At 66.0% G+C, this 46,867-nt stretch carries 33 protein-coding genes (1 of these 33 running past the window's edge); 13 read left to right on the forward strand and 20 right to left on the reverse strand.

What is annotated here, in order from left to right; genetic code table 11:
• The 3 genes from pks13 to QP140_RS04685 form a co-directional block, all read left to right on the forward strand.
• A protein-coding gene (gene pks13, locus QP140_RS04675) for a polyketide synthase Pks13 (RefSeq protein WP_284758465.1) crosses the window boundary here: on the forward strand, window positions 1-1,463 show its 3' end. Its footprint begins 3,556 nt before the window's first position; the window shows 1,463 of its 5,019 coding nt (coding positions 3,557-5,019); the start codon falls outside the window, past its left edge; its stop codon occupies window positions 1,461-1,463.
• Window positions 1,464-1,470: 7 nt separating this feature from the next.
• Window positions 1,471-3,072, forward strand: a complete 1,602-nt coding sequence (locus QP140_RS04680; protein ID WP_284758466.1) for an acyl-CoA carboxylase subunit beta — start codon at window positions 1,471-1,473, stop codon at window positions 3,070-3,072.
• Between the two features lie 124 nt (window positions 3,073-3,196).
• Entirely contained in the window at window positions 3,197-4,924 is a 1,728-nt protein-coding gene (locus QP140_RS04685) for an acyl-CoA synthetase (protein ID WP_284758467.1), read from the forward strand.
• A gap of 113 nt (window positions 4,925-5,037) precedes the next feature.
• Here the strand turns inward: QP140_RS04685 and QP140_RS04690 are convergent, their stop codons facing one another.
• The 8 genes from QP140_RS04690 to trmB form a co-directional block, all read right to left on the reverse strand.
• Window positions 5,038-6,315 (reverse strand): MFS transporter, encoded by a 1,278-nt coding sequence (locus QP140_RS04690; protein ID WP_284758468.1) that lies wholly within the window; start codon window positions 6,313-6,315, stop codon window positions 5,038-5,040.
• A 16-nt stretch (window positions 6,316-6,331) separates the two neighbouring features.
• Window positions 6,332-7,768 carry a DUF6114 domain-containing protein gene (locus tag QP140_RS04695; RefSeq protein ID WP_284758470.1) on the reverse strand — a complete coding sequence of 479 codons (1,437 nt, stop codon included), beginning with the start codon at window positions 7,766-7,768 and terminating at the stop codon, window positions 6,332-6,334.
• Window positions 7,752-8,321, reverse strand: coding sequence for a DUF6230 family protein (locus tag QP140_RS04700; protein WP_284758472.1), 570 nt, complete (start codon window positions 8,319-8,321; stop codon window positions 7,752-7,754). The genes QP140_RS04695 and QP140_RS04700 overlap by 17 nt, the downstream gene beginning before the upstream one ends.
• Window positions 8,322-8,406: 85 nt before the next feature.
• Window positions 8,407-8,823, reverse strand: coding sequence for a DUF3054 domain-containing protein (locus tag QP140_RS04705; protein WP_070758517.1), 417 nt, complete (start codon window positions 8,821-8,823; stop codon window positions 8,407-8,409).
• Window positions 8,824-8,832: 9 nt separating this feature from the next.
• Window positions 8,833-9,954 carry a TIGR00374 family protein gene (locus QP140_RS04710; RefSeq protein WP_070761761.1) on the reverse strand — a complete coding sequence of 374 codons (1,122 nt, stop codon included), beginning with the start codon at window positions 9,952-9,954 and terminating at the stop codon, window positions 8,833-8,835.
• Window positions 9,954-12,428, reverse strand: coding sequence for an MMPL family transporter (locus tag QP140_RS04715; RefSeq protein WP_284758476.1), 2,475 nt, complete (start codon window positions 12,426-12,428; stop codon window positions 9,954-9,956). Before QP140_RS04715 ends, QP140_RS04710 begins: the two co-directional genes overlap by 1 nt.
• The gene (locus QP140_RS04720; RefSeq protein ID WP_442875001.1) at window positions 12,421-13,167 is read right to left on the reverse strand and encodes an NYN domain-containing protein; all 747 of its coding nucleotides are present in this window, start codon (window positions 13,165-13,167) and stop codon (window positions 12,421-12,423) included. The genes QP140_RS04715 and QP140_RS04720 overlap by 8 nt, the downstream gene beginning before the upstream one ends.
• 138 nt (window positions 13,168-13,305) lie before the next feature.
• On the reverse strand, window positions 13,306-14,154 hold the full coding sequence (gene trmB / locus QP140_RS04725; protein ID WP_012359436.1) for a tRNA (guanosine(46)-N7)-methyltransferase TrmB: 849 nt from the start codon (window positions 14,152-14,154) through the stop codon (window positions 13,306-13,308).
• A gap of 115 nt (window positions 14,155-14,269) precedes the next feature.
• Here trmB and QP140_RS04730 point away from each other — a divergent pair, with 115 nt between their 5' ends.
• From QP140_RS04730 to QP140_RS04740, 3 genes are all read left to right on the forward strand, one after another.
• Window positions 14,270-15,124 carry a hypothetical protein gene (locus QP140_RS04730; RefSeq protein ID WP_284758479.1) on the forward strand — a complete coding sequence of 285 codons (855 nt, stop codon included), beginning with the start codon at window positions 14,270-14,272 and terminating at the stop codon, window positions 15,122-15,124.
• Between the two features lie 3 nt (window positions 15,125-15,127).
• Window positions 15,128-15,508 carry a DUF6802 family protein gene (locus tag QP140_RS04735; protein WP_148811535.1) on the forward strand — a complete coding sequence of 127 codons (381 nt, stop codon included), beginning with the start codon at window positions 15,128-15,130 and terminating at the stop codon, window positions 15,506-15,508.
• 227 nt (window positions 15,509-15,735) lie between these two features.
• Window positions 15,736-17,556, forward strand: coding sequence for a phosphoenolpyruvate carboxykinase (GTP) (locus tag QP140_RS04740; protein ID WP_070758524.1), 1,821 nt, complete (start codon window positions 15,736-15,738; stop codon window positions 17,554-17,556).
• 270 nt (window positions 17,557-17,826) lie between these two features.
• Here QP140_RS04740 and ahpF read toward each other — a convergent pair whose 3' ends face one another.
• Together ahpF and ahpC are read right to left on the reverse strand one after the other, a co-directional pair.
• A complete protein-coding gene (gene ahpF, locus QP140_RS04745; protein ID WP_070758525.1) occupies window positions 17,827-19,395 on the reverse strand; it encodes an alkyl hydroperoxide reductase subunit F in 1,569 nt (522 codons plus the stop codon).
• A gap of 197 nt (window positions 19,396-19,592) precedes the next feature.
• Window positions 19,593-20,156 (reverse strand): alkyl hydroperoxide reductase subunit C, encoded by a 564-nt coding sequence (gene ahpC, locus QP140_RS04750; RefSeq protein ID WP_012359441.1) that lies wholly within the window; start codon window positions 20,154-20,156, stop codon window positions 19,593-19,595.
• 703 nt (window positions 20,157-20,859) lie between these two features.
• Between ahpC and QP140_RS04755 the strand changes: the two genes are divergently transcribed.
• Together QP140_RS04755 and QP140_RS04760 are read left to right on the forward strand one after the other, a co-directional pair.
• Window positions 20,860-22,341, forward strand: coding sequence for a YeeE/YedE thiosulfate transporter family protein (locus QP140_RS04755; RefSeq protein ID WP_284758482.1), 1,482 nt, complete (start codon window positions 20,860-20,862; stop codon window positions 22,339-22,341).
• Between the two features lie 97 nt (window positions 22,342-22,438).
• Window positions 22,439-24,502 (forward strand): vWA domain-containing protein, encoded by a 2,064-nt coding sequence (locus QP140_RS04760; protein ID WP_284758483.1) that lies wholly within the window; start codon window positions 22,439-22,441, stop codon window positions 24,500-24,502.
• Between the two features lie 270 nt (window positions 24,503-24,772).
• Here the strand turns inward: QP140_RS04760 and QP140_RS04765 are convergent, their stop codons facing one another.
• The 3 genes from QP140_RS04765 to QP140_RS04775 form a co-directional block, all read right to left on the reverse strand.
• Complete coding sequence (locus QP140_RS04765; protein ID WP_284758484.1) at window positions 24,773-27,043, reverse strand: 3-hydroxyacyl-CoA dehydrogenase NAD-binding domain-containing protein; 2,271 nt, start codon at window positions 27,041-27,043, stop codon at window positions 24,773-24,775.
• Between the two features lie 105 nt (window positions 27,044-27,148).
• On the reverse strand, window positions 27,149-28,378 hold the full coding sequence (locus tag QP140_RS04770; protein ID WP_284758485.1) for an acetyl-CoA C-acetyltransferase: 1,230 nt from the start codon (window positions 28,376-28,378) through the stop codon (window positions 27,149-27,151).
• A gap of 129 nt (window positions 28,379-28,507) precedes the next feature.
• Window positions 28,508-29,413, reverse strand: coding sequence for a class I SAM-dependent methyltransferase (locus QP140_RS04775; RefSeq protein ID WP_284758488.1), 906 nt, complete (start codon window positions 29,411-29,413; stop codon window positions 28,508-28,510).
• Between QP140_RS04775 and QP140_RS04780 the strand changes: the two genes are divergently transcribed.
• Window positions 29,413-30,600, forward strand: coding sequence for a glycosyltransferase family 4 protein (locus tag QP140_RS04780; RefSeq protein ID WP_284758490.1), 1,188 nt, complete (start codon window positions 29,413-29,415; stop codon window positions 30,598-30,600). The two genes, QP140_RS04775 and QP140_RS04780, sit on opposite strands and share 1 nt — an antisense overlap.
• Here QP140_RS04780 and QP140_RS04785 read toward each other — a convergent pair.
• Together QP140_RS04785 and QP140_RS04790 are read right to left on the reverse strand one after the other, a co-directional pair.
• Window positions 30,597-32,390, reverse strand: a complete 1,794-nt coding sequence (locus QP140_RS04785; protein WP_284758491.1) for a hypothetical protein — start codon at window positions 32,388-32,390, stop codon at window positions 30,597-30,599. The genes QP140_RS04780 and QP140_RS04785 overlap by 4 nt on opposite strands.
• Before the next feature lie 81 nt (window positions 32,391-32,471).
• Window positions 32,472-33,677 carry a DUF3068 domain-containing protein gene (locus tag QP140_RS04790; protein ID WP_284758492.1) on the reverse strand — a complete coding sequence of 402 codons (1,206 nt, stop codon included), beginning with the start codon at window positions 33,675-33,677 and terminating at the stop codon, window positions 32,472-32,474.
• Between the two features lie 253 nt (window positions 33,678-33,930).
• Here QP140_RS04790 and QP140_RS04795 point away from each other — a divergent pair, with 253 nt between their 5' ends.
• On the forward strand, window positions 33,931-35,223 hold the full coding sequence (locus QP140_RS04795; RefSeq protein WP_284758493.1) for an acyltransferase family protein: 1,293 nt from the start codon (window positions 33,931-33,933) through the stop codon (window positions 35,221-35,223).
• Here QP140_RS04795 and QP140_RS04800 read toward each other — a convergent pair.
• The 3 genes from QP140_RS04800 to QP140_RS04810 all read right to left on the reverse strand — a co-directional run bounded on the left by QP140_RS04800 (window position 35,133) and on the right by QP140_RS04810 (window position 39,906).
• The gene (locus tag QP140_RS04800) at window positions 35,133-38,984 is read right to left on the reverse strand and encodes a DUF3367 domain-containing protein (protein ID WP_284758495.1); all 3,852 of its coding nucleotides are present in this window, start codon (window positions 38,982-38,984) and stop codon (window positions 35,133-35,135) included. The genes QP140_RS04795 and QP140_RS04800 overlap by 91 nt on opposite strands.
• Window positions 38,985-39,033: 49 nt before the next feature.
• Window positions 39,034-39,243: a DUF2613 domain-containing protein gene (locus QP140_RS04805; protein ID WP_012359452.1), complete on the reverse strand. Its 210-nt coding sequence runs from the start codon at window positions 39,241-39,243 to the stop codon at window positions 39,034-39,036.
• Between the two features lie 96 nt (window positions 39,244-39,339).
• On the reverse strand, window positions 39,340-39,906 hold the full coding sequence (locus tag QP140_RS04810) for a universal stress protein (protein WP_284758497.1): 567 nt from the start codon (window positions 39,904-39,906) through the stop codon (window positions 39,340-39,342).
• Window positions 39,907-39,982: 76 nt separating this feature from the next.
• On the opposite strand from QP140_RS04810, the gene QP140_RS04815 reads away from it, so the two are divergent.
• Entirely contained in the window at window positions 39,983-41,200 is a 1,218-nt protein-coding gene (locus QP140_RS04815; RefSeq protein ID WP_284758499.1) for a glycoside hydrolase family 3 N-terminal domain-containing protein, read from the forward strand.
• Between the two features lie 163 nt (window positions 41,201-41,363).
• A complete protein-coding gene (locus QP140_RS04820) occupies window positions 41,364-43,094 on the forward strand; it encodes a VanW family protein (protein ID WP_070761186.1) in 1,731 nt (576 codons plus the stop codon).
• An 82-nt stretch (window positions 43,095-43,176) separates the two neighbouring features.
• Here the strand turns inward: QP140_RS04820 and QP140_RS04825 are convergent, their stop codons facing one another.
• Together QP140_RS04825 and aceA are read right to left on the reverse strand one after the other, a co-directional pair.
• Entirely contained in the window at window positions 43,177-43,665 is a 489-nt protein-coding gene (locus QP140_RS04825; RefSeq protein WP_284758500.1) for a carboxymuconolactone decarboxylase family protein, read from the reverse strand.
• Between the two features lie 176 nt (window positions 43,666-43,841).
• On the reverse strand, window positions 43,842-45,134 hold the full coding sequence (gene aceA, locus QP140_RS04830) for an isocitrate lyase (RefSeq protein WP_148791782.1): 1,293 nt from the start codon (window positions 45,132-45,134) through the stop codon (window positions 43,842-43,844).
• 465 nt (window positions 45,135-45,599) lie between these two features.
• Between aceA and QP140_RS04835 the strand changes: the two genes are divergently transcribed.
• Window positions 45,600-46,867, forward strand: a 1,268-nt coding sequence (locus tag QP140_RS04835; RefSeq protein ID WP_284758502.1) for a malate synthase G, incomplete at its 3' end; no start/stop codon positions are given.

Raw genomic sequence — 46,867 nt, forward strand, 5'->3', positions numbered from 1 at the left:
TGAGCGTGGCCCAGCGGCTGCGGGAGATCGTCTCGGAATCCATGGGCTACGACGTCGAGGACCTGCCGGGCGAGCTGCCTCTCATCGACCTGGGCCTGGACTCCCTGATGGGCATGCGCATCAAGAACCGCGTGGAGTACGAGTTCGACCTGCCGCCGCTGCAGGTTCAGCAGCTCCGCGACGGCTCCGTGGACACCGTCATCGCCATGGTCGAGGCGGAGATCGCCTCCCGCACCAGTGAATCGGGAGCTGCGGAGCAGGCGCCGGAGCAGACCGACGCTCAGCCAGCAGGTGACGCAGCGGACGACGCCGAGGGCGCTACCGACTACACCGTCAACACCGGGGGAGTCGCCCCGCGCGACGCCTCCGAACGCCTCGTCTTCGCCACCTGGGCGAAGATCAACGGCAAGGCGGCAGCCGGTGTCACCAGCCCGCTGCCGAAGATCAGCGCCGAGACCGCCCAGCAGGTCGCCGAGCGACTGAGCGAACGCTCCGGTGCTGAGGTCACCGCCGAGCAGGTCGCCGAAGCCACGGACCTCGCCGCCCTGGCGGATACCGTCCGCGCCAGCCTGGAGACCGCCGTCGAAGGCAACATCCGCGTGCTGCGCGCCCGCCCGGCTGGCTCCGAAAAGCCGAGCCTGTTCCTCTTCCACCCAGCCGGTGGCTCCTCGGTGGTCTACCAGCCGCTGACCCGCCGCCTGCCGGAAGACGTCCCCGTCTACGGCGTCGAACGCCTCGAGGGCAGCCTGAAGGACCGCGCCGCGGCCTACCTGGACGAGATCATCGCCCTGGCCGATGGCCGCCCGGTCGTGCTCGGTGGTTGGAGCTTCGGCGGGGCCCTGGCCTATGAGGTCGCGTTCCAGCTCGCCCAGCGCGCCGCGGCGGGCGAGCCTAGCGCCGAGGTACAGCGCATCGTCCTGCTGGACACCGTGCAGCCGGCCAACCCGGCGCCGGATACGAAGGAGGAGATGCACGCCCGCTGGGACCGCTACGCCGCCTTCGTCAACAAGACCTACGGCTTCGAGATGGAGGTTCCGCACGAGCTGCTGGATCTGCAGGGCGAGGACGTCATGCTCGCGATGTTCCAGGAGATGTTGCAGTCCCCGGAGGCCGCCAGCCTCGGGCTGCCCGCGGGCGTGCTGGAGCACCAGCGGGCCAGCTTCGTGGACAACCGCATCCTCGAGTCCCTGGACTTCCACGCCTGGGCGGCCGTCGATGTACCGGTCACCCTCTTCCGCGCCGAGCGGATGCACGATGGTGCAATCGAGCTGGAACCGGCTTATCGTGATATTGCGCCGGACGGCGGCTGGGGCGAGATCGTCACCGAGCTGGATGTCATCCAGCTGCAGGGCGACCACCTCGCCATCGTCGACGAGCCCGAGATCTCGAAGGTGGGCCGCGCGCTCACCGAGGTGATCAAGGACACCCCGGCCACGGACGAAGAACCACAGGATGAGGAGTAGCCCCGACGTGTCTGAAGACTCTGCTGACCAGGCCAACCCGCAGGGTGAGGATACTGCTCCAGCGGACAGCAGCGTGTCCGCAAAGCTGAAGGATCTGCAGCGCCGGCTCGAGCTGGCGCAGGACCCGGGCTCCGAGTCGGCGAAGGCCAAGCGCGACGCCGCTGGGCTCACCACCCCGCGCCAGCGCATCGACGCCCTCCTCGACGAGGGATCCTTCACCGAGATCGGTGCCCTCGGCCAGGCCCCGGGCGACCCGAGTGCCCCCTACGGCGACGGTGTGGTCACCGGCTACGGCCGCATCGGCGGCCGCCCCGTCGCGATCTATGCCCACGACAAGTCCGTTTTCGGCGGCTCCGTGGGCGAGACCTTCGGCAAGAAGGTCACCGAGGTCATGGACATGGCCACCCGCGTCGGCATCCCGGTCATCGGCATCAACGACTCCGGCGGCGCCCGCATTCAGGACGCCGTGACCTCCCTGGCCATGTACTCCGAGATCGCACGCCGCCAGGTTCCGCTCTCCGGCCAGAGCCCGCAGATCTCCATCCTCCTGGGCCCCTCCGCAGGTGGAGCGGTCTACGCCCCCGTGACGACGGACTTCCTCATCGCCGTGGACGGCCGCACCCAGATGTTCGTCACCGGCCCGGCCGTCATCGAGTCCGTGACCGGCGAGAAGGTCTCCATGGAGGAGCTGGGCGGGGCCCGCCAGCAGGCCCGCAACGGCAACATCAGCTACGTCGCCGCCACCGAGGAGGAGGCCTTCAACTACACGAAGGATCTGTTGGACTTCCTGCCCTCCTCGGCCTTCGACGAACTGCCACAGTACTGGGCGCCGAACGACTCCCTGACGGAGCGGGATAAGGAACTGAACTCCATCATTCCGGACGACCCGAACGCCGGTTACGACATGATGGACGTGCTGACCCGCATCTTCGACGACGAGAACGTCCTCGAGGTGCAGGGCGACTACGGCGCCAACGTCATCACCGCCTACGCGCGCATCGACGGGCAGACGGTCGGCGTGATCGCGAACCAGCCGATGGTGCTGGCCGGCTGCCTGGATGCTGAGGCCGCGGACAAGGCCTCCCGCTTCATCCGCATCAACAATGCCTACAACATCCCGCTCGTCTTCGTCGTGGACACCCCCGGCTACCTGCCGGGCGCGGAGCAGGAGAAGGTCGGCCTGATCCACCGTGGTGCGCACCTGGGCTTCGCCCTGGCCGACGCGACGGTGCCGAAGGTCACCGTGGTGGTGCGCAAGGCGTTCGGCGGCGGTTACGCCGTCATGGGCTCGAAGAACCTCACGGCGGATGTGAACCTCGCGTGGCCGACCGCGCAGATCGCGGTGATGGGCGCGGAGGCTGCCGTCGTCATGATGAAGGGCAAGGAACTGGCCGCGATGCCGCCGGAGAAGCGGGTGGTGGCGAAGAAGATGTTCATGGACTTCTACAACGCCAACATGACCAGCCCCTATGTATCCGCGGAGCGGGGCTACGTGGACGCGATCATCTCCCCGGAGGACACCCGCGTGCAGCTGCGTCAGGCGCTGCGCCAGCTGGCGCACAAGCGCACTCCGAGGGAAAAGAAGAAGCACACGATTCTGCCGATGTAGCCGCATCGGTGAGCGCACACAGCGTGGCGGATTCTCTCGAGTTCCGCCGCGCTCGTGTTGTTTTCGGCGTAATATCCATAGTAATTTTTGGGTCCAAACAACCGGCCAACAAGATGGGAAGTATATGACGACGCAGTCGCCGCTGAGCCAGATCAAGAAGCTCGCCAATAGCCTTAAGTACTCGGCAGAGGGCCTCGCCACCGAGGTCTCCGCCGTGGGGCGCGGGCTGATCCCGGTGCTGCGCTCCGACATCGTCGCCAAGGGAGGCGGCGTGCGTGGCCAGCTCGCCTTCCTGGAGGGCATCGCCCGCTACGGCTTCAGCACCGCCCGCCAGATGCGCTACGCGGCCTTCCACGCCCCAGATCAGCTGGCCTTCATCGACGACATGGGGCAGCGCACCTACCGTGAGATGCTGGATGACGTCCAGGCCCTGGCCCGCTCCCTGCAGCGCCGCGGCGTGAGCTCCGGTGCCCGGGTCGGCGTGATGTGCCGCAATAGCCGCGCGATCATCTACGCCATCGGCGCCAAGGGCTTCATCGGCACCAAGATCTTCCTGCTGAATATCGGCAGCTCCCCGGAACAGCTAGCTAAGTCCCTGGTGGAACACGACCTGGACCTGCTGTACATCGACGAGGAATTCGCCGAGCGCCTGCCGGAGGACCTCGGCGGCTGCGAGATCATCATCGGGCACGCCGAGGACCTCGGCAACCCGAAGGTGCGCGACGCCTCCTGGCCGACCTTCCAGCAGCTCATCGACACCGCCCCGAGCGCGGAAGCAGAGAAGCTGCCGCTGTTCCCGAAGCGCGACCACATCATCATCATGTCCTCCGGCACCTCCGGCACGCCGAAGGGCGTGGCCATCCGGGAGCCGCTGATCCCGACCCCGCTGCGCGCGCTGGTCACCCGCGTGCCGTGGCGCAAGAACATGATGCTGCAGATGTCCGCCTCCATGTTCCACTCCTGGGGCTGGGCGAACATCAACCTCATCATCGCCCACCGCGCGACCGTGGTGCTGCGCCGTATCTTCGACCCGAAGCAGGCGATGGAGGACCTGGTGAACTACCAGGTCGAGGGCATCATCACCTCGCCGATCTTCCTGAAGGAACAGCTGCGGGTCGCCGAGGAGGGGGACTACGACGTCTCCCGCGTGAAGATGATCATCTCCTCCGGCCACGCGATGACCCCGGACTTCATCCGCGCGGTCCAGGCGAAGTTCGGGCCGGTGCTGGCGAACTTCTACGGCTCCACCGAGGCCTCCTCCTGCGTGATGACCACCCCGGAGGAGCTGGCAGAGGATCCGAAGCTCGCGGGCCGCGCCGTCACCGGCGTGCGCATCAAGATTTTGGACGAGGACGGCAACGAGCTGCCCCCGGGCCAGGTCGGCCGCATCTTCTGCCGCGGCGCGATGACGATGAAGCAGTACACCAACGCCCGCGACAAGATGGTGATCGAAAAGGGCCTGCTGGAGATCGGCGACAAGGGTTATCTCACCGAGGACGGCCGCCTCTACGTCCTGGGCCGCAACGACGACATGATCATCGTCGGCGGCGAGAACGTCTACCCGAAGTCCGTCACCGAGGTGCTGGAGCCCATGCCGGGAATCCGCGACCTCTTCGTCAAGGGTGTGGAGGACGAGGACACCTTCGCACGCCTGGCTGTGTGGATTGTTCGGGAGGACGACGAGACCGGCCGGCGCCTCACGAAGAAGGCCGTTCAGGACTGGGTCCTGGGGAAGCTCGCCGAGCACTCCGTGCCCCGGGATGTCGTCTTCGTCGACGAGCTGCCGTACAACCCGACCGGCAAGGTCATGCCGCGCCAACTTCCGGATTCCCGCATTCACGGCGAGCCCTAGCTCGCGCTAGGGGCCCAGGCGCGCTGGGGGTGCACTTCCTGGGGGAGCGCGCCGGTGTGGGCCTGTGCGGGGCGGGCGTGAGGTGTGTGCGCGAGGGGCGTGCTACCCGGGGGCTAAGCCTGCTGCTTGGCCTTGCGGTGCACGAAGAGCGTGATGAGCAGGGCCAGCACATAGAGCCCGGTGAGCCAGGCGAGCAGCGCCTCCCAGCTGATGTCGAAGAACTGGCCCGAGAGCGCGCCCAGCAGGGAGGAACCCAGGTAGTAGCTCAGCACATAGGTGCTGGAGGCCTCGGCGCGGTCCTTCTTGGCCGCCGCGCTCACCCAGCCGCTGGCCACGGAGTGGCAGGCGAAGAATGCGGCGGTGAATAGCAGGGCGCCGGTGACGGTGAGCCAGACCGTCGGGATGAACATCAGCAACAAACCGGCCAGTGCCAGCACCATCGCGACGGTGAGCACCCGGCCCTGGCCGTAGGCCTGCACGGCCCGACCCGCCCGGGCGGAGGACCAGGTGCCGGAAAGATAGATGACGAAGACCGCGGCGGCCAGTGATTCTGGTAGCCCGTACTCGCCGATCAGGTGGAAGCCCAGGTAGTTGTACAGGGAGACGAAGGCGCCCATCAGCAGGAAGGGCAGCACGAACAGCCCGAGCAGCACCGGCGAGCGGAAGTGGCCCGCGAAGGCGGCGAGCTCGTGGGAGACCGTGATCTTCTTCGGTGTGAAATTCCGCGACGGCGGCAGCAGCACCAGCATCGCCAGGCCGATGAGGACGGAGACCCCACCCGAGGTCAGCACCGCGACGCGCCAGTCCGCGAATTCCAGCACCGCGCCGGGGATGAGGCGGCCGAAGAGGCCGCCGATGCTCGTGCCGGAAATATAGAAGCCCATCACCCGCGGCAGGTGTTGGGCGTCGATCTCCTCGGCGAGGTAGGTCATGATCACCGCGGGCACGCCGGCCACCGCCACGCCCTGCAGGGCGCGCATGAGCAGCAGCGAGCCGACCCCTGGCGCGATGGCCACCAGCAGGCTCAGGAAGGTGGCGGCCATGACGCTGATCTGCAGGATGCGGTAGCGCCCCAGCCGCTCGGAGAGGATGCCGACGGGGATGACGGACAGCGCGAGCGCGCCCGTCGTCGCCGAGACGGAGAGCGCGGCGACGGTGGGGCTGATGCCAAAGTCCGCGGTGATGCTCGGCAGCACCGCCTGGGTGACGTACATGGCGTTGAAGGACGCCAGACCGGCGAAAAGCGCGCCGATCAGTGCCCTCTTGTAGCCCGGATCGGTTGGTGTGAGCCCCCTAGATACGCCAGCGGCGCCGGCCGTCCCCTCCCGGGCGGCCGACGCCGTCGTTTCTGGCTCCACGTCCTCCGTTGCGTGATTCTCTGTGTGGCTCATGCCACTAATTATGCACTTAGGGGGCTAGCGACGTGCCCTTGGGTAGGTCGATGCGGTCCGAGGAGACCACGTAGGCCTCCATGGTGCCGTCCAGCATCCGCAGCTTCTCGGAGAGCGCGTCGGGCTGGCCGAGCCCCATCTTCGCGGCTTCCTTCTTGATCTCCTCCGGCGCCCAGGAGGCGTCGATGGTGATCGGGATTGTCTTTACCCCGGCGATCTCCGGGGTGATGGTCAGCTTGCTCACGATGATGTGGAAGTTGCCGCTCAGCACGCTGGTCTTGCCGGGGCCGGTGCGCTGCCAGATCGGGCCAGCGGTCTGGCCGGGCATCTCCATGGCCAGGTTCTGCAGGACGGCCTTGTCCGCGTCGATGCGCAGTGCCGGCTTCGGCCCCTGCTGGGTCTCCAGCGTGATCAGGGAGAGCTTCATGTTGCCCAGCAGCGAGGTGGAGTCGGTCGTGATTTGGAAGGTGTTCCCCGGGATTCCCCGCAGTCCCTCGATGGGGGCTGGGGGAGTGAGATCCATCTCGTATTCCTCCGGGATCTCCGGGAGCTTGGGCGCCTCTCCCAGCTTCGGGAGGTCAGGCAGCTTCGGGGGATCAGGGAGTTTTGGGGTTTCCGGCAGCTTGGGCGCGGCAGGCCGTTGCTGTGCCGGGGGCTTCGCCGCCCCCGGGGCCTTGGGCGTGCCCGGCAGATCCGGGAACTTCGGCAGCTCCAGCTGCGCCTGCGCCGGTGGCGCTCCCGCCGTGGCAGTCAGACCCGCGGCCAGTCCGGTCGCGGTGACGGCTGCGAGAACCGCAACAGCGGTGGAATTGCTGGCCCCGGAGGTCTTGCTCGACTCGGTGGTGGCCCGATCCGTCTTCTGCTGCTTCTTGGCCTCCCGCTGCGCGGCGAGTTCCTCCTTGGAGGATTCCGTCCAGGACAGTGCCAGGGCGCCGCCCACCAGGGCCAGCAGGGTGCCGAGCACGAAGCCGCCGAAGTTGGACGTCGGCAGCGCGACGATGCCCAGGATGATGCCAGCCACGCCGGTGAGGATGCGGCTGCCGCCCCCGAACCACGTCATCAGCCCGCAGGCGACCAGCAGGGCACCGATGATGAAGGTGGACACCCCGGAGATTGTCGAGACCTGGATGATGATGTTCGAGACCTCCAGTGAGAGGTACGCCGGGGTGAGGATCACGACCCCGCCCAGCAGCATCAGCAGCCCGGCGAAGAAGGGGCGGCTGCGCCGCCACTGAGTGAAAGAGGGGCGGCTGCCCCGCCCCTGGGCGAAACCGGAACGGCGCTGGGCATCCGTGGTTTCGTTTCTATCATCGCCAGCAGCGGTGTCTGTATCCGCGTCTGGAGTGGTCGACAGCTCTTGGGTATCCGCGTTCTCGGCTGCGGGGGTGCCACCGGTGCTCGTCGCGTCGGTGGCTGCCGCCTCCGCCGCCGCACCGTTAGCACTCTGCGTCATCTGGATTCACCAGTGTGATCTCGCTACCCGCCGCGGTCAGCTGATCTGCGGACAGCGAGGATGCGTGCATGGTCTGCCCATCGGAGATGAGCTTCTCGGCCGCGATACCCCACGCACCGGGAGCGGCATTCTTGTCGACCTGGCTCGCATCGATGCCGATCTGCGGCTTGACCAGGGTCATGCCACCGCTCAGATCAGGGGCGCCGATGATCATGTTCTCGGCTTCCATGTTCTGGCCCGGCACGAGCATCTGGAACTTTTTCTCCCCAATACCCGGCACCTTGATCGGTGCGGACATGCACACGTCGGACACGCGGGCCTTGGTCATCTTGATGCGGGAGACCGTCTCCTCGCCATTGGCCAGCTTGTCGGAATCGACGAAGAGGGAGAAGCCGTCCGCGTCCAGACCGCCGACGTCCATGTTGAAGATCGTGTTGGACAGCGCCAAGTTGGCGGAGATCCCGCCTTCGGCCATGGCGACGCCCATTCCCCCGGATGCCAGCAGGCCGACACCCAGAATTCCTGCGAATCGAAGTTTCCTTGTGTGTCCCATGTCACAGAATACTAGGCGCGCAAAACTAAGTTTCGTGCAAACTTCGTAAAAATTCTTCAAAAAAGTGTCAGGCGGCTGGGGAGGTTTAGCTCTTTCGCGTCCGGAGCTGGGCGATTCCGCGCCAACCGAAGAGCAGCAGCGCGGACATCACTGTGGCCACCAGGATGAAGGACCAGTGCGGGATCGCCGAGTTGCGGATACCCCAAATACCCAACCCGACGATGAGGCTGCCCAGCCACACGAATACCCCGGTGCGCAGTGCCCGGCCGGCGGCGCGGGCACCCGTGGCAAGTAGGATGCCCCAGACGATCGCCGCCCCCAGCATGAAGGGCCAGGCGGTGTCCAGCCAGCGCAGGACGCTGAAGCCCGAGCCGTCGTCGTGGGCCAGGCGCGCGAGCAGCGCGAAGATCAGCAGCGCCAGAAGATCCAGTACGGGCGCGAGAGCGCCGGAGGTTGGCGCGGTGGTGGTGGGGGCAGCAGCGTTGTGCGGGGCAGTAGACATGCCCTCAGCTTAGCCGGAGGTGGGGCCGGGGTTCTTGGGCGCTTCGGGGGAGGTCTTCGAGCCTGTACTCGGGGCGGCCTCAGCGGCTGCCTTCGAGGCGTCGGCCTCAGAACCCGGTGCCAGCTCGCGGGGGTTGGGCAGCTTCGCCACGAGGAAGGTGAACCAGCCCAAACCCACGAGGCCGACGAAGCTGAACATGCGGAAGACAATCACGGCGGCGAAGGCCTGCCCGGAGGTCAGCCCCGCAACCCCCACGAGGGTCGTGGTCAGCATGATGTCCACCGGACCCAGCCCGCCCGGGGTGATCTGCGCCTGCCCGACCAACTTGGCGGAGATGAAGCTCAGCACCACCCCGGCGATCGGCGCCTTCGCCCCCACCGCGTAGGTGCAGGCCAACAGGCAAATGATCTCCAGGATCCAGTTCAGCAGGGACCAGTTAATCGCCAGCGCGAGCTTCGGCAGCGGCAGCTCCACCGTCGCAAGCTGCTCGGAGAAGCCCGCGAGCTGCTCCACGTGCCGATCTTCCGGCTTCTTGCGCCAGCGGTTGAAAGCCCGCAGTCGGGCGATCAGCCAGTCCTCCACCTTCTTGGGGTTGCGAGCGGCCCAATTCGTTAAGGACGCCAACACCACCAACACCACAAGCGAGACAGCCAACGTGAGTGGGTTGACCTTCAGCCCGAGGAAGAAGACCGAGCCGATCCCCAGCAAAGCCATGCCCGCGCCCGCGAGCAGGCCGGAGAAGACCATGTACCAGCTGGCGATCACCGGGGTCGCACCCCACTTCAGCTGCTCCCGGAAGATCATCGCCACAGAGATGGCGGGGCCGCCGGGAAGGGATGCGGACCAGGCATTCGCGACCAGCCCCAGCACGTTGGCTGAGAGGCGCCGGACCTTGATACCCGCCGAGCGCAGCAGCACGACCATGACCTCGGCCTGTGCGAACATCGACAGCAGGACGGTCACGGCGGCGAGCAGCAGCCAGCGGTTATCGGCAGCCTTCAGCTCCTCCCACCCGTTTTCCAGGAAGCCGAAGTGGCGGTGCGCCATGAACGCGATGGCGGCGAGCACCGCCAGTGAGATGGCGATCCGGGTGAGGGGGGAACGAAAGAAAGCGGAGGTCTTGGCGAGCACTAGTCCTGGCGCCCCTCCTCGCGGCACCCCTCTTCATGGTGCCCCTCCTCACGACGTCTCAGCTCCGCCATGAGTTTCTCGAAGGGTACGGTGCGCCCACGCTGCCCGGCATCCTCAGCCTCCGGCGCAACAGTCGGCTCAGCAGCAGCCTCGTTGTCTGTGTCGACGTCGCCCTCGTCGTCTGTCTTAACGTCTGCGAGTGGCTCCGGCAGGGGCTCCCGCTGGCCGGCGTGCTCCGGGGCGGTCTCGGTGGCGGCCCCACCGGCCGGGGCAGCAGCACCCGCCGCCGCAGGCGCGCCAGCACCCACCAGGGCCGGCTCGGCGGCACCCACGGCGACCGGGGAATCGGCGAGCTGCTCGTTGTGGCCAACCTTCTCGGACAGCCGCTGTACCCAGCGGGGTGCCCACCAGTTGTCCTCGCGCAGCATGTGCATCACGGCCGGAACCAGCAACAGGCGGATCACGGTGGCGTCCAAAATCAGGGCCGTGATCATGCCGTAGGCGATGTACTTCATCATCACGATGTCCGAGAAGCCGAAGGCGCCGGCGACCACGATCATGATCAGGGCGGCGGCGGTGATGATCCCGCCGGTATTCGCCACGCCGAAGCGGATCGAACGGTCGGTGCTCTCCCCGTGGGAGCGGGCCTCCACCATGCGGGAGACCAGGAAGACCTCGTAGTCCGTGGACAGGCCGAAGAGGATCGCCACGATGAGCACCAGGATCGGGCTCATCAGCGGGCCTGGGGTGAAGTTGAACAGGTCCGCGCCCACGCCGTCGACGAACAGCAGGGTCAGCACACCCAGGGTCGCGCCGATGCCCAGCACGTTCATGATCACGGCCTTCGCCGGGATGATCAGCGAGCCGAAGACCAGCGCCATGAGCACGAAGCTGACCACCACGATGTAGAGCATCATCCACGGCAGCTTGTCGAACAGGGCCTGGATTGATTCCTGCTCCATGGCCGGGGTGCCGGCGACCAGCACCTCGGCGCCCTCGGCATTCAGGTCCTCCAGCTCCTCGACGATGCGCTTGTAGTCATCGCGGTCGGCGATGCCGGTGGACAGCACCGTCGTGTTGTCCTTCGTCGGCTGCGTGACACGGAACGGACCGGTCAGCCCCGTGATGTCGTTGGCCTCCCGGTAGACCTGGGCCACCGCCTGCTGATCGCCCTGGATGACGAGCTTGATCGGGTCGGTGCGGAAGGCCGGGAACTTCTCGTCGAAATTATTCTGCGCCACGCGGGTGGTCTCGTTCGGCGGCAGGTAGGTCTCGTTGATGCCGCCGAACTTGATGCCGGCCATCGGGGCGGTCAGGGCAAGCAGAAGCGCGACCAGCAGGAAGGTCACGGCCTTGGAGTGGCGCATCGCGAAGGCCGGGATGCGACCCCAGATGGTGTTGATCTGCTCGTCGCGGGTGCGGGTCTTGTGCTTGCGCACCGCCCATTTATCGATGTTGTGGCCCAGCATGCCGAAGATGCTCGGCAGCACCATCACGGAGAGCAGCGCAGCCAGGCCGACCGCGCTCATCGCGCCGAAGGCCACGGACTTCAGGAAGGCCTGCGGGAAGATCAGCAGGCCGGAGAGCGCGACGGCCACCATCGCCGCGGAGAAGACCACCGTCTTACCGGCCGTCGCGGTGGTATTCCGCACCGCGGTTGGGACGTCGCTGCCCTCGGCGAGCTCCTCGCGGAAGCGGGAGACCATGAACAGGCCGTAGTCGATCGCCAGGCCCAGGCCCAGCAGGGTGACGACGGAGATCGCGAAGACGTTGATCTGCGTGGTCGCCGCAAGCAGCGAGAGCACGCCCAGGGAGCCGAGGATGGACAGCACGCCCACCAGCAGCGGCATCAGCGCGGCGATCACGCCACCGAAGACGATGAGCAGCAGCACGCCGACCGCCGGCAGGGCGTAGATCTCGGCGCGGGAGATGTCCCGGGACATGCCCGAATCCAGTGCCCCGGCCACCGCGGTCTGGCCCGCGATCTCCGTCTTCAGTCCCGGCACCTCGATCTTGGCCAGGTCATCCTCGATGGCGCGCAGGTTGTTCAGGACGTCCTCGTCCTCACCCTTCATCGCCAGGGAAGCGAAGGCGGCGTCGCCCTCCGGGGTGGCCATTTGGCGTGGCCCGTTGGCCCAGTAGGAGTTGATCGTGCGGATGTTATCCGGGTACTTCTCCTCCAGGGCGGTCAGCTGCTTCGTTAGCGATTCCTTGACCTCCGGGGTGGTCACCGACTGCGGCTTGTCGCCCGTGACCAGCAGAATCACGTCGCCCGAGTCATCGCGACCGAAGATCTCCTCCTCGATCTCCTTCGCCCGGGTGGACTGCGAGCCGGGGTCGTCCCAACCCTCCTGGCTCAGCCGGTCGTCCAGCTGCGTGCCCACGGTCGCGAAGAGCGCGAGCACCGCCGCGATGATGACCAGCGGGATGACCCGGCGGAAACGGTAGGCGAAATTTCCCCAAGCGCTAAACATGGAAGTTGTTCTCCGAAGGGTTGTGGTGGTTGTTGTCCCTGCGCTCGGCAAGCGCAGTCAGCGGGCGGAAAGGCTGCAGCCAAGCGCCCTCGTCCGGCAGGTTGTCCAGGCTCACGCGCGGCAGCGGTTCGCGGAAGACCCCGGGGATATCCTCCAGGTCCACGAAACGCAGCTTCTCGTTGCCCAGCACCCAGGCGACATGCTCCCGGAAGCCGATCACGGTGACGGGGATGTCCTCGGAGAGTTCCTCCAGGGTCTCCCGGAAGTTCTGGCCATCCGCACTGGCAACGATCAGCCCGTCGAGAATGCCCTCCGAGTGACGGCGACGGATGAGGTCCAGCATGTCGGCGTCGACGTCCGAATCCTCGGTGATCTTGGGCTTGGCGAAGACCGCGAAGCCCACGTTGCGCAGGGCTTCCACCCAGGGGCGAACGACGTCAGCGCCACCGGGGGTGATGTTCGTGAAGACGGTCGCTTCGGGCTCGATCAGTTCCTCACCGCTGAGCCCGAAGTCCTCGTTGAGCTGCTCGGTTTCGTCGATAACCCAGCGGCCTACCGCGTCGAAGCGGGGACGGTGGGCGGCGGTGGGGCGAGCCCCCAGGATCGCGCCCAGCCCCATGTCGATATTCGGGGCATCCCACACCAACAGGAGGGTGGGGCGGGTCTCGGTGGCGGCACCGTAGGAGCGATGCTGCTCCCCGACGGTGGTGCCGGAACCGGAAGAAGAAGGACTAGTCATATGCGGGATAAATTGTGATGAAACGTTGTCAGCGGTGAGAAAACCACTTAAGAAAAATCTGGAATAGGGATCAATCCAAACTACCACCGGTTACCCCGCGTCCCTAGGAGCTATTTCCCAGGGAAGACTAACGAGCGGCTACTTCTTCGTCCACAGGTATTCCTTAATAGTGTGCTCCTTGCGCAGGCCCTTGTCCTCGAACTTCGTGAGCAGCTGGCGGTCCACCAACTGGCCGAGGTGGCCGCGCCCGTCGTCTGCTCCGCTGGCGAGCTCCTCGGGCCAACCGATGTATTCGAGCTGCGGCTCTGCGTTCACGAGCTCGTCGATCCACTCGGCGTACTCCGCGTGATCGGTGGCGATGTGCAGGATGCCGCCCGGGCGCAGCCGGCTGGCGATGAGGTGCAGCGTGCCGGTCTGCACGATGCGGCGCTTGTGGTGGCGGGCCTTGGGCCACGGGTCCGGGAAGAAGATACGCACCCCGGCCAGGGACTCGGGCCGGAACATGCGCTGCAGCACCTCCACGCCGTCGCCCTTGATCATGCGGATGTTCTCGATCCCTTCGCGGCTGACCGCACCGACGAGCTTGGCCAGGCCGGGGCGGTAGAGCTCGACGGCGACGATGTTCTTATCGGTCTCCAGCGGGGCCATCGCGGCGGTGGAGGTGCCGGTGCCGGAGCCGATCTCCACGATCGTGTCTGCATGGCGGCCGAACCATTCATCCAGGTCGATGTACTGCTCGTTGACCTGCTCGTCGAGCTCCTTGCCTAGGCGCGGCCAGTTGGCTTCCCAGGTGGCCTCCTGGTTATCGGTGAGCGTGCCGCGGCGGAAGGCGAAGCTGGATAGCCGTGGGTAGTCGCGGCCGTCGTTGAACACCGTCTGAAGTGGGCGCCTGCCGGTGCCTCCGGTAACTTCCGTCGCCGGTGCGGAGTTTTCTTCCGAAAGGGCTTGCTGGTGGTCGTCCTGTGGGGAATTATTGGAGCTAGTCATCGTCATCATTCTTGCAGATGGTCTGGTTTTCCGGGAGTTTCGGCGTGGGGTACGTCGCCCGGGGCCTAAGGCGATGGGGGAGAGCCCGGGACAAGCCCGGGGAAATGGGGGAAAGATGAAGACTATTGCCGTGATCGGCCCGGACGAGGCCGAGGCGAAGAAGGTCGCCGAGCAGCTCACCGGGGTGCGGGCGGTGCCGGGGGCGGGGCCTGGGAAGGACATCGACGGGGTCGTCGCTGTCGCGGGGGAACCCACCGAGGAGGCCGTGGAGATCGTCCGGGCGGTCGCCCGCAACATCGGGGTGGTCGCGGTGCTCAGCGACCACCGCTGGCCCAACATCCCAGGGGTCCATGTTCTTGGCTCCCAGGACATCGCCGGCCTACAGCGGTTGATCGACCGGCTCTACGTGGACGCCAAGCAGTGGGAGCTGGCGGCGCGCCGGGCGGATCAACAGCGCCTCGAACAGGTCCGCGTGGCGATCCGGCTGCGGATGCAGCGCTTCATCCGAGAGGGGTGCTCCGCCGCAGACCTGGGGGAAGCTGGCTCGGGCGGTCGCGAGCTAGCTCACCGGCGATTCCTGGCGGAGCTGCGGGTGGCGGTCTTAAGTCAAGGGATCCTCTGCCCACCGGTGGATACCGCGCTTCCGCCGGCCGCCAAACCGGTGGAAGTGCCCGGCCGTGCCGCGCAACTGGCCACCCTGGCAGCTGGGGTGCTGGGCGCGGTCGGCCTGCTGTTCGCGGTGGGTCGGCTGGCGGGCTACCCGTGGTTGGGGCTCAGCCTGGGGCTGCTCGCGGCGGTGGCGCTGGGATGGTTCCGGCTCAGCGCGCAGCAGCGGGCTATCGACCAGGCTCAACGAGAGGCGGACTTCCGCCTGCTCCAGGAAGCCTGGAGCGCACAAGTTACAGAGACGATCACCCGCATGAACATTCCGCGGGTAGCTGAGCAGCTGACGCTGCGAACGGGGGTATAAGGCATGGATTTTCTTGGCGATATCTTTTCCCATCTACCGGTGGAACCGGACGCCACGGGCAGGCAGGACATGGTCTTCTCCGTTGGTGGCTCGGAGTATGCCATCCCCAATCCGCAGGGTTTAGACTCCGCGACATTCACCGGCGAGGACGGCGTCACCACGGTCTCTGACCTGGACGGTGACGGGCACGTGGACTACGTCAGCAACGTCTCCTACGACGGCAAGTGGACAGCCTGGCGTCCTGATGGGGCGGCGGATGCGAAAGAAAACGGGCAACAAGTGAGTGAGCCTGTGGAGGGGGTGGCCGAATCCACCCCCAATGAGGTGAGCAAAACCTGGGATGCCGGGCGCTGGGAATGTGTGGACCGGGGGGAGTGGGGCTAGTGTGGGGGGTGAAGAAAAACTCTGCGCATCAGCACTCATCAGCACGAATGAGCACCTCAGCGCCTGCGACGCGAATCTGTGCGTCGGGGCAGGGGACGCAGACTCGGTTGGAGTAGTCCACACAAAGGTGGGCAATTCCGGCTGATCCGTGAGTCTGGTCCCCACATCCGCTCTCAGAACCGATAGTGTTGAGCCAGAGAAATAGCCGAGCGTAAGGAAAATATTCGATGACCATCCGAGGGCTTGTCGGCGAGGCACCCACCAAGAACCAGGAGCTGCTGGACTGGATCGAAGAATCCGTAGAGCTGTTCCAGCCGGACTCCGTCGTATTTTGTGACGGCTCCGACGAGGAATGGAACCGGCTAGCCGAGCAGCTAGTCGAGGGAGGCACCCTCATCAAGCTGGACGAGGAGGCACAGCCGAATAGCTTCCTCGCACGCTCCAACCCGGCCGACGTGGCTCGCGTCGAGTCCCGCACCTTCATCTGCTCCGAGAAGGAGGAGGACGCCGGCCCGACCAATAACTGGGTCGAGCCAGAGAAGATGCGCGAGGAGATGCGCCAGCACTTCTCCGGCTCCATGCGCGGCCGCACGATGTACGTCGTCCCGTTCTGCATGGGCCCGATCTCTGACCCGGAGCCGAAGCTGGGCATCGAGCTCACCGACTCCGCCTACGTCGTGATGTCCATGCGCATCATGACCCGCATGGGTGCAGAGGCTCTGGCGAAGATCGACGAGACCGGTCAGTTCGTCAAGGGCTGGCACAGTGTCGGCGCTCCGCTGGAGCCGGGCGAGAAGGACGTCCCGTGGCCGTGCAATGACACGAAGTACATCACCCACTTCCCGGAGGACCGCGAGATCTGGTCCTACGGCTCCGGCTACGGCGGCAACGCCATCCTGGCCAAGAAGTGCTACGCCCTGCGCATCGCGACCGTCATGGGCCGCGACGAGGGGTGGATGGCCGAGCACATGCTGATCCTGAAGCTGATCAGCCCGGAGGATAAGGCGTACTACATCTGTGCCGCCTTCCCGTCTGCCTGCGGTAAGACCAACCTGGCGATGCTGCAGCCGACGATCCCGGGCTGGCGAGCGGAGGTCGTCGGTGACGACATCGCGTGGCTGCGCTTCGGCGAGGACGGCCGCCTGTACGCCGTGAACCCGGAGAACGGCTTCTTCGGCGTGGCACCGGGCACCAACTACGCCTCCAACCCGGTCGCGATGAAGACCATGGAGCCGGGCAACACCCTGTACACCAACGTCGGCCTGACCGACGACAAGAACGTCTGGTGGGAGGGCCTGGAGAACAAGCCGGAGCACCTCATCGACTGGCTGGGCAACGAGTGGACCCCGGAGTCCGAGGACAAGGCCGCTCACCCGAACTCCCGCTACTGCTCGCCGATCTCCCAGTGCCCGACCGCGGCACCGGAGTACGACGACCACCGCGGCGTGCCGGTCTCCGCGATCCTGTTCGGTGGCCGCCGCGCGGACACCGTCCCGCTGGTGACCCAGGCCCGCGACTGGAACCACGCCACCTTCATCGGCGCGACGATGGCTTCCGGCCAGACCGCCGCTGCAGCCGAGGCAGCGGTGGGCTCCCTGCGTCACGACCCGATGGCCATGCTGCCGTTCATCGGCTACAACGCCGGTGACTACCTGCAGCACTGGATCAACATGGGCGAAAAGGGCGGCGACAAGATGCCAGAGGTCTTCCTGGTCAACTGGTTCCGCCGCGGCGAGGACGGCCGCTTCCTGTGGCCGGGCTTCGGCGAGAACTCCCGCGTCCTGAAGTGGATCGTCGACCGCATCGAGGGCCGCGTCGAGGCCGATGAGACCGTGGTTGGCTACACCGCTCGCTACGAGGACCTCGACACCGAGGGTCTCTCCGAGCCGGAGGAGGACATCCGCGAGGCGCTGAGCGTCCACCCGGAGGAGTGGGACCGCGACGTGGCCTCCAACGAGGAGTGGCTGAAGTTCCTGGGCCCGAAGGTTCCGGCCGAGGTCTGGGAGCAGCACGAGGCGCTGAAGCAGCGCATCGAGGCTGCCAAGTAAGCGCCTAGAAGCCTTCGCAAGAACGACGGCTCCCGCCCACTGGGTGGGGGCCGTTTTCTCGTGTTATAGGGGGGCTTGCTGCGGGCACGGCGGTGGCTCTTGGCGAGACCATCCCTGGATGTGGCTTCGCCAGCAGATGTTCGTCTGCCCAGTCGTCGAAGGCAGAGCCCAGCACGCCCACCTGTAGAAAGAGCAACCCCCCGGCGCCACCATCGCGGTGGGGCCGGGGCGGATGCTTAGCAGCCCGGGGTAGGGCTTAGCGGCGGAGCATTAGCCGATCGCGTTGTGCTCCCAGGCGGACAGGCCGGCGGTGGCGCCGGTGCCCGTGGCGATCACGATCTGCTTGTACGGCACGGTGGCGCAGTCGCCAGCGCCGTAAACGCCCGGCACATTGGTCTTGCCCTTGGCGTCGATGACGATCTCGCCCATCTGGTTCAGCTCCACGCCGGAGCCCTCCAGCCACTTGGTGTTCGGCAGCAGGCCGATCTGGATGAACAGGCCGGAGAGCTCGAGGGTCTTGACCTCACCGGTGGTGCGGTCCTCGTACTTCAGACCCGTGACCTCCTTGCCGTCGCCGATGATCTCCTTCGTCGCGGCGGAGGTGACGATGTCGACGTTCTTCAGGCTGCGCAGGGTGTCCATGAGGACATCGTCGGCGCGGCAGGTGTCTGCGAACTCCAGGACGGTGAGGTGGTTGACCACACCGGCCAGGTCGATGGCGGCCTCGACGCCGGAGTTACCGCCACCGATGACGGCGATGTCCTTGCCCTTGAACAGCGGGCCGTCGCAGTGCGGGCAGAAGGAGACACCCTTGTTGCGGTACTCATCCTCGCCCGGAACACCCATGAGGCGCCAGTTCGCGCCCGTGGCGACGATGACCTCGCGGGCCTTGAGGGAGGCGTTCTCACCGAAGTGGACGGTGCTGAGCTCGCCGTCCTTGCCCGGGGTCAGGCCGGTTGCGGACTGTGCCTTGATGACGTCGATCTCGTAGTCGTTGACGTGTGCCTCGAGGTTCGCGGCGAAGGTCGGACCGTCGGTCTCCGGGACGGAGCTGTAGTTCTCGATGGACTGGGTATCCAGCACCTGGCCACCGAAGCGCTCACCGACGATGCCGACGCGCAGCCCCTTGCGGGCGACGTAGATCGCGGCGGTCGCACCAGCCGGGCCCTGGCCGACGACGAGGACGTCGTAGGGCTCCTTCTCGTTGAGCTTCGCGGCTTCGCGCTCGGCGTGGCCGTCGTCGAGGCGGGCGACGAAGTCCTGGATGTCCATGCGGCCGGAGGCGAACTCCTCGCCGTTGAGGTAGACGGTCGGGACGGCCTGGATGCCCTTCTCGTTGACCTCGTCCTGGAAGAGGGAGCCCTCCACCGCGGTGTGCTTGATCCGCGGGTTGATGACGGACATCGCGTTCAGCGCCTGCACCACGGTCGGGCAGTTCTGGCAGGTCAGGGACATGTAGGTCGTGAACTCGAAGTCCCCGTCCAGGGCTGCGACCTGGTCGATGAGGTCCTGCTCTTCCTTGATCGGGTTACCGCCGACCTGGAGGAGCGCCAGCACCAGGGAGCTGAACTCGTGGCCCATCGGGATGCCCGCGAAGCTCACGCCGATGTCGCTGCCTGCACGCTGAATGGTGAAGGAAGGCTTGCGCTCGTGAAGCTCGTCGTCCTGGCGGGCGGTGATGTTATCGGAGAGTGCCGCGATGTCCTCGAGCAGCTGCTTGAGGTCTGCGGACTGGCTGCGGTCGTCGAGGGAGTAAACGAGCTCGACCTTCTCGGTGATGCGGTCGACCAGCTGGCTGAGCTGGGACTTCAGGTTGTCGTCTAGGAGCTTCTTGGCCATGGTTAGCTGCCTCCTTCAAGGCGTGTGTGTAGTGCGGGGCCGGTATGGGCGGTGATTTATGAGTGCTTTATGGGGTGGCTCGGGCGTGTGGCGCGAAGCGACAGATAAGGGGAAAGGGCGGGCGGGCAGTGAGCCCGCCCGCCCTTAGCATTCGCGGCTGCGAGCTTGAGCCGCTTAAAAGATCTGGAAGCTAAAGGCTAGATCTTGCCAACCAGGTCGATGCCCGGGGTCAGGGTGTCCTGGCCCTCTTCCCACTTCGCCGGGCAGACCTCGCCTGGGTGCTCAGCGACGTACTGGGCAGCCTTGATCTTGCGGACCAGCTCGGAAGCGTCGCGGCCGATGCCCTCGGCGGTCTGCTCGATGTACTGGATGATGCCCTGCGGGTCGACCAGGAAGGTCGCGCGGTCGGCCTGGCCGACGCCCTCGCGCATGTTCTGGAAGTTGCGGGTCAGGTCGCCGTTGGAGTCGCCGATCATCGGGTAGTTGACCTTGCCGACCTCCTCGGAGGACTCGTGCCAAGCCTTGTGGACGAAGTGGGAGTCGGTGGAGACACCGTAAACCTCGACGCCCATCTTCTGCAGCTCCTCGTAGTGGTCTGCGAGGTCGCCGAGCTCGGTCGGGCAGACGAAGGTGAAGTCGCCTGGGTAGAAGAAGAAGACGGACCACTTGCCGAGGACGTCGTCCTTGCTGACCTCGGAGAACTCACCGTTGTGGAAAACCGGGTTCTTGAAATCCAGAATCTCAGTGTTGATCAGAGACATATGAACTTCCTTCCTGCTTTGTCGCTTGAATTGTCTGCCCTGTGGTGACCGGGCGCACAGGCCGGTGGTGGCCTGCGGAATTCCCGGGGTGGGCATTCACTATTTAAGGGTACCTAGCTGCGGCGGACTTCGCTGCCGTAGCTTCTGTCCATTAATATAGCAGAACCTTTTAATTATTCAAGCCCCAATAGGCGCGGGCTATAAAGGTCTTCACTTTGGAGCTCTGGGCGTGTCACTGCATTGCGGGTCGGAGGGGTGGCTGGGTTGTCGCGTAGCGCAGCGGGGGTGCGGCGGATGCTCCGCCAGTGTCGTGTGCCTGCCGCGCGAGCAGTGTGTGCGGCGCCGCCACGCGAGTCCCGTCATATGGCCGCCGTGCGCGTTTTGCAGAGTTTGATGCCGGAAATTGGCGGAAAAGCGACATCAAACTCTGCAAAACGGATCAGTGGGGTGAGGTGAGCGGGTTGATGCGGGAGCTAGTAAATGGGTATCAGTCAGTGCTTGGTGGAGGAAGGGGCGAGTTGTAGACCGTTCGGTCTTCTTCAATGGGGGTAAAGTTATGCCGGGTTACCTGCGTGAATGATGTCTATGGGGTGAAAACTAGACAGGTCGGTACGTTTTACGCTTTACAAACTTCCGGCGGGGCACTAATGTTCTCGGCCATACATAGACAGATCGGTTCATTACTGACAGAAAAGAGAGACACATGGTCATCACCGGCCTCGCGCTCGGCGTGGTACTCGGATGGGTTATGCAACGCGGCAGGTTCTGCGTCACCGGCATGATCCGCGATATCTTCCTCAACAAGACATGGCGCGGCTTCACCGCCCTGCTTATCGTCATCGCCGTCCACGCTGTGGGGTTGGCGGCGTTGACCACCGCTGGGGTGATCACCCCGGATTACAAGGAATTCGCCCCGCTGGCCGTGACCCTGGGCGGCTTCCTCTTCGGTGCGGGCATCGTGCTCGCCGGCGGCTGCGCCTCCGGTACCTGGTACCGCTCGGCAGAGGGGCTCATCGGCTCCTGGCTGGCGCTCGTCTTTTACGCGGGTAGCGCCGCCGCCATGAAGGGCGGCGCGCTGAACTTCCTCAACGAAGGCCTGCGCAGCTGGACCCTGCCGCTGACCACCATTAACGCCTCCCTGGGGGTTTCCGTCTGGTGGCTGGTGATCCCATTCGCCATCGGCGTGGCCTTCCTGACCCGCCACTTCCTCGCCGAAGAGGCAGCGGCCCCGAAGATGGCCACCCTGAAGCCGAAGAAGGCCGGCCTGGCGCACATCCTCGCGGAAAAGCCCTGGCACTTCTACCCAACCGCAGCCATCATCGGCGTGCTCGGCGTGATCGCCTGGCCACTCTCCGCCGCCACCGGCCGCAACGACGGCCTCGGCATCACCAGCCCGTCCTCCAACCTCTCCAAGTTCCTCATCAGCGGTGAGGACACCGTCGACTGGGGCGTGCTGCTGGTCCTCGGCCTGCTGGTCGGCGCATTCTTTGCCGCCAAGGCCTCCGGCGAGTTCCGCCTGCGCCTGCCGTCCGCTACCCAGGCCGTGCGCTCCGTCGTCGGCGGCATCCTGATGGGTGTCGGCGCCTCCGCCGCCGGTGGCTGCACCGTCGGCAACGGCATGGTCCAGACCTCCCTGTTCAGCTACCAGGGCTGGGTTGCGCTGCTGTTCATCTCCATCGGCATCTGGGCGGCAGCCAAGCTGTGGCTCAAGCCCACCGACGCCGTCCCGGGCCAGAGCGCACAGTCGACGCAGGACGCCCCGAAGGCTGATGCCGCACCGACCGTCGCCGCTCCGGCCGTGCAGTCCGCAGAGGCTGCCGACCTGCAGTCCGCTGGCGCGCAGTACGGCTTCCAGACCACCGGCGTGGCCCTCCTGGAGCGTCCTCAGATTGCGACGGCCGCCGGGTCGACGTCCGAAAACACCGGCACCACGACCGGCCTGGAGCTGGTCGGGGACCGTACCTACAAGCTGGACTCCCTCGGCGCGGTCTGCCCCTTCCCACTGATCGACGCCAAGGCTGCCATCGCACAGCTTCAGGTCGGCGACTCCCTGCAGATCGACTTTGACTGCACCCAGGCCACCGACGCCATCCCGCGCTGGGCGGCCACTGACGGTCACGAGGTGACGAACTTCGAGCAGACCGACGAGGCTGGCTGGACGATCACCGTCAAGAAGGGTGAATAGTCCGCTAACGGCACCGAAAAACTAAATAAAAACCCCAGGGGTGGGCGGCTGCTTCCTGCTAACTTTGGAAACCAAAGTAAGGGAAGGAAGCAACCACATGCGAGCGAGACACCAGCACGCAACGCCACGGGAAGCCAGCCTGGCCCCCGCAGCAACGACCCGCCCCGAGCGTAACCCCGGCCATGCTGGCCGGGCACGCAGCAGCGCCACACTGCACAGCAGCGTGAACCTGCGTAGCAACATGAAGCACCGCAGCGCGATGGCCGTCGCCATCGCGCTGTTGCTGTCTCTAGCCGGGGTCGTTGTCCCCTTCGGGCACCCCCAGGCCGCGGCGGAAGCCAAAGACATTCCGCCGACCATGCTGATCCTCGACGCATCCGGCTCCATGATGGCCCGTGACGCGGACGGCCAGACCCGCCTGGACGCGGCGAAGGAGGCGTCCAAGAACTTCTCCCGCTCTGTCTCCAAGGACTCCGAGCTGGGGTTCATGGTCTATGGCACCAAGGTAGGCAATTCCCCGGAGGAGCGGGAGGCCGGCTGTAAGGACGTCACCACCTTGCTGCCCGTGGGCAAGGGCAACGCGGGCAAGATCCCGGGCGAGGTGGACAAGGTCAACGCCTCCGGCCACACTCCCATGGGCCCGGCCCTGAAGCAGGCCGCCAAGGAGTTGCCCAACGAGGGCGAGCGCTCCATCGTTCTGGTCTCCGACGGCGAGGACACCTGCGCCCCGCCACCGGTCTGCGATGTCGCAAAGGACCTGCACAAGCAGGGCATCGACCTGACCATCAACACCGTCGGCTTCCTGGTCGACCCAGCTGCCCGCAAGGAGCTGCAGTGCATCGCCGAGGCCGGTGGCGGCGAGTACCTGGACGCTAAGGACTCCGAGTCCCTCGCCGAGTCCATGAAGGTTCTGGCGACCCGCACCGCCCAGACCGCGGAGTCCAACGCCCCGGAAATTAAGGGCAGGGACGACGCCGCGTCCGCCACCGAGGTCCCGGAAGACGTCGAGCTCTTCTCCACCCCGCTGCGTGAAAAGTCCGGCGGCGCGAAGAATGACGAGGACGGCGCCGAGTACTTCAGCACCCCCATTGCAGAGGGCGAGCGCCTCGCGATCGGTGTGGCTACGATGCCGCCGCCGTCCCAGGGCAGCGAGATCGGCTTCGGTAAGAACTTCTCGGTCAAGGTCGAGGTCGACGAGCCTCTGTGCTACCTCGCTAACGACAACGATGTCGGAATCATTGACTCCAACGGCCCTTTCTTCGCTTCGTGGACCACACAGCAGGCCGGCGAGGACTGCCCCGCCGGGGACTTCCGCTTCAAGGTGGTGCGCAAAAGTGGCCCTTATAAGGGCAAGGAGATCCCGGCTGAGGTCTCGATTAAGCGCCTGCCGAACGAGGACCTCTCTGAGGTTCCGGAACCCTTCGCGGTGGATAAGGTCGAGAACCGCAAGGAGCCGAGCGCTGCCGGCAAGCCCCGCAAGGTGACACCAGGCGCATGGTTCGACAACGCCACCGAGCTGAACCCGGACGCCAAGGAAACCGTCAGCGCGGACATCGTCCCGGGCGAGGCTCACGTCTACAAGATCAAGACCGACTACGGCCAGCAGCTCCGCGGCGGAATCAAGGTCACCAGCGAGCCACCGAGGGACCACTACGCAGAGATCAAGCAGCTGGACATCAACGTCCTCAACTCCGCCCGCCAGAAGGCAGCGATCGCGGAGAGCGTGCACGTCCGGGAGGGTGATTCCAAGGCCTTCGGTAACCCCGTGCGCGTGAACTACCGCAACATGGTGGGTGACGGGAAGGAACAACCGAGTGACGTCGAATCCCAGAAGGCCTGGCTGGACGGCGAGCAGTACATCGTCATTTTCCTGAACAAGAGCCTCAAAGCTGGTGCTAACCGCGACATCAGCAAGGAGAAGAACGCCACCGCCACCTACGAGCTCACCACCGAGCTGGTGGGGGAGAAGATCCCCGGCCCGAGCTTCGAGAAGGTCTCCAATGACACGGAGATCGAGGAGAGCGAGAAGGCCGAGGAGCCGAAGGAGACCGAGCAGGCGGCCGCTGAGGAGGATAGCTCCATCAATTGGTTCCTGATCGGCGCGGGCGTGCTCGTGGTGCTGGCCGTGGCCCTGGTGGCCCTGACCCGTCGCGGCCGCTAGAACTCACGGTGCTGGAGCTAGCAGAGCTCAGCGCTAGCGCCCGACGTTAGGGATAAGGCGGGCGGCAGCTCTCCGCCGCCCCGCACCAGCCCAACCGGAATCAACTCAACCGGCACCAGCCCAACCGGAGCCAAGCACAACGAAGCCCCGGCCCTGCCACTGAATCATTCTCAGTGACAGGGCCGGGGCTTTAGCCGTGCCCTGGTAGTACCAGAGGAGTACCAGAGGGCTGGTCGCGGGAAGTCCTGAAGAGCTCCCCGCACCCACCTGCTAGCTCTTCAGGGAGTCCAGCGGGGTGAAGCGCTCGCCGTACTTCGCGGCCAGCTCCTCGGCGCGGGCGACGAAGCCAGCCACGCCGGTGGTCGGGTAATCCCCGCCGTCCACATCAGCCTTCTTGCCCTCCGGCAGCGCAGCGGCGGCCGGGCGAGCGTAGTTCTTGATGTACTGGCGGGTACCGCCGGTCCAGGCCGGGAAGCCGATGCCCATGATGGAGCCGATGTTGGCGTCCGCGTCGGACATCAGCACGCCCTCGTCGATGCACTTCTGGGTCTCCAGAGCCTCGGCGAAGAGCATGCGCTCCACCAGGTCGACCAGCACCGGGCCCTCGGCGGAGATGGACTCCAGGCCGTGGCCGGCGGTCGCGGACTCGGCGTCCGGGACGGTGACGGACCCGCCGCCCAGCTCGTCCCACAGGCCGCGCCACAGACCCGTGCGGCGGCCCTCCTCGTTGTACTCGTAGAAGCCCTTGCCCTCGAGCTTGCCCGGGCGGTCGTAGACGTCCAGCATCTTGTCGACGATCTCGGTGACGCCACCGTCGTCCACGGAGATGCCGGCGGCCTCCTGCGCGGCCTTCGTCTCGGCGCCGATCTTGCGGGCCAGCTTCAGGTTCAGCTCATCCTGCAGCTGCAGCGGCGGTGCCGGGTAACCAGCCTGGCGGCCAGCTGCCTCGATGACGGCCGGGTCGATGCCCTCGGCCAGCATGCGCATCGCCTCGTTGAGGAAGAAGCTGATGACGCGGGAGGTGTAGAAGCCACGGGAGTCGTTGACGACGATCGGGGTCTTGCGGATCTGGCCGGTGAAGTCCAGGGCCGCAGCCAGGGTCTCGTCGGAGGTCTCCTCGCCCTTGATGATCTCCACCAGCGGCATCTTGTCGACCGGGGAGAAGAAGTGGATACCGATGAAGTCCTTCGGGCGCTTCACGCCGGTAGCCAGCTCGGTGATCGGCAGGGTGGAGGTGTTGGAGCCCAGGACGCAGTCCTCCGGCACCGCTGCCTCGATCTCTGCCCAGACCTTGTGCTTGAGCTCGGTGTTCTCGAAGACCGCCTCGATGACGATGTCGCAGTCGGAGAGGTCGGCGTAGTCCACGGACGGGGTGATCCGGTCCAGCAGGGCCTTCGACTTCTCTTCGGTGGTCTTGCCGCGCTTCAGCGCCTTGGCCTCCAGGCCCTCGGAGTAGGCCTTGCCCTTCTCCGCTGCCTCCAGCTTGATGTCCTTGAGGACGACCTCCATGCCGGCCTTCGCGGCGACGTAGGCGATGGCGGCACCCATCATCCCGGCGCCGACCATGCCCAGCTTCTTGAACTGCTTACGCGGCACGTCCTTCGGGCGGGAGCCACCACCGTTGCAGTACTGCAGGTCGAAGAAGAAGGCCTGCATCATGTTCTTCGAGGTGGAACCGGTGACGAGCTCCACGAAGTAGCGGGTCTCGACGCGGGTGGCCTCCTCGATGTTCTTCAGCTGCAGACCCTCGACGGCTGCGGCGAGGATCGCCTTCGGCGCCGGCATCGGCGCGCCCTTGATCTGCTTGGTGACGTTGGCCGGGAAGGACGGCAGGAACGCGGCCAGCTTCGGGTTGGTCGGGGTGCCACCCGGGACCTTGTAGCCCTCGGTGTCCCACGGCTGCTTCGCATCCGGGTTTTCCTTGACCCACTTCTTCGCGGCGTCGAGCAGCTGATCGGCCGGCACGACCTCGTCGATCAGGCCGGTCTTCAGTGCGTCCTCGGCGCGGAACTGGCGGCCGGTGGTCAGGACCTTCATCAGTGCGTCCTGCAGGCCCAGCATGCGGGTCACGCGGGTCACGCCGCCACCACCCGGCAGCAGGCCGAGGGTGACCTCTGGCAGGCCGACCTTCAGGCCCTTGGCGTCGGAGGCCACGCGGTGGTGGGTGGCCAGAGCCAGCTCGAGGCCTCCGCCGAGCGCGGTGCCGTTGATGGCTGCTGCGACCGGCACGCCCAGGGTCTCCAGGGCACGCAGGTCGGCCTTCATCTGGTCGATCTGCTGGGTCAGCTCGGCGGCATCCGCCGGGGTGGCCTGGATCATGGCCTTGATATCGCCGCCGGCGAAGAAGGTCTTCTTCGCGGAAGCGATCACAACACCCTTGACCTCGCCGGCCTCGACGGCCTCCTTGACCTTCGCCACGGTGGCGGTGAGGTCGTCCTGGAAGGTGGTGTTCATGGTGTTGACCGGAGCGTTCGGGTCATCCATCGTCAGGGTGAGGATGCCATCGGCGTCGACATCCCACGCGAACATGTTGTTGCTCATTGATTCTCCTGTATTCGAATCTTGCAGTGAGGCAGTGCTCTTCAGCGCTGAGTGGCTTCAGTGCTTAAAGCGGCTGCAGTGCTTGAACTGTCGGGTGTCGATCGCTTAGACGCGCTCGATGATGGTGGCCACGCCCATGCCGGCTGCGACGCACAGGGTGATCAGCGCGTAGCGGCCGCCGGTGCGGTGCAGCTCGTCGACCGCGTTACCGGTGATGATCGCGCCGGTCGCGCCCAGCGGGTGGCCCATGGCGATCGCACCACCGCTGATGTTGAGCTTCTCATCCGGGATGTTCAGCTCGCGCTGCGCGCGCAGGACGACGGAGGAGAATGCCTCGTTGATCTCCCAGACGTCGATGTCCTCCGGCTTCAGACCAGCCTTGGCCAGCGCAGCGCGGGAGGCCGGTGCCGGTGCGGTGAGCATGATGGTCGGCTCCACGCCGGTGGTGGCGACGGAGACGACGCGAGCGCGTGGCTCGAGGTCCATCTCCTGACCGGCCTTCTCGGAGCCGATGGCCAGCAGGGCTGCGCCGTCAACGATGCCGGAGGAGTTACCAGCGTGGTGCAGGTGGTTGATGCGCTCGAGCTGCGGGTACTTCGTCTGTGCGACGGCGTCGAAGCCACCCTGGTCGCCGATCATGGCGAAGGCCGGACGCAGGCCGGAGAGGGACTCCACGGTGGTGCCCTGACGGATGGTCTCGTCGCGGTCCAGCAGCACCTGGCCGTTCTGGTCCTTGACCGGGACGACGGTGCGGTCGAAGCGGCCCTCCTCCCAGGCCTTGGCGGCGCGCTCGTGGGAGCGGGCGGCGAAGGCGTCGAGGTCCTCGCGGGTCATTCCGTCGAGGCTGGCGATGATGTCCGCGGAGATGCCCTGCGGGATGAAGTCGTTGTAGAAGTTGGACTCCGGGTCGAGGGCGAGGGCGCCACCATCGGAACCCATCGGCACGCGGGACATGGACTCCACGCCACCAGCGAAGACGAGCTCATCCCAGCCGGAACGCACCTTCTGCGCGGCGAGGTTGAGGGCGGTCAGGCCGGATGCGCAGTAGCGGTTGATCTGCAGTCCGGTCGCGGAGTACGGCAGGCCGGCGTTGAGGGCCGCGGTGCGGGCGATGTCCATGCCCTGGTCGCCGACGGGGGTCACGCAGCCCGCGATGACATCGTTGATGCGCGCCGGGTCCAGGCCCGGGTTGCGCTCCAGGATGGCCTCGATCAGCCCGCTGAGCAGGCTGACCGGCTTGACGGTGTGCAGGGATCCGCCGGGCTTGCCCTTTCCGCGGGGCGTCCGGACGGCGTCGTAGATGAAGGCCTCAGGGGCGCCAGAGTTACTCGTCATGACAGTCCTTTGGTTCCTATCGTTCGAGAAATGTGTCCTGCATCACTCTAATCTATTTCGAGCCGATAGTTGTACTTTTATTCTCTTCTTTTTAGGACGTCAGTTCCCGCCTCCCCGGGGTGCTGCCACTTAGGACTTCCGGAACACCAGAACCAGGTTGGATACCGCGAACTCCCGCAGCAGCGGAACCCGCACCATCCACCATGCCCACCAGGGGTGATAGCGCGGGAACGCCGCTACCAACTCCGCGCCGCCTGCGGCGGCAATGCGTTGCCCGTATCGCAGGCCATCGGCCGCGGAGACGTTGAACAGCGACTCGCCCCAGCGATTCTTCGGCGGCTTACCCATCTTCTTCTCATAACGCTGTGCCGCGAACTCCCCACCCACGTAGTGCTCCCACAACCCGGTCTCGTGCCCACCGAAGGGGCCGAGCCACACCGTGTAGCTGTAGATCATCACCCCGCCCGGTTTCGTGACGCGCAGCATCTCGTCGGCCATCACCCAGGGCTCCGGCACGTGCTCGGCGACATTGGAGGAATAGGTGATGTCGAAGGCCTCGTCGATAAACGGCAGCTCCATCCCGGAGCCCCGCACCGAGGAGGCCAGGGTGATGCCCGCGGCCGCCATCTCGCCCACGTCCGGTTCGCAGGTGACGTACTCCGCGCCCGCGCCGCCGAAGGCGACACCGAAGTAACCAGGCCCGCCACCGACGTCCAAAATCTTGGAGCCAGCGAGCTCCCGTCCCGTCGCGCCGCGCCACAGGGCCTCGATGAGCCCCACCGTGTCCTCGGCGAGGTGGCCGTAGAAGATGTCGGGACGAGTCTGCTCGTAGCGGAAGTCCGAAAGCAGGCCCACCGCGCGCCGCAGGCTGGCTTTCGGGCGCCAAAAGCGCAGGGCGGAATTGCCCGCGGGGGCGGTGAGGGTAGTGCTGACGCGGCGGAAGAATCGCCGGGCGGGGTGCACGGAAGTCATGGAAGGAATTGTGACATAACCAGAAGTGCTTGGGGGTGAATCCGGGTAGGGTGTGATGCACAATGAGTCGTTCCCTGAAAGTAATTTTGCTGTGCTGGCGCGACACCAACCACCCGGAGGGCGGTGGTTCGGAGCGCTACCTCGAACAGGTGGGGCAGTACCTCGCCTCCCAAGGTCACGAGGTGATTTACCGCACCGCTTACTACCCGGGAGCGAAGAAAACCGAGCACGTCCAGCGCGGCGGATACTGGCTGAAGTTCTCCCGCGCCGGGGGAAACTTGAGCGTCTACCCCCGCGCGCTGCTGGCGCTGCTGGCGGCCCGGCTCGGCCTGCGGGTCGGCGCGATCGGCAAGATGGGAACCCCGGACGTGGTCGTCGATACCCAAAACGGTGTGCCCTTCTTCGCCTCCCTCGTCGCCGGCGCCCCCACCGTGGTGCTCACCCACCACTGCCACCGCGAGCAGTGGTCCGTCGCAGGCCCGGTGCTCTCCCGGATCGGCTGGCTCGTGGAATCCAAGATCTCCCCGCTGATCCACCGCCGCAACCGCTGGGTCACGGTCTCGCAACCCTCGGCAGAAGAATTCGCCAAGCTGGGCGTGCCGGCCGAAAATTTCACGATCATCCGCAATGGCATCGAACCGGTGCCCGAGGCCGCGCGCGGGCACAGCGCCCAGGAGGGGGAGGACAAGCCCGTCTACCTGGTCGCGCTATCCCGACTGGTGCCGCACAAGCAGATCGAGCACGCCCTCGACTGCCTCGCCGCCCTGCAGCGGAGCCACCCCAACCTGCGCCTAGACGTCATTGGCGATGGCTGGTGGTCGGAGAACCTGCGCCGATACGCCCAGGAGCTGGGGGTAGACGGCAAGGTGGTCTTCCACGGCTACGTCAGCGAGGAACTCAAGCACCGCATCCTGCAGCGCGCCAGCATCCACGTCATGCCCTCCCGCAAGGAAGGCTGGGGGCTCGCGGTGATCGAGGCAGCCCAGCACGGGGTGCCCACCGTGGGTTACGAATCTTCCGCAGGTCTGCGGGACTCCATCGTCGACGAGGAAACCGGCCTGCTGGCCACCTCCCCGGGCGGGCTGATCAACGCCGTCGAACACTTGCTGGACGACCCCGCCCTCTGCCGGCGCATGGGGCAGGCCGCCGAGCGGCGGGCAGCCCAGTACTCCTGGGAAAACACCGGCCGGGCCTGGGAGGAGCTGCTGCAGCAGGTGGCGAAGCCCCGGAAGGCCGAAGGGCAGCACTAGCTGGAGATCTCGGCGGCCAGGGCGCGCCGGCGCCCGTCTCGCCACGCCCGGCCCAGTGACCATAAGCCCGCGCCCAGCGCGCCCAGCTGGGTGATCCAGTACAAGACCATGCCCGCCACCGCGGGCGTGGAGGGCTGCTTGCTGCCAGCCCCGTGCGGCTGCGGGATGCGGTAGAGCTGCATGCCCTCGACTTCGTCGACCATCGGATACGCCTCCAGCAGCTCGTCGAGCTGTTGGTATTTCTCGTCGCCGCGCATCAGCGGCCGGTCGGCGATCACCCAGCCCACACCGCTGGCTGCCAGCGTGTCCCGGCCCGCCATCGTGTCTTTGATAAGCCGGATCGTATCCCGATCGCCGTCGACGATCTTGCCATCCACGATGAGGAACTGCGGATCCAGCGGCTGACCAGGCAGCATCTTCAACGCCGGGGTGAGGGTCGGTTCGCCGTCCTCACGCAGGCGGTAATTGCCGGGAGGGAAGAGCAGAATCTTGGTCCGTGGCACCCCAGAGATCGTCTCCGCGAAGCTCGCCCATGCCGGCGAAATACGCTGCGGGGCGGTGGGGGCGACGTCCGCGGGATAACCAGGCACGGTAGCGATGACCAGTGTGCCGACGGCTAGGGGTGCGACCCCGCCCATCAGTCGGGCGCCGGCGGGGGAGAGCCCCTTGCTGGTGGATACCGCGCGCTGTCGCAACCGCTCCAGACCTACGGCCAGCAGCAGGATCAGGCCCGGCAAAGCCAGCCCCACGAGCTTGTGAGTATCGCGGAATAGTGCCGCCCCCGGGACATGCGCCACCAGAAAGCGCATCAGGGCCAGCCCAACCGGTGTTGCGAGCAGCAGGGGGACCGAGAAGGCCGCAGCGGTGAGCACCGCAACGCCCCGGTACACGCGCCACAGCTCCGCGATGCCCCACGCCGCGAAAAGGAAGAGCGCGAGCCCCGCCAGCGCGCCAAGCAGGCCCCGGGAGGGAGGGATCGCGCCGGCGTTCCAGATACCACCCAGCCCCAGCACCGAGACCACCGTGCCCAGCGGGCCATCCGGGCCCACCGCGAATGCCTCCGCGCTGCTGGCCGAAGACCGAGAGGGCGTGCCGTTGAGCAGGGTCACCAGCAGCCAGGGGCTTGCCAGGGCGAGGCTGGTGAGCAGCACCAGGGCGCGGGAACGCGCCGTCGGGCTAAAGACCAGGGCGACGAGCGCGCCCAACACCAGCCCGGCCGGGGTCAATCCAGCGAGGCTGATTAGTAGCACCTGGGGGCCCCGGAATCCTGTCGCCGCACAGTAGGAGATCGCGGGTAGCAGCATTACCGCCAGTGCTAGCGACCACTGACCCTGCAGCAGCCGCTCGATGACATACGGGTTCCACACCACGAACAGCCCGCACACCAGCTGGGTGGCCCGGTGGGCGCCCGCCATGTCGCGGGCCATCTTCACCGCGCCAAGGATTCCGCAGGCTGCCGCGATCAGCACCAAAGCCGCCGCCAACGTGGTCGAGGGGATGATGGGCGAGAAGACCGCGAGGATCGCGTCCTGCGGCAGCGCCCGCGGCGCATAGTCCGCCTTGCCGAGTACTAGGTCATTGGTAGTGAGGCTGAAGGGCACCATCATGTCGCGGAGCATGAAGGCCCGATCCCGGGACGGGATGAGGCCCCACCAGAAGGGCCACAGCGTGCTGGCGGTGACCGTGAGGATGAACAGTCCCAGCCCCCACGCCGGAACGCGCGGGGTGGACTGGCCGGACTCACCTGTGGCCAGTCCCCGCGTCGGCGTCGAATTCATGGAAAAGCTCACAATAGAAGTTTAAGCCCGCCCCGTTGCTGCGAAAGCAGAAACGGAAAGCGGGCTTAAAACGTCAGGCGACTAGATTGCGATCTAGCTCTTACGCGGTGCGCGCTGCAGCCACAGGCCGACGAAGAGCAGGAACAGACCCAGCAGGCCAGCGATGATCGGAACCGTGGTCCCCATCGTCTTGATGGTGCTCAGGCCTTCCTTGGCGGTCACCATCTGGCCTTCCTTGGACTTCTCGTCCCACTGTGCCGGCAGGTACATTGCGGTGCGCTTCGGGTTGGCCAGCTCGCGCTCCCGGTTCTCCGGCTTCGCGATCTCCTTGGCTTCCTCTTCGTCCTGCGCGTAGAACATCCAGATCTCTTCGGCACCGTTGACGATCACGCCAGTCTCCGGCTCGATGCTGATCTTGCGGTTAACGGTGTAGTAGCGCTGCATCTCGACGTCCGGGCCAGCGTCGGACTCCTCGTCCTTGTCCTTACCCTTCTTCGGGTTACGGATCTCGTCGTCCTTCAGGCCCCAGACCTTCGCCGGGAAGGTCAGCTTCAGCGAGGCGAGGACGCCCTCCTCCGCGGCGGTCAGGGAGCCGTCGGACTCGAGGTACTTCTTCTGTGCGTCGTACAGCGGGGTCGGGTCGATCGTCTGCTCGAAGGTGTAGATCTTCTCGCCGCCCTGCTCGCCTTCGTCGACGAAGTCGATCGGGTTGGTGGTCAGGGTCTGGGCGTCGAAGTAGGGGTAGGACTTCCGGTCAGCGCCCATCGGGAACTGGTACTGCAGGCCCTTACGGACGAACTCCGGCGGGGTGTAGCCCTCCGCGTCCTTGCCCTTCGGCGGAGCCAGGTTGAGGGAGGAGACCGGGTCGGTCACCGGCATCTGAGTCTTGCGGTCCAGGGTGACGCGGTCGATGGTGGCGGAGAGCAGGTTATCCGGCTCGCTCTTGTCCGTGCGGAAGACGGTTTGGCCAACCTCCAGGGTGACCTGCTTCTTGTCGCTCGGCTCCTGCGCGGTGGTGAACTTCTGGGTCTGGATTTCGACGTCCTTCCAGATGAAGCACGAGACTTCCTTGTTGTCCCCCTTGCACTCCGGGCGGTTCTTGTTATCCCCCACGGGCTTGCCCTTCGCCAGCGCTCCCGAGTCGAGGAGGCGAGCCTCTACCGGCTCGGTGCTCGTCGTCGACACGACGTCCAGCGGCAGAACCTTGCCCTTAGGGACGACGTAGGTCGGAAGGGCGATCGCGAAGACCAGCAGAGCTGCTCCCAAAACGATCGAGATTAGGGAGATGGTTTTTCTCATATGGCAATTCCGTTCAGTGTCCTTGAGGCCTCTCTGCCCAGAGATCCCTCTTACAACAACGTGTTCGCCATACTTTAGCCAAAAATGAAAGTATGTAAGGGGAAAGAAACAAAAAATTCTCTGGTTTTATTGCTATACACCGACTTCAGTCCTCAAGTACGCGTCGGGTGCCTACAATGAACGGCCAGGAACCCGCCCGCCACGGTGGTTGTGACCCACTGGCGCGCCCATCACTGCACCGAGGAGGGTGAGTATGCGCTCTGCGTCCGCGTCGGAGAACGCTTCAGAGACGGGGCCGTCCGCACCGTCCACGACGTCGTCCAACGCAGCCTCCGGGACCGCCACGACGTCGTCCTCGGGAACCGTGGCACCGTCGGGAATTGGTTCAGTGCCGACGACGGCTCACCCCAAGACCCCCTTCCTGCCCTCCCTGGAGGGGCTCCGCGCGATCGCGTGTTCGGGGATCATCATCACGCACGTGGCCTTCCAGACCGGCACGGACACTGGCTCGCTGATCAACCAGATCATGGCGCGCACGGACTTCTTCGTGCCCGTGTTCTTCGCCCTCTCCGGCTTCCTGCTGTGGCGCCGCCAGCACGTGCAATTCCGCAACCGGCGGGGCGTGGCCAGCTACTACGTCAAGCGCCTGGGGCGCATCATGCCGGCCGCCTGGGTGATGATGCTCTTCGTCTTCCTCTTCCTGCCGGTCGCCGATAACCCCTCAGCCAAGCAGATCGTGGAGAACCTGCTCATGGCGCAGGTCTACTTCGCCGACGGCCTGGTCGGCGGCATGACGCACCTGTGGTCGCTGTCCGTCGAGCTGACCTTCTACCTCGTGCTCCCGCTGATCGCCCTGCTGATTGGGAAACAGCCCCGCTGGCGCCGGGTGCTCGTCATCGCCGCGCTCGGGCTCATCAGCTACTACTGGGCCTTCCTGCCGCCCTTCACCGGGGAGCTGGAGCCGGGGCGGGTGAACCCGCACACGATGCCCCCGGCGTTCGCGGCCTGGTTCGCGATCGGGTTTCTCTCCGCGGAGGCGGAGGCCTGGGTGCTGGGCACCCCGGAGCGCAGCCGTCGGTTGGTGGCGGCACTGTACCGGCTGCGGCCGCTGTTCTGGCTGATCGCACTGGCGGCGCTGGTGGCCGCGGCCATGGATGGCCCGCAGGGGCTGGTGCAGGCCACCCCGGCTGAGTTCGCGCGCCGCACGATTTATGGCACGGTCTTCGCCGCCGCTCTGATTACCCCCTATGCGTTGGCGCCACGCTCGGCATTCCTGGAGTCCGCGCCGATGCAGGCGCTGGGGCGCTGGTCCTATGCGATCTTCCTCTGGCACATCGCGATCCTCTCGGTGGTCTTCCCGCTGCTGGGGGTCCCGATGTTTAGTGGCAATCACGTCCACACGGTGATCGTGATGATCGCGACCTTCGTGCTGACCGTGCCGGTCGCCGCGTTGAGCTATGCCTTGGTGGAGGAGCCCGCCCGGGTGGGGATCAACAAGATGTGGGCGAAGTACACGGCGAGCACAACCGCCAGCAGCGCCAGCTGAAGCACCCAGGAGTCCCCGGCGTAGTGGCGACCGGTCCACGGGCCCTGCGCCGCGAACACGGCTGCCAGGAACGCACCCGAGCCGGCGACGATGCGCAGCACGCCCCCGGTCGGCAGGGACCGGAGGATGGGGTGCTGCTCGGCCCAGCGCTGGATGCCAGGCCGGGCGAATACTAGCTGCAGCAGGGCCAGCACCACCGCGAGCATCAGGCCCGGGATGCCGGCCAGCAGGAACGCCAGGGCCACGGTGGCGAGCAGCGCCGCGCCGCGCTGGGCCCGGTTGAGCGGGGTGGCGCTGTGGGCTGCGGCGCTAGCCTCAGCCTGGGCCTCGTCGGCGGGCTCAGCGGATACCTCGTCGGCCGCCGCGGTGACCTCGCTCGAATGTGCCGACGCCCCAACCGCTGCCGCTGCCGGGATGCCCGCCCGGCTGCCCACCTGGCGAGCGCGCCGCTCCGCCAGCGCCCAGGCCAGTACGACCGCGAGAGCCAACACCAGGCCCGCAGCCAGCCAGGCCTGGTAAAAGCCGGTGGCCGCGAAGCTGAGCGCGATCGTGCCGCTCACACCTGCGGGAACCACCCAGCCCTGCTGCCAGCCGTTGATCACCATCGGGTGCAGGCGAATCTCGCGGGAGCCCTCGGGGTCCGCCACGTGCAGGGTGGCCACCCGACCCGGGTTGGCGTTGGAAGGTAGGAACACCACCCGCTGCTCCGAGGAATACCCCAGGTGGAAGCGGTCGTCACCGCCAGAGCCACCGTCCTGGGAGACCACCGGCAGAGCATCGGCCGCGGGAGCCTCGGAAACCGCCTCCGCGTACAGCGGTTCAGCCACGGAGAGGGCGGCCCAGCGCGCCGTCGTGGCCAGGCGGTGACGTCCTTCCGAAAGAGAGAACTTCTCCCCGCAGCGGTAATCCTCCCCGTCGACGGTGACGACCGCAGACTCCGCGCGCGACGATGAATTCTCGCAGCCGGCGGTGTGGAGCACCAGCTCCTGGCCCGCGAGGTGCTCCGGCACCGTGAACTCCCGCACCATGGAGTGCTCCGGGACCTCCTGGCCGAAGACGAAGCGGTTGAGGTAGCGCGCCGAAGAACCGTCCAGCGCCGGGACGGTGGGCACCCGCCGGGGCGTGACATCCTGGGCCGCCCCGCCGCCGTCCGTGGCGAAGACCTCGACCTCCGAGAAGCCCACGTCCGAGAAGCTGCCCAGCAGCTGGAGGCGCACCCGATCGCCCCTGCCACCCGGGATCGCGATGCGCGTGGCCTCGCCGGCCTTGACCGTCACCGTCGTGCTGCCCAGCGGGCTATCCCCGGCATCGCTGCGGAAGCTCTCCGCATGGATGCGCGCATCCGCGCCCTGGGTGAGCAGGGAGACGCTGAGGCCCCGGTGCGGCTTGTCCAGCTCCAGTTCCAGGTACTGGCCGATCGCGCGCCCCGGGCTGGGATACCACGCGGTATCCGGGTTGCCGTCCACCGCGGCGGTGAGCGAACGGCGAGTATCTGCCCCACCGAATCCCGTAGGGTCCGCCGCGGTGCTGCTCGCCCGAACTGCGCCGCCGGTGGTGCGCACCTCAGTCAGCGGGTGCTCGTCGTGGTTCGCTGGATTCGCGCCCTCTGCCACACTGGTCAGCGGATAGTCCCGCACCGGGTTAAGCACCCGCGTGGAGTCCTTGGGAGCGCGGATCTCGGAATCCGCGTTGGTCACGTTGCCGTAGTTGTGATCGCGCCGGGCGGGGGTGTCGGTGAGGGTCTGCGGGCCGCGTTCGGCGAAGGCATCCGCGCCCATGCCGGTTCCTGCGAGCTGCTGGTGGAGGACCCGAACGCGCGGAGTATCGGTGCGGCCCAGGGCGCGGTCGGCAGCATCCAGCCGGGGGAGGGCCTCGGGCCCCGCGTGGATGACCTCTACCTGTTCGGCAGCGATCTCCCGCAGCCCACCGGCCGGTTGTGGTGCGTCGCCCCCAGTCTGCTTGGGAGTGACGGCGAAGATGCGAACCTCGGGAGCCTTCTCATCTCCGAACGCCGCGACCTCACGGAAGCCACCCGAACGCCGCAGCGTGCGCAGCACCGAATGAGCCCCCGGGGTATCCGCGGCCACCGTCAGATCAGTGCGAACCAGCACGTGGCCCACGCCCTGGGAACGCAGGGTCGCAGCCAGGGTGGGCAGGGGTTGCCCGGAGTGAACCTCGCGCTGAATGCCGTCCAGCCCGCGGATGGCATCCGGCTGCACGAGCGGCACGGAGTCGCGCACCACCCACGGCACATCCAGCAGTGGCTGGGCGGGTTCGTCGCGAGTATTGCCCCAGGTCTGGCGCCCAAAACGCGCCTGCGGGAGCAGCATGACGCGCCCGTCTTCCGGCTGGGTACTGTTCTCATTCAGCCAGTCCGCGGCGGCCCGCCAGTACTGCGGCACGCCACGGAAACCGTCGGCTGGGGCGATCCGGCCGGACCAGCCGGGGGCGGTGGCCAGCACAGTCAGAAGTACGGCAGCGAACACCTTCACCACATGGGGGTTCTTCTCCGGGTGGCGCCACTGCTGCATCCCCGCCCGGTCTCGGCCGGGGACCCGCACGTGGGCCAATGCGTGGGCCACGCCCACCATCAGCGGCAGCCGCACCAGGACGTCGAATTTGTGCAGGTTGCGCAGCGCGGCACCAGCGCCGTCGAGGAAGGAACGCGCTCCGCCGGAAAGCAGGGAGAAGGGGTCCACCGCGACCCCGAGCGCAGCCAGCCCCACGCCCAGCATGCTCAGCCACACCCCGGCGGCTGGAAGATCGCGCCGGGCAAGCCCCCACAAACCGAGCAGCGCCACCGCGAGGGTGGCAAGGATGAATACCGGCTCGCTGACCAGGGCAGCGCCAGCTACGCGCTCGGAGGAGAGAAAGGGAACCCAGCTGGTTGTGCCCCGCAGGTTCTCCAGCAGATTCAGCCAGCGGGTGGTCAGCGAACTCGACTCGATGTAGTCCGTGAAAGGCGGGGAGTAGCGGCCCAGGATCAGCAGCGGGCCGACCCACCAGAAGCAGACCGCCAGCCCAGCGGGCACCCACCAGCGGCTGAAGTAGGCCACCTGTCCGCGGGAGTCGCGGCGTAGCCAGGCGGCGAGCCAGAAGATCACCGCCGGCAGGATCGCCACGGCGGTGGCCACCGCGTTGACCGCGCCCATGCACAGGGCCGCCACCGCGCTGCGCAGCGCGGCCCGGCGCAGCAGCACCTTGTCCTCGGCGCTCAGGGCACGGCCGGTGGAATCCGCGGTGGAATCGTCGCTGGCACCGGCATCAGCTGCGGTGCCAGCCCCGGCTCGCGGCCGCAGCACGTCAACGAGCGGCAGCAGCACCCACGGTGCCAGCGCGCACACCCAGGCCTCGGAAGAAATTGCGCCCAAGGTGGTGAGCACCCGGGGAGAGAGCGCGAAGAGCATGCCCGCCAGGATGCGGGAGAAGTTGTTCCCGACCGGCAGCTTCTCCAACAGCTGAACCATCCCCGCGAAGGCCAGGAATAGTAGGAGTGCCCACCACAGGCGCTGGGTAACCCAGGCGGGCAACCAGGAGAAGAGCGCAAAAAACAGGCCGTGCGGGAAGAGGTACCCGTAGGCCTGGTTCTGGAGCTGCCCCAGCGGAAACACCTCAGTCCACGGCTGGAGCGCTTGGGAAAGAAAGCCCCAGGGATTCTGAATCAGGTCGAGCTTGGTATCAGCGACCGATAGCCCAGGGGCTTGGAGAAAGGCGAAGGCCAGCCACCCGATGGCGCACAACAGCCACGCGCGGCTGCGCATGCTCGAGTGGACGGGGGCCTTCACCTAGCGGATAGCGTGCAGCGTTGAGCTAGCTCTCGACGCGGCCGCCGTACTGCACCGCACCCAGGAAGGCGCTGTCCTGGTCGACGGCGACAGCCTCTGCGGAAGGCAGGCTCGTGTTATCGGCGGCAGCGCCAGCGCCAAAAGCGACGAGGCCACCGAGGATGGCGCCCGAAACGATAGCGGCGATGGCCGGGCCGGCGGTGCGGCGTGGTGCGGAGTCGTTCTCGAATGGCATGGGAATCCTTAAAGCGTCGTCGTGGTGCCGTTCCTCTCCAGCCGGAGAGGGTGGCATCGGGTGTTGTGGACTTATGTAGTGGTGAACCCCAAGTCCTTAATCATCCTCGACAGTCGGGACGATAAGCACTGGCCGGCCAGCATTCTTCACGATGCTGTCGGAGACGCTGGATTGAAGGATGGCCTTCCACCCGCTCAGCGCCCGGGAACCAGTGACGATGATGTCTACATCGAGCTCTTCTGCAGCGTCGACGATGGCGCTCCAGATGGCTGTTTCAGACTCTACCAAAAAGGGTTCGGTGGCAAAGCCGTTTTTGCGAGCAAACTCCACACCTTCCCGGCAGGTGGCCACAGCCTCGGAATATGCGGGGTCCTCGTTCTCGTTTTCCTCCGGCGAATCCACCGACCAATCGTGCTGCATCATCCCGCTCATACCCGCGGCACGGGCGGCCTGGCGGTGGATAGGCTCCCACACGGTGAGGATGTAGGCGTTATTCGCGGACAGGAAGCGCCCGGCGTAATCGATGGCCGCCTTAGCTTGCTCGCTGCCGTCGTAGGCAATGAGGACGGTATCGCCCTTCAGGCTGCCGGTGCTGCCTTCCTGCGCCTCTGGCTGCGGGGAGGGGGTGGATGCATCCTGGGCGGTCTGGGCGGGATCAGTCACGGTAGGCCTTCCTCGTTTCGGGTTGCCGGCTTCATGCCAACACTTGTTGCTCTTCTCCCCAGGTTAGTACGTTGGAATGATGACTTCCCGTCTTTCCCTTCTTCCCCGTTTCCGCAGTGGGACGGCGCGTCCCGCCGCCGCTGCTGCCCTGGTCACCGGTCTCAGCCTGGCTGCCGGCTGTTCTGCTGGGGACGAGGATCCCGCTTCCTCTTCCGCCCCGTCTTCTTCTATGACGACGACGTCCCCGGCCAGCGCCTCAGAGACCACGCCGCCGGCACCGCAGGTGCCGGCCGAGGAGCTCGCGCCGAAACTCCTCGCGGTCGGGGTGACGGACTTCGAGAGCGCGCGGGCGGCCGTGGACGCCGGGGTGCGGCACCTCTTCTTCGGGACGGGGTCGGACTTCAGCATGCTCAATGGGCAGGGCGATCCCGAGCGGAGCATCGCCGCGCTGCAGCGCCGGGCGGGGGAACCGCTGCGGGTATCCGTCGACGAGGAGGGCGGGATGGTTCAGCGGCTCGCCGAGCTGATCGGCACCCTGCCCGCGCCCCGGGACATGGCTCGAACCATGACCCCTGAGCAGGTGCGGGACATGATGGCGGAGCACGGCCGGAAGATGGCCGAGCTGGGATTCACCGTGGACTTCGCCCCCTCCATCGACCTGGCTGGCGGCGAGAACATCGAGGACAACGCGATCGGCTCGCGTTCCTTCGGCTCCGACCCGCAGGTCGTGGCCCGCTATGCCCGCGCCTACGTGGAAGGCCTCCTGGACGCCGGTATCACCCCGGTGCTCAAGCACTTCCCAGGTCATGGCCACGCCAACGGGGATTCCCACACCGGTGAGGTCTTCGTTCCGCCGGTGGAGCAGCTCAAGCAGGCTGACCTGAAGCCCTTCGCTGAGCTGCTGGAGATTCCGGGGGTCGAGGTGATGATGGGGCACGTCCAGGCGCCGGGGCTGAACCCCGACGAGCCGGCCTCAGTCAGCCCAGCCACCTATGGGTTGCTCCGCAAGGGCTGGGAGGGCTTCGGCGGCTACCAGGGGGTCGTCTATACCGACGACCTCACCGGGATGCGCGCGGTCACCGACCACTACCCAGGTGCAGAAGCGGTTGTCGCGGCCCTTTCTGCGGGCGCGGATCAGGGGCTGACAGCGGCCGGCGAATTCGACCTGACCGAACTCATTAACGCGGTGACCGAGGCGATCCGACGCGGGGAGATCGCACCCGAACAAGCCCAGCGCAGCGCCGAACGGCTCACCCCTCCTGCGCAAGAAACGGAAAACCCAGGCCGTGGATAGCCTGAAAACCCAGCGATAGTGCGGAAGTTAAAGACCTGAGAAAGTTCCTAGAAACGCTGGTCGGCCTATAGACTGTGCCTTATTGCTGGGTGCGGGCATCTTCACACGCTAGATGGAGCCGCACCCTGCCTATTAAGGAATCGAACTAGGAAGGTACGCCGTCATGGCGGCAGCTGCGAAAAAGAAGACTATAAAGCCGCGCCACAAGCGCCGCCGCTGGCCCCTGTTCGCCTGGGGACTCCTTATTCTCCTCGGCCTCGGCGGGGTCCTCTACGGAGTGGACTACGCCATGAGTGAGGGCAAGGTGCCCCGCGGCGTGACCGTGGGCGGGGTGGACATCGGCGGGCTGCCGAAGGACCAGGCGGAACAGCGCCTCGTCAATAACCTCGGCGACGTCGTGCGCCAGCCGGTGACCGTTAACGCGGGCAACATGTCCAGCATCGTCGACCCGCGCGACTCCGGCCTGCAGGTCGACTGGTCCAAGACCGTCGATCAAGCGGGGCAGCAGCCGCTGAACCCGATCACCCGCATCCGCAGCTTCTTCCAGACCCGCGAGGTCGGCATCGTCTCCCAGTTCCACGAGGGACCCCTCGCGACGACGCTGCGCCGCGTGACCGATGAGCTCACCCGCGAGCCAGAGAACGCGCACGTCTCCATCACGGAGAAGGGCAAGCCGAAGGTCGTCGCCGATAAGCCGGGACAGACCGTCAACCGAGACCTGGTCGACGCGCGGGTCCGGGAACACTGGCTGAACAAGGACCGCACCGTGCACGTCGACGCGGACGTCGTGAAGTCCAATATCCCGAAGTCCGCGGCGGAAGAGATGGTGGAGAAGGTCATCAAGCCGGCCACCAGCGGCGACGTCGTCTTCAAGGGACGGGACCACGTGGACGGCACCCTACGCCCGGAAGATATGGCGCATGTCGTCAGCTTCAACGAGAAGCCGGGCAAGAAGCCGGGCACGGGCACCTTCGAGCCGGTGTACTCCACTGAGGCGGCGAAGAAGATCCTGCAGCCGCAGCTCGCGGAGACCGAGGTGGAGTTTCGCAACGCGGGCTTCAATTTCAAGGGCCGCGACATTGAGGTCATCCCGCACCAGGACGGCGTGGAGATCGAGTGGGACAAGACCCTGGGAGACCTGGGCAAGAAGGTGCTGGATGTAAAGCACCGCGAGCACAAGGTCTTCTACGAAGACAAGAAGGCCGAGTACACGACCGAGGAAGCCGAGAAGGCCCACTTCGACGACGTGGTCAGCAGCTTCACGACCCACGGATTCAGCGCCTCCTCCGGCGTGAACATCCGCCGCGTCGCGGAGATGGTCGACGGGGCTATCGTCCTGCCGGGAGAGACCTTCAGCCTGAACGGCCACACCGGGCCGCGTGGCAAGGAACAGGGCTTCGTGGAGTCCGGCATCATCATCGACGGTCAGGCAGGCGAGGCCGTGGGTGGCGGCATCTCCCAGTTCGCCACCACGCTGTACAACGCCTCCTACTTTGCGGGCATGGAGGACGTGGCCCACACGCCGCACTCCTACTACATCTCCCGCTACCCGGCCGGCCGTGAGGCCACGGTCTTCGAGGGCGCGATCGATCTGCAGTTCAAGAACCCATTCGATACCCCGGTGCTGATCGAGGCCTCGGCAGGCTCGGATAGCGTGACCGTGCGGATGCGCGGCGTGAAGCAGGTTGAGGTGGAGTCCATCGCGGGATCCCGCACCAACCCCACGAAGCCGGAGGTCCGCAAGGGCAAGGGCGATAAGTGCATCCCATCGGGTGGTGCGCCAGGCTTCACGGTCACGGACACCCGCGTGATCAAGGACCTGCGCGGCAAGGAGATCAAGCGCGAGACGCAGACCACGGTCTACGATCCGCAGCCGATCGTGCGCTGTAGCTAGCAGCGAAACAGTGATGGGCGCCCCGGGTGGGGCGCCCATTGTTGTCGTACGGGCAGTGCGCCGTTGTGTGAAGGGGCCGAGCTTAGGAGTAGTTGGCCTCGTGGGGCGGGTGACCGCTGGCGATGGAGACGCGGTTGAAGGCGTTGATCGTGATGATCGCCCACTCCAGGGCGGTGAACTTCTCCTCATCCAGGGTGCGTAGCGCCCGGTTCTGGATGTCCACCAGCTCCGGGCCGCTGATTGTTCCGGTGGTGCTGCGGCCGATGGTCAACGCCTCGGCGAGCTCGAGGGCGATGCGTTCTTCCTCGGTGTAGATCTCGGCGTCCTGCCAGCTGGGCAGGAGGTCGAGTTTGAGCTCGGATACGCCCGCGCGCCGGGCGGCGGGGACGTGCACGCTCAGGCAGGCGGGGCAGCCGTTGAGCTGGGAGACGCGCACGTTGACCAGCTCGGTGAGTGCGCGGCTGAGGCCAGCGGCGCGTTCCGCGCGGCGGACGTGGCGGGTCACGCCGGCGAGTGCCTTATAGGTCTCGGGGTGGGTCTTGTCGAGGAATGGGCGTTCGGCGGGGCTCATGGCTTCCCTTCGTGCTCGAGCTGGGTGTTTGGGCTTCGTAATGGCGGAGGTTAGCGGAAAACACGAAGCCGGGTGGGAAGCCACAGTGATGTGGTTCCCACCCGGCTGGGTGGTGCTAGCGCGCGGCCGTTGTTGTGGTGTGTGGTGGCCGGTGCGCTAGGCGGACAGTTCCGTGATTAGAACTGGCCCTCCTCGGTGGAGCCCTTCAGGGCGGTGGTGGAGGAGTTCGGGTCGACGGTGGTTGCGATGGCGTCGAAGTAGCCTGCACCGACCTCGCGCTGGTGCTTGACGGCGGTGAAGCCGCGCTCCTCGGCAGCCTTGAACTCGCGGTTCTGCAGGTCGACGAATGCGGTCATCTGCTCGCGAGCGTAGCCGTAAGCCAGGTCGAACATGGAGTAGTTCAGGGCGTGGAAGCCAGCCAGGGTGATGAACTGGAACTTGAAGCCCATTGCGCCCAGCTCGTTCTGGAACTTGGCGATCTCGTCTGCCTCGAGGTGTGCGGACCAGTTGAAGGACGGGGAGCAGTTGTAGGCCAGCAGCTGGTCTGGGTGCTCCTCGCGGACTGCCTCGGCGAACTTCTTAGCCAGCTCGAGGTCCGGGGTGCCGGTCTCCATCCAGATGAGGTCAGCGTACGGAGCGTATGCCTTCGCACGAGCGATGCATGGCTCGATGCCGTTCTGGACGTTGTAGAAGCCCTCAGCGGTACGGCCGCCGGTCAGGAACGGCTTGTCGCGGTCATCGACGTCGGAGGTCAGCAGGGTTGCAGCCTCGGCGTCGGTACGTGCGACGACCAGGGTCGGGGTGTTAGCAACGTCAGCTGCCAGACGAGCAGCGTTCAGGGTACGAACGTGCTGCTGGGTCGGGATCAGGACCTTGCCGCCCAGGTGGCCACACTTCTTCTCGGAAGCGAGCTGGTCCTCCCAGTGGGAGCCAGCGGCGCCAGCCTTGATCATGGCCTTCTGCAGCTCGTAGACGTTCAGAGCGCCACCGAAGCCGGCCTCACCGTCAGCGACGATCGGGACGAGCCAGTTCTCGACGGAGTCGTCGCCCTCGACGCGAGCGATCTCGTCGGCACGCATCAGAGCGTTGTTGATGCGCTGAACAACGGTCGGCACGGAGTTTGCCGGGTACAGGGACTGGTCCGGGTAGGTGTGGCCAGAGAGGTTGGCGTCACCTGCGACCTGCCAACCGGAGAGGTAGACAGCCTTCAGACCAGCGCGGACCTGCTGGACAGCCTGGTTACCGGTCAGTGCGCCCAGAGCGTTGATGTAGGAGTCGTCGCCCTTGTTGACGGCCTCCCAGAGGATCTCAGCGCCGCGGCGTGCGAGGGTGTGCTCCTCGAGGACGTTGCCCTGGAGCTCTGCAACCTGCTCAGCGGTGTAGTCACGCTTGACCTGTGCCCAGCGCGGGTTCTCGTCCCAGTCCTTCTGGATTTCAGCTGCGGTACGTGGAGTTCCGACAGTCGACATGTGATGTCACTCCCTTTGTTGGTGGAGAATTGTGCCTAACAGTACGAACCTCTGAGGCCGTACGACGCTCAAGTCGGGCCGGTGATCCCGGTGTAAAACCTGGTTGAAGGGCTCGACCTTGTGTGTCACAGGCCACTCTACCAAAGCGTTCCTGCACGTCAACGGGTTGCGGGCGAGTGAATTGTGTGGGGGTACTCGCCCTTTTTGCAAAGTTTGCAAAGTTCTATCTGTTCAGATTTTTCCCGTTGTGGTGTGATTTGTCTCTCGTGCAGGGGTGATGCTGGGCGTTGAGCTCTTTCATCCGGGGGTAACTCGGGATATTGTTCAACGAAAATTTTTGCTTTTCGCCAGCGAACGGGGGTAGTCGCTGTTCGCTCGTCGGCCGGTTTGCCTCTTTCGTGATCGAGGTCACCTAATGTGGGAGGGGTAATACACATGGGAAACCGCAACATAAAGGAGTCGAATATGGCCCAGACTCAGCAGACCGAACGCGTCAGCGCTGGTGGCCTCCAGGTCGCCAAGGTTCTCTATGACTTCGTGAATAACGAGGTTCTTCCGAAGGCTGGTAAGTCCGGCGAGGACAATCAGAAGAAGTTCTGGGATGGCTTCGGCGAGATCGTCGAGAAGTTCACCCCGCGCAACAAGGAGCTGCTGGCCAAGCGCGATGAGCTGCAGGCCAAGCTCGACCAGTGGTACACCGACCACAAGGGTGCTCAGGATCCGAAGGAATATGAGGCCTTCCTCCGCGAGATCGGCTACCTGGTTGACGAGCCGGGCGAGTTCGAGATCGCGACCCAGAACATTGATAGCGAGATCGCAGAGACCGCCGGTCCGCAGCTGGTCGTCCCGATCCTCAACGCCCGCTTCGCTCTGAACGCGGCGAACGCTCGCTGGGGCTCCCTGTACGACGCCCTCTACGGCACCGATGCCATCTCTGAGGAGAATGGCCAGGAAAAGGGCAGCGGCTACAACAAGGTTCGCGGCGACAAGGTCATCGAGTGGGGTCGTGAGTTCCTGGACCGCGTCATCCCACTGGAGTCCGGCTCCCACAAGGACGTCACCGCCTACGCCGTGACCTCCGGTCAGATCACCGGTGAGATCGACGGCGAGCAGGTCAACCTGCGCAACCCGGAGGTCTACGCAGGCTACGCCGGCGAGGAGTCCAACCCGTCCGGCATCCTGGTCCGCAACAACGGCCTGTACTTCGAGATCCAGATCGATCCGGAATCCCCGATCGGCAAGACCGACAAGGCCGGCGTGAAGGACATCCTTATGGAGTCCGCCATCACCACGATCATGGACTTCGAGGACTCCGTCGCAGCCGTCGACGCCACCGACAAGACCCTGGGCTACCGCAACTGGCTCGGCCTGAACGTCGGCGACCTCTCCGAGGAAGTTGAGAAGAACGGCAAGACCTTCTCCCGTACCCTCAACGAGGACCGCTACTACACCGCCAAGGACGGCTCCGAGCTGCGCCTGCAGGGCCGTTCCCTGCTGTTCGTCCGTAACGTTGGCCACCTGATGCAGAACCCGGCGATCCTGGATGCCAATGGTGAGGAGATCTTCGAGGGCATCATGGATGCCGTCATCACCTCCGCGGCTGCGATCGAGGGCCTGAACAAGGAGAACGCGCACCGCAACTCCCGTACCGGCTCCATCTACATCGTGAAGCCGAAGCAGCATGGCCCGGAGGAGGTTGCTTTCACCAACGACCTGTTCGGTGCAGTGGAGGA

This window comes from Corynebacterium sp. UMB9976 (assembly GCF_030212265.1).
Lineage (GTDB): Bacteria > Actinomycetota > Actinomycetes > Mycobacteriales > Mycobacteriaceae > Corynebacterium.

What these genes read in the sequence shown, in the direction of transcription:
- QP140_RS04685 (WP_284758467.1), top strand. Translation starts at nt 3,197, where the DNA reads ATGACGACGCAGTCGCCGCTGAGCCAGATCAAGAAGCTCGCCAATAGC.
- QP140_RS04690 (WP_284758468.1), bottom strand. Translation starts at nt 6,315, where the DNA reads ATGAGCCACACAGAGAATCACGCAACGGAGGACGTGGAGCCAGAAACG.
- QP140_RS04695 (WP_284758470.1), bottom strand. Translation starts at nt 7,768, where the DNA reads ATGACGCAGAGTGCTAACGGTGCGGCGGCGGAGGCGGCAGCCACCGAC.
- QP140_RS04700 (WP_284758472.1), bottom strand. Translation starts at nt 8,321, where the DNA reads ATGGGACACACAAGGAAACTTCGATTCGCAGGAATTCTGGGTGTCGGC.
- QP140_RS04705 (WP_070758517.1), bottom strand. Translation starts at nt 8,823, where the DNA reads ATGTCTACTGCCCCGCACAACGCTGCTGCCCCCACCACCACCGCGCCA.
- QP140_RS04715 (WP_284758476.1), bottom strand. Translation starts at nt 12,428, where the DNA reads ATGTTTAGCGCTTGGGGAAATTTCGCCTACCGTTTCCGCCGGGTCATC.
- QP140_RS04720 (WP_442875001.1), bottom strand. Translation starts at nt 13,167, where the DNA reads ATGACTAGTCCTTCTTCTTCCGGTTCCGGCACCACCGTCGGGGAGCAG.
- trmB (WP_012359436.1), bottom strand. Translation starts at nt 14,154, where the DNA reads ATGACTAGCTCCAATAATTCCCCACAGGACGACCACCAGCAAGCCCTT.
- QP140_RS04730 (WP_284758479.1), top strand. Translation starts at nt 14,270, where the DNA reads ATGAAGACTATTGCCGTGATCGGCCCGGACGAGGCCGAGGCGAAGAAG.
- QP140_RS04735 (WP_148811535.1), top strand. Translation starts at nt 15,128, where the DNA reads ATGGATTTTCTTGGCGATATCTTTTCCCATCTACCGGTGGAACCGGAC.
- QP140_RS04740 (WP_070758524.1), top strand. Translation starts at nt 15,736, where the DNA reads ATGACCATCCGAGGGCTTGTCGGCGAGGCACCCACCAAGAACCAGGAG.
- ahpF (WP_070758525.1), bottom strand. Translation starts at nt 19,395, where the DNA reads ATGGCCAAGAAGCTCCTAGACGACAACCTGAAGTCCCAGCTCAGCCAG.
- ahpC (WP_012359441.1), bottom strand. Translation starts at nt 20,156, where the DNA reads ATGTCTCTGATCAACACTGAGATTCTGGATTTCAAGAACCCGGTTTTC.
- QP140_RS04755 (WP_284758482.1), top strand. Translation starts at nt 20,860, where the DNA reads ATGGTCATCACCGGCCTCGCGCTCGGCGTGGTACTCGGATGGGTTATG.
- QP140_RS04760 (WP_284758483.1), top strand. Translation starts at nt 22,439, where the DNA reads ATGCGAGCGAGACACCAGCACGCAACGCCACGGGAAGCCAGCCTGGCC.
- QP140_RS04765 (WP_284758484.1), bottom strand. Translation starts at nt 27,043, where the DNA reads ATGAGCAACAACATGTTCGCGTGGGATGTCGACGCCGATGGCATCCTC.
- QP140_RS04770 (WP_284758485.1), bottom strand. Translation starts at nt 28,378, where the DNA reads ATGACGAGTAACTCTGGCGCCCCTGAGGCCTTCATCTACGACGCCGTC.
- QP140_RS04780 (WP_284758490.1), top strand. Translation starts at nt 29,413, where the DNA reads ATGAGTCGTTCCCTGAAAGTAATTTTGCTGTGCTGGCGCGACACCAAC.
- QP140_RS04790 (WP_284758492.1), bottom strand. Translation starts at nt 33,677, where the DNA reads ATGAGAAAAACCATCTCCCTAATCTCGATCGTTTTGGGAGCAGCTCTG.
- QP140_RS04795 (WP_284758493.1), top strand. Translation starts at nt 33,931, where the DNA reads ATGCGCTCTGCGTCCGCGTCGGAGAACGCTTCAGAGACGGGGCCGTCC.
- QP140_RS04800 (WP_284758495.1), bottom strand. Translation starts at nt 38,984, where the DNA reads ATGCGCAGCCGCGCGTGGCTGTTGTGCGCCATCGGGTGGCTGGCCTTC.
- QP140_RS04805 (WP_012359452.1), bottom strand. Translation starts at nt 39,243, where the DNA reads ATGCCATTCGAGAACGACTCCGCACCACGCCGCACCGCCGGCCCGGCC.
- QP140_RS04815 (WP_284758499.1), top strand. Translation starts at nt 39,983, where the DNA reads ATGATGACTTCCCGTCTTTCCCTTCTTCCCCGTTTCCGCAGTGGGACG.
- QP140_RS04820 (WP_070761186.1), top strand. Translation starts at nt 41,364, where the DNA reads ATGGCGGCAGCTGCGAAAAAGAAGACTATAAAGCCGCGCCACAAGCGC.
- QP140_RS04825 (WP_284758500.1), bottom strand. Translation starts at nt 43,665, where the DNA reads ATGAGCCCCGCCGAACGCCCATTCCTCGACAAGACCCACCCCGAGACC.
- aceA (WP_148791782.1), bottom strand. Translation starts at nt 45,134, where the DNA reads ATGTCGACTGTCGGAACTCCACGTACCGCAGCTGAAATCCAGAAGGAC.